Source organism: Streptomyces sp. NBC_00210, from assembly GCF_045160975.1.
In the GTDB taxonomy this organism is placed as follows: Bacteria; Actinomycetota; Actinomycetes; order Streptomycetales; family Streptomycetaceae; genus Streptomyces.
Genome location: NZ_CP108120.1, coordinates 684,262 through 741,932, shown reverse-complemented (window position 1 = coordinate 741,932; position 57,671 = coordinate 684,262). Strand labels below are relative to the sequence as shown.

The window sequence follows — 57,671 nt, the reverse complement described above, 5'->3', positions numbered from 1 at the left end:
CGGTGCGCAGACGTGCAGGTTCAACCAGAGCTGCAGCATCCAGGTCACCGCCTCGGGTGGCACGGCTCCGCTCCGGTTAGCCGCTTCCGGGCTGCCGTTCGGCCTCTCCATCGACCCCACGACCGGCAGGATCACCGGAAAGCCCTGGCAGGTCGGCACCCTCCAGGTCACCGCCACAGCGACGGACTCCACCGGAGCCTCGGCCAGCACCACGTTCCCCCTCACGGTCAACTGGTTCTGACCTCGGCCGGAAGGGGAGACGCTGTGTATCTGTCGGCCAGCCGGGCCGCCGACACCACGGCGGGCGTACGCACCCGCCCGCCGCGCGGCACCAGGGTCCGCCGTGCGGTCGCAGGAAATGTCATCGCCCTGGGTGCCGTCAGCCTCCTCACGGACGTCTCCGCCGAGATGGTCACCGCCGTACTGCCGCTCTATCTCGTTGTCGGCCTCGGCATGTCCCCGCTCGCCTTCGGCGCACTCGACGGCCTCTATCAGGGCGCGACCGTCCTGTCCCGGCTGGCCGGCGGTCATCTCGCCGACCGTGCCCAGCGCCGCAAACTCGTCGCCGGTACCGGCTATGCCATATCCGCCGGCTGCAAACTCGCCCTGCTCGCCGTTACGACACCCTGGGGGATCGGTGCCGTCCTCGCCGCGGACCGCAGCGGTAAAGGGCTGCGCACCGCCTCGCGGGACGCGCTCATCTCCCTGTCCTGCCCGCCCGAGGAACAGGGCCGAGCCTTCGGGGTCCACCGGGCGATGGACACCGCGGGGGCGCTGTTGGGCCCGCTCGCCGCCTTCGCGGTGCTGTGGGCCGCACGTGACGGCTACGACGCCGTGTTCGTGGTCAGCTTCTGCTTCGCCGCACTCGGCGTACTGCTGCTCGTTCTCTTCGTACGGGACACCTCGGCGGAAAAGGCCGAGCGGGCGGCGTCGAGTCGAACTCGCCTCAACCGCACTGCACTTCGGGCTCTCGCCCGCACCCGTGGCCTGCCGCGGCTCTGCCTGATCGCCGCGCTGCTCGGCGCGGTCACCGTGAGCGACTCGTTCCTCTATCTGCTGCTTCAGCGCCGTCTGGACCTGCCCACCCCGTATTTCCCGCTGCTGCCCGTCGGCGCGGCCACCGGATTCCTGCTGCTGGCGGTGCCGCTGGGACGGCTGGCCGACCGGATCGGCCGCCCGGGGGTCTTCCTCGCGGGGCACGGGGCGCTGCTCATCGCCTATCTGCTGCTCATTGCGCCCTGGGGTGGCGGTCTGGTGGCAGCCGGGTGCGTACTCATCCTGCTCGGCACGTTCTATGCGGCCACCGACGGCGTGCTGATGGCCGCGACGGGTCCGCTGCTGCCCCCGCAGCTGACGGCGAGCGGCCTTGCACTGGTGCAGTCGTCACAAGCCCTCGCCCGCTTCGGCGGCTCACTCCTCTTCGGCGCGGGCTGGATGTACCTCGGGCCCGAAGGCGCTCTGACCGTGGCCGCTGCAGCTCTGGCGCTCGCGCTGATCGCAGTCGCCGCCTTCCAGCGACGGAGTCGCGCATGAAGACCCGCTCCAAACTGCTCGTCCTCGTCGTCGCCGCCGCGCTCCTGGCCGCGGTCGCCACCGTCGCCACTCTGCGTGCCGCCGACCGTGCCGCGGAACGCGACCGCGCCCGTCCCGGCGAACCGGTAGCCCACGCCGGTGCGGTGACCTTGCGTCAGCAGGGCAGGCTGCTCTTCCGCAACCTTGCCTGGGGTCCGCAACGCGATCGCGTGTCGTCCGTCCCGTTGAGCACTCCGGCCGGGCCCCGTCTCTCCGCGCCCCGCGACTGCCTGCGCTTCCACGCGGCGGCCGGCACCGGCATCTGCCTGCGGGCCACGGGCGGAGTGGTCCCCGGTCACGAAGCGGTCCTCCTGGACGCGAAGCTGCGAGCCGTCCGGAGCTTCCGGGTGCCCGGAATTCCCACGCGCGCCCGGGTATCGCCGAGCGGACGACTCGCTGCGTGGACGGTCTTCGTCAGCGGAGATTCGTACGCGGGCGGCGCGTTCTCCACCCGTACCGCCATCTACGACACGCGCACCAATACCCTCCATCCCGACCTCGAGAGGTTCACCGTCCTCATGGACGGCCGCCGCCACCAGGCCGCCGACGCCAACTTCTGGGGCGTCACCTTCGCCGCGGACGACAACCGCTTCTACGCGACTCTCGCCACCGGTGGTCATACGTACCTCGTCGAAGGCGACCTCGCTCGGCGCACGCTGCGCACCCTGCACGAAAACGTCGAGTGCCCCTCCCTCTCCCCGGACGGCGCCCGTATCGCCTTCAAGAAGCGCGTCCCGGGCGCTCCCACCGACGCGCCTTGGCGGCTGTACGTCCTGGACCTGCGCACCGGCCGGGAGACTGCGCTCGCCGAGCAGAGAAGCGTCGACGACCAGGCACTGTGGCTGGACGGCCGTACGCTCCTCTACGCGCTGCCCGGCGACTTCGGTGCCGACCTCTGGTCGGTCCGGGCCGACGGGAGCGGCACGCCGGGGATGTTGGTGAGATCGGGTGTCTCTCCGGCTGTGATCGGCTGAGCTCTCATCTGGCCGCCATGGCGACGTCCTGCCGGTTCTTTCAGGTGATCGTGGCCTGTCACCGGGGTGCTTCGGGATGGGGCTGGCCACCATGGCGACATGATCAACAAGAGTCACGGCCTCGTGCGGAGTCGTCGGTCGGTGCTGCTTGCCCTCGCGCTGACGACGCTCGCCGTATCGCCGGCCGCCGCCGGTGCGGACGCCGGTGCGGACGCCGGTGCGGTCCGGGCACCGGCCGCCGAGCACCGCGTAGCGGCCTACCTGGAAAGCATCCATGACCAGCCGGAGGAACTCGCCTCGTTCTTCCGTCGACTGCCCAAGGGCGGCGACCTGCACAGCCATCTCTCCGGCGCCGCATCGACCGAACTGCTGATGGACCTGGCCGTCGAGGACGGTCTCTGCATCGAGAACGACACGCAGCGGGCTCTCCCGCCGCCGTGCCCGGCGGGCAGCAGGCCCGCCGCCGAGTTGAACACCGACGCCGGCTTCCGGCAGCAGGTGCTGCGTGCCTGGTCGATGCAGGACTTCACACCCGGCGCCGAGTCCGGGCACGATCACTTCTTCGCCACGTTCGGCAAGTTCGGCGAGGCGACCTGGCGACATCCCGGGAGAGTGATGGCCGACGTCTCGAACACGGTGGCCAGGCAGAACCAGTTCTACCAAGAGCTGATGATCACGCCGAACAGTCAGGGTGCCAAGGCACTCGCCGACCGGGTCGGCTACGACGCGAATCTGCCCCAGCTGCACCGCAAGCTGCTCGCCGACGGCGCGATGGACCAGGTCGTGCGGCAGGCCCAGACGGAAGCCGACCGGGGACTTGCGGAGTTCCGCGCCGTCGCCCACTGCGACAGCGCACATCCGGACCCGGGCTGTGCGGTGCCCTTCCTGTTCATCTCGCAGGTGTCGCGGAACTCAACCCCCGAGCGGGTGTTCACCCAGATGGTGCTGGCCATGGAACTGGCCGAACGTGACCCGCGGTTCGCCGCGGTGAACCTGGTCCAGCCCGAGGACGGGGTCGAATCCCTGCGGGACTACAGCCTGCACATGCGGATGCTCAACTATCTGCACGGCGTCCACCCCCGGGCGCACATCACCCTGCACGCGGGCGAACTGGCCCCCGGCCTGGTCAAGCCCGAGGACCTGGCCTTCCACATCCGGGAGGCCGTGAACATCGCAGGAGCCGAGCGCATCGGGCACGGCGTCGACATCCGGCACGAGGACAGGAGGGACGAACTCCTGGCAACCATGGCCGCGCGCCATGTCGCCGTCGAGGTCCCACTCAGCAGCAACGACCAGATCCTCGGGGTGTCGGGCCCCGAACATCCCTTCCCGCTCTACCGGCAGCGTGGCGTCCCCGTCGTGCTCGCCACGGATGACGCGGGGGTCTCCCGGATCACCATCAGCGACGAATACTTGCGCGCGGCCCAGACCTACGACCTGTCCTACCGCGACCTGAAGGAGCTGGCCCGCGCCTCACTCGAGTACGCCTTCCTGCCGGGCCGCAGCCTGTGGGACGCACCCGGTCGCTACCGCCGGGTGCGCGAGTGCCGCGCCGAACGACCGGGGGAGCGCGAACCGGGCCCCGGATGTGCCCGATTCCTCGCGGCCAGCCCGAAGGCGAGCGTGGAATGGCGTCAGGAGGTGGCGTTCACGGCCTTCGAACACCGGGTTCTCGCGTCCCGGACCTAAGGCCCTGTCCGGCCGATCTTGCCGGGCTCGCGTGCCCTGGCACGCACATCTGCTGCGTTGTCGTCAGTCGCCGACGCTCCGCGTGGGCTCTCCCCCTGCCTTCGGCGGGGGGACCCCCATCCTCCGCCGTGCATCTGCACGCACCAGACCCTCCCCCTACGCCCTGGGGGCGTGGGGGGACCCTCACTCACTGATCCGGCCTGATCAACCGGACAGGACCTGAGCCCTGTCCGGCCGGATCGCCGGCCGGACAGTGAGCCCGCCAGAGGGTCCACTGGTCTTGCACAGCTTCGTCGTCCATACTGCCCGCCGTGGACCAGCGCATAGATCCAGATATTCAGCTCGAGGGCACCGTTGGGACGGACCCGGCGTACATTCCCGGCCTCAGCCTCCCCCGCCCTGCCGGAACGGAGGAGGCAGACCCGGAGCAGGACCAGGAGGGATTGCCCGACGAGGCCGTCCCGCTAGACGCCGAGGCGCACGACTCCGAGCCGGACGACTCCCAGCCGCAGGGCGGCGCCGAAGATGCGGCTGCCGTCGGTGAGGAAGCCTCCGCCACAAAGGCGGAGGTGGAAGTAGGCGGTCCCGTCTTCGAGGTCAGCGACCGGCGCGGCTCGATCACCGCGGACCGCGACGGCGTCCGGTTCCGGCTGGACGATCAGGAAGCCGAGTTCCGGTGGGACGAGATCGGGGCGGTCGAGGTCAAGTCGCCGCGATTCGGGCGCCGGTTCACCGTCACGGTCCACCTCCCGACCCGCCGCTGGTTCGACGCCGAGGTCGAGGCCTCGGCCAGGAACCTGATCGACGAGTGGACGGCAGAGCTCGACGCGGTCCTGGACGCCTACTTCGAGGAGTCCTGAGCGGCCGTCCGGCGATCCCGCCGTCGCGGGCCCTCGCCGGGTGATGACGGCACGGGCGCGAACCGGTCGTAGTACGTGCCCGCGGTCACGCGCCGCGTGGCGAGGCTGACGACCGGTTCGGCGCCCCCCTGCCGTCCGGCCCTTGTGCTGTCCGCCGAGTGCCCGGAGTGCGGCAGCGTGTTCAACGCCACGGCCACCACCCGCGACCTGGTCAGAGGCCGTCGGGTACGGTGACGAACGCTCCACACAGACCAACAAACTCATCGACACCGTCCACGAGGACGCCGGATGCCATGGCAGGGCCCGGTGCGACACGACAGGGGAGTTTGATGTTCCGCAAGGTATTGGTCGCCAACCGAGGTGAGATCGCCATCCGCGCGTTCCGCGCGGCGTTCGAGCTCGGCATCTCCACGGTGGCGGTGTTCCCTTACGAGGACCGCAACTCACTGCACCGGGCCAAGGCGGACGAGGCGTACCAAATCGGTGAACCCGGCCATCCCGTACGGGCGTACCTCTCGGTCGATGAGGTGATCAAGGCAGCGCGCAAGGCCGGCGCCGACGCGATCTACCCCGGCTACGGCTTTCTGTCGGAGAACCCGGACCTGGCCGCAGCCTGCGCGGATGCGGGGATCACCTTCGTTGGACCGCCCGCGTCCGTACTGCACCTGACGGGGAACAAGTCCCGTGCGGTCGCGGCGGCGCGGGAGGCCGGCGTCCCGGTACTCGAGTCGTCCGCGCCTTCCACGGACGTGGACGTGCTGCTCGGGGCCGCCGACAGCATCGGTTTCCCGCTGTTCGTCAAGGCCGTCGCAGGTGGCGGCGGACGGGGCATGCGCCGGGTGGCCGAACCCGCCGAGCTGCGGGAGTCGATCGACGCGGCGATGCGCGAGGCGAAGTCCGCGTTCGGCGACGCGACGGTCTTCCTCGAGCAGGCCGTGGTGAATCCGCGCCACATCGAGGTGCAGATCCTGGCTGACGCGCAGGGCAATGTCGTGCACCTGTACGAGCGGGACTGCTCGGTGCAGCGGCGTCACCAGAAGGTCGTCGAGATCGCGCCCGCACCGCACCTGGACCCCCGCCTGCGCGAACGGATCTGTGCCGACGCCGTCGCATTCGCCCGCCACATCGGGTACGTGAACGCGGGCACCGTGGAGTTTCTCGTCGACGAGCGCGGCAACCACGTCTTCATCGAGATGAACCCGCGCATCCAGGTGGAGCACACGGTGACCGAGCAGGTCACCGGCCGGGACCTGGTGATCGGGCAACTGCGCATCGCCGCGGGTATGACGCTGCGCGAACTGCGCCTGACCCAGGACGACATCGTCCTGACCGGCACCGCACTTCAGTGCCGCATCACCACCGAGGACCCCGCCAACGGCTTCCGGCCGGACACGGGCGTCATCTCCGCCTACCGCTCTCCGGGCGGGCCCGGCGTCCGGCTCGACGGCGGCACGGTGCACACCGGCGCCGAGGTGTCGGCGCACTTCGACTCGATGCTGGTCAAGCTCACCTGCCACGGGCACGACTTCGCCAACGCCTCCCGTCGCGCGCGCCGGGCGATCGCCGAGTTCCGCATCCGTGGGGTGGCCACCAACCTGCCCTTCCTCGGTGCGGTGCTGGATCACCCCGAATTCCGGGCGGGTCGCATCACGACCAGCTTCATCGACGACCATCCGGAGTTGATGAGAGCCCGTCCGTCGGCCGACCGCGGCAGCCGCATGCTGCACTACCTCGCCGAGACCACCGTCAACCGGCCGCACGGGCCCCGCCCGGACGTCATCGACCCCATCGACAAGCTCCCTCCCGCGTCACTGGGCGCGCCGCCGCCCGACGGCTCCCGGCAGCGCCTCGCGGACCTCGGACCGGAAGCTTTCGCCGCCGCACTGCGCCGTCAGTCGGCCGTCGCCGTTACGGACACGACGTTCCGTGACGCGCACCAGTCCCTGCTCGCGACCCGGGTGCGGACCCGCGATCTGCTGGCGGTGGCTCCGTATGTCGCACGTACGACGCCGCAGCTGCTCAGCCTGGAGTGCTGGGGCGGCGCGACCTACGACGTGGCGCTGCGATTCCTGGCCGAGGACCCCTGGGAGCGACTCGCGGCCATCCGGGAGGCGGTACCCAATGTCTGCACACAGATGCTGCTGCGCGGGCGCAACACCGTTGGCTACACGCCCTATCCGACGGAAGTGACGGAAGCGTTCGTCGCCGAGGCCGCAGCGACCGGGATGGATATCTTCCGGATCTTCGACGCGCTCAACGACGTCTCACAGATGCGCCCGGCGATCGACGCGGTGCGGGCCACGGGCACGGCCCTGGCCGAGGTCGCGCTCTGCTACACCGCGGACCTGTCGGACCCCGGCGAGACGCTCTACACGCTGGACTACTACCTGCGCCTGGCCGAGCAGATCGTCGAAGCGGGCGCGCACGTGCTCGCGATCAAGGACATGGCCGGGCTGCTGCGCCCGCCCGCCGCCCGGACGCTGGTGACGGCGCTGCGCGAGCGGTTCGACCTCCCCGTGCATCTGCACACCCACGACACGGCGGGCGGGCAGCTCGCGACGCTGATCGCCGCGATCGACGCGGGGGTCGACGCCGTCGACGCCGCGGTCGCCTCGATGGCGGGCACCACCAGCCAGCCGTCCCTGTCGGCACTGGTGGCGGCGACGGACCATACGGACCGGGCGACCGGGTTGTCGCTGCAGGCCGTCGGCGACCTGGAGCCGTACTGGGAGGCGACGCGCAAGGTCTACGCGCCGTTCGAGTCCGGCCTTGCCTCGCCCACCGGGCGGGTCTACCACCATGAGATCCCCGGCGGACAGCTGTCGAACCTGCGCCAGCAGGCCATCGCGCTCGGCCTCGGCGATCGCTTCGAGCTGATCGAGGACTGCTACGCGGCGGCAGACCGGATGCTCGGCCGGCTGGTGAAGGTGACACCGTCGTCGAAGGTGGTGGGCGACCTCGCGCTGCATCTGGTCGGAGCCGGGGTCGAGGCCGCGGACTTCGAGTCCGACCCCGGCAAGTTCGACGTGCCGGACTCGGTGATCGGGTTCCTGCGCGGCGAGTTGGGCGACCCGCCCGGTGGATGGCCCGAGCCGTTCCGCACCCGCGCGTTGCAGGGCCGCCCGGCGCAGGCGAAGGCCCCCACGCTGTCGGCCGAGGACCGGCGCAGTCTGCAGGACGCACCCCGGAAGACGCTGAACCGGCTGCTGTTCCCCGGCCCGACCAAGGAGTTCGACGCCCACCGTGAGACGTACGGCGACACCTCCGTACTGCGTACGCAGGACTTCTTCTACGGCTTGGAACCGGAGACCGAGCACACGGTCACCCTTGAACCCGGCGTCACGCTGCTGATGGAACTGGAAGCCATCTCCGAGGCCGACGAACGAGGCTTTCGTACGGTGGTGGCCACGCTCAACGGGCAGCTGCGGCCGGTGGCGGTGCGGGACAAGTCCGTCGCCACCGAGGTCAAGGCGGCCGAGAAGGCCGAGCGGGGCAACGACCGCCATGTCGCGGCGCCGTTCGCCGGGGTGGTCACGCTGCAGGTGGAGGAGGGCGGTTCGGTGTCTGCGGGTCAGACGGTGGCGACCATCGAGGCGATGAAGATGGAGGCGTCCATCACCGCCCAGCGGGCCGGCACGGTTCAGCGGCTGGCGATCGGCAGGATCCAGCAGGTCGAGGCGGGTGACCTGCTGATCGAGATCGGCTGACGCGGACGTCGGCGATGACGCGAAGGCGTGGCGATCGCCGCATCTTCGGGTCATCGGGCGGACGGGCAGAGCCCACGGCGGGGCTCCTCGCCCGGGCGGGTCCGAGCGCGTAGAAGGGAGCGGGGCGCTCACCCCCGGGCGCCCCTGGCCACCGCCCTGGCGCGGTGGCTCGCTCATGCCACGTCAGGGAGTTGCCGTGAAAGCCCTCGTCGCCGCCGACCATGTGCCGCTGGACCGGATCGCGGTCACGGACCACGCCACACCCACGCCAGGACCTGGCCAGGTGCTGATCAAGGTCGAGGCCGCGGCGCTCAACCCGCTGGACCTGGCGCTGATCACCGGCGCGGCGAAGGACTTGTACCCGGTCGAGCACCCGATGGTTCTCGGCATGGACGTGGCAGGCACCGTGGCCGAGGTGGGGGAGGGCGTTTCCGGATACGCGCCAGGTGATCCGGTGCTCGCGTTCACCGGACAGGCGGGCGCCGTGGCCCAGTACACGGTGGCGTCACCCGGCACCAGGCTGGCCAAGCGTCCTGAGGGCCTGGACAGCGCGCACGCGGCCGGCATCCCCGAATCGGGGCTCACGGCGGTCTGTCTGCTGCGCGCCGTCCACCTCGCGGCGGGCGAGAGCGTGCTGGTGGTCGGGGCCACTGGCGGAATCGGTCTGTATGCAGTGCAGTTGGCGCACGCGCTCGGGGCCCGGGTGATCGCCACGTCGACCGCGGAGGACGAGGAGTATCTGCGGGGCCTCGGTGCCGCGGAGACCGTCGACTACAAGAGGGCCGATGTGGTCGAGGAGACCCTGCGCCTGGCGCCCGACGGCGTCGACGTCGTCGTCGACCTGATCAACTCGGGCGAGCGGCTCGCGAGCACGGCGCGGGCGGCCCGATCCGGAGGCCGACTGGTCTCGCCGCTGTTCGGGCCCGGCGACCTGGGCCGCGACGTGTCGCCGGTGTACATCGGCCCCTTTCAGGCAGAGCCGGGCGACCTCGAGGACCTGGCGGCCCGGGCGGCGGACGGGCGGCTGCAGGTCGAGATCGGTGCCCGTTACGAGTTCGAGGACGCCGCGCAGGCAGTCCTCGACTTCGCCCAGAAGCACATCCGGGGCAAGGTCGTCATCGCCGTGTCATGAGTGAGGCGTGGTCATGAGTGAGGCGTGGGCGCCGACGCAGTTCCGTACTCGCGCCTCCGGCCGGGCCGGGGGCGAGGTCATCCGGCGTCGGGGCCCTGTGCCCGTACCTGCTGTACGTGCTCGAGTGAGTCGCGTAGGTCGCTGAGCCACTCGTCCGCATTGCGCTGCACCAGACGCACGCACCAGGCAAGCGCTTCGCTTCGGCTTCGGGCAACGCCGCCCGCGATCAAGGTGTCGAGTGCCTGGCGTTCGGGCTGTCGCAGTCGCGTCATCACGGGTGCCGCGACCGTGGTGTACATGGCGCGCTTGCCTCCGCACTCCACACCCCACGAGACCTTGCGCCCGAAGCGCTTCTCGGCCTCGCGCGCGACCGCGATGCGCTCATCCCGAGTCCGCTCGCGGAACTCCGAGATGCGCCCGTCCAGGGACGCGTCGCGTTCCACCTCGGATGCTTCTGCGCCGAGTTCGGGTTCCGGGATCCGGCCGATGACGGTGATCTCCTCACGGTCCACGGTGACGTCGAGGAGTTCGACGAAGAGTCCCTCCGGCAGCCGCCCGGCGAACCAGCCGCGCAGCGCCTGTTCCTGCTCTCTTGTAATCATGTAATCCAGATTACGCGGTGCGAGGGTGGAGGGAAGGGGCTCAGCCCAGGGCGTAATGGGGCGCCGCTCCCGTTGCGCATCGGGCGGCGGTGGAGGGCTCGCGCGGCCCCATGCCTCGGCCTAAAGTTGCGTATATCGGGACGGAATGGCAGATACCTCCTGCCCGTGTCTCTGGGAGGGCACATGACCCGTATCTCGCTGACGGTTGACGGCACGGCGTACGAGGACGAGGTGGAGCCCCGTCTTCTCCTCGTGCACTATCTGCGCGACCGTCTGGGTCTCACCGGTACCCCCGTCGGGTGTGACACCACCAATTGCGGTGCCTGCACGATCGACCTCGACGGTGACAGCGTCAAGAGCTGCACGGTGCTTGCCGTGCAGGCCGACGGCTGCGACGTGACGACCATCGAAGGGCTCGCCACCGACGCAGAATGGGATCCGCTGCAGACCGCGTTCCATCAGCAGCACGCCCTGCAGTGCGGCTACTGCACCCCCGGCATGATCATGGCCGCGCGGGACCTGCTCAAGGAGAACCCCGACCCGACCCCGGACGAGATCCGCCACGGTCTCGAGGGCAATCTCTGCCGGTGCACCGGCTACCAGAACATCGTCCGAGCCGTCCTCGCCGCGGCCGCCGAGGAGCGGCGCCGCCGCGCCCCCGCGCCCGATGCCGCGACGGAAACAGCCACGCCCAAGGCCCCGGCCGGGCGGGAGGCGCCGGTATGACCGATCAGCTCTCTGCCCCCGGAAGAACCGCCGAAATCGGTCGCTCCCGCATACGCAAGGAAGACGCCCGATTCGTAACGGGCCGGACCACCTGGACCGACAACATCACCGTCCCGGGCCTGCTGCACATGGCGATCCTGCGCAGCCCCATGGCACACGCCACCATCGACCGCGTCGACGTCTCGCCCGCGCTCCGGCGCCCTGGCGTGATCGCCGCTTTCAGCGGCCGCGACCTGGCCGACGAGCTCGGCTCCATGCCCTGTGTGTGGCCGGTGACCGAAGACATCGTCATGCCCGACCACCCACCGATCGCCGTCGACGAGGTCAGGCACGCCGGCGACCCCGTGGCCATCGTCATCGCCCGCGACCGGTACGCGGCGGCCGATGCACTGGAAGCCGTAGAAGTCGACTACACGCCACTGCCTCCCGTACTCGACCTGGAGGCCGCACTGGCCGACGGCTCCCCGCTGGTCCACTCCGACAAGGGCACCAACCGCTGCTACACTTGGCCGCTCGCCACGGGCGACTACGAAGCGGAGAGCGCCCGGGCCGACCTGGTGGTCCGCCGCCGGTACACCCAGCAGCGCCTCATCCCGAACGCTATGGAGCCGAGGGCCGTCGTCGCCACTCCGCCCACAGCGTCCAACGAATACACCCTGTACTCATCGACCCAGGTCCCTCACGTGGCCCGGGTGACGCTGTCGATGGTCACCGGGATTCCCGAACACAGGCTGCGGGTCATCGCCCCGGACGTCGGCGGCGGCTTCGGCTCCAAGCTCCAGGTATACGGCGAGGAAGCCGTTGCCCTCGCCGTGGCCAGGCGGCTCGGCCGGCCGGTCAAGTGGACCGAATCCCGGTCGGAGGGCTACCAGGCCACCCACCACGGCCGCGGCCAGATCCAGGACATCGAGATCGCCGCGACCAGCGACGGCAAGGTGCTCGGCATGCGGGTCGACCTGCTCGCCGACATGGGCGCCTACCTGATGCTGATCACACCCGGCACCCCGCTTCTCGGCGCGTTCATGTACTGCGGGATCTACAAGATGAACGCCTACGACTTCAAGTGCACCGGCGTCTTCACCACCAAGACGCCCACGGACGCCTACCGTGGCGCGGGCCGTCCGGAGGCGACGTTCGCGATCGAGCGGACCATGGACGAACTGGCCGCGGAGCTCGGCCTCGACCCGATGGAGCTGCGCCGCCGCAACTGGATCGGCCACGACGAGTTCCCGTACACGACCATCGCGGGGCTCACCTACGACAGCGGCAACTACGAGGCGGCCACCGACCGGGCGCTCGCCCTCTTCGGCTACGACGACCTGCGGGCCGAGCAGCGCGCGCGGAACGAACGAGGCGACCCGGTGCGGCTCGGCATCGGCATCTCCACCTACACCGAGATGTGCGGCCTGGCGCCGAGCCGGATCCTGCGCGATCTGCGCTACGTCGCCGGAGGCTGGGAGGCGGCCAGCATCCGCATGCTGCCCACCGGCACGGTCGAGATCGCCACCGGCACCAGCCCGCACGGACAGGGGCACGCGACCTGTTGGAGCCAGATCGCGGCCGACGTGCTCGGCGTGCCCTTCGACGACATCGAGGTGGTGCACGGCGACACCAAGGCGGTACCGCAGGGCATGGACACATACGGCTCCCGCTCGCTGGTGGTGGGCGGACTCGCCGTCCACCACGCCGCGCAGAAGGTGGTGGCCAAGGCCCGCAAGGTCGCTGCGCATCTGCTGGAGGCGAGCGAGGCCGACCTGGAGTTCTCCGGCGGGGTCTTCTCCGTGAAGGGATCGCCCGAGGCGACGAAGACCATCCAGGAAGTGGCCTTCGCGACGTTCTCGTCCCACGACCTGCCCGACGGCATGGAGCCGACGATCAACGCCGAGCACCTGGTCGACCCGGACACCTTCTCGTTCCCGTTCGGCACCCACCTGTGCGCGATCGAGGTCGACACCGAGACCGGCCGTGCCCGGATCCGCAGTTACGTCTGCGTCGACGACGTCGGCAAGGCGATCAACCCCATGATCGTCCAGGGGCAGATCCACGGTGGCGTGGCGCAGGGAATTTCCCAGGCGCTCTACGAGGAGGCGGTGTACGACACCGAGGGCAATCTGGTGTCCGGCACCATGGCGGACTATCTGGTGCCCTCGGCGGTCGACCTGCCGGACTTCGTCACCGACCGCACCGAGACCCCGGCGACCTCCAACGCGCTCGGCGTCAAGGGGGTCGGCGAGACCGGGACGATCGCCTCCACACCGGCCGTGGTCAACGCGGTCGTCGACGCACTGCGGCCGCTGGGTGTGAAGGACGTCGCGATGCCGTGCACGCCGCAGCGGATCTGGCAGGCCGTCACGGCGGCCCGGGCGGAGGAGGGAACAGCATGATTCCCGCGGCATTCGACTACGCACGGCCGCAGACGGTCGACGAAGCGGTACGCGCACTGGCGGAGGGCGGCGAGGACGCGAAGGTCCTGGCCGGCGGGCAGAGCCTGATCCCCATCCTGCGGCTGCGGCTCGCCTTCCCCGAACTGCTGGTCGACGTCGGCCGGATCCCGGAACTGCGCGGTGTCCGCAAAGACTCCGACGCACTCGTGATCGGGTCCATGACGACACATCACGATGTCATCCACGACCCGCTGGTGCGCCGCCACGCAGGGCTGCTGGCCGCGGCCACCGAGACGGTCGCCGACCCTTCCGTACGCCACCGCGGCACGCTCGGCGGCTCGCTCTCCCACGCCGATCCCGCAGGGGATCTACCGGCGGTGCTGCTCGCCCTGGACGGCGAGATGACCGCCATGGGGCCGCAGGGCCGGCGCACCATCCCGGCACGCGAATTCTTCACCGACTACCTGCAAACAGCGCTGCAGCCGGACGAAGTGCTGGTCGAGGTCCGGATTCCACTGAGCGACAGCTGGGGTTTCCACTACGAGAAGTTCAATCAGGTCGCACAGGCCTGGGCGATCGTCGGCGTCGCAGCGATGGTGCGGCGCGACGACGGCCACCTCGTCGAATCCCGGGTCGCCCTGACCAACATGGGGACGACGCCCCTGCGCGCGACCGCAACCGAAGAGGCGCTCGCCGGGGCGGACGCCGACCCGGCAGCGGTGGCGCGGGCTGCCGAAGCGGCAGCGGAGGGCACCCACCCGGCGTCCGACCTGTCGGCCTCGCCCGAGTACCGCGAACACCTCGCGCGCGTGCTCACCCGGCGAGCGGTGCTGGCTGCGGCCGGGATGGAGTGAGGGTGTGACACAAGGGCCGGACGAGCTGCGAGCTCGACTGGAGAAGACCGGCTATCTCGTCGACGACGGTCTCGCCATCGCCTGCTTCCTGGCCCTGAAACTGCACCGGCCGATCTTCTGCGAGGGCGACGCGGGCACGGGCAAGACCGCGCTCGCCTCCGCCCTTGCGCGGTGTCTCGACGCGCCCCTGATCCGTCTCCAGTGCTACGAGGGCATCGATGCCTCCCAAGCCCTGTACGACTGGGACTTTCCGCGCCAGCTGCTGCATCTGCGGGCCGCCGAAGCCGCCGGCGTCACCGATGCCGACCGGCTGGAGAGCGAGTTGTACAGCAGGCGCTTCCTCATTGCGCGTCCGCTGCTGCAGGCGCTGGAGACGCAGCCTTGCGTGCTCCTTGTCGATGAAGTCGACCGGGCCGACGACGAGTTCGAGGCCTTTCTGCTGGAACTGCTCTCCGAGTACAGCGTCACCGTCCCCGAGCTGGGCACCCTTGGGACCTCGTCGCCGCCCACAGTGGTACTCACCTCGAACCGCACCCGGGAGGTCCACGATGCGCTGAAACGGCGCTGCCTGTACCACTGGTTCGACCACCCCGGCTTCGAACGCGAACTCGCCATCGTCCGCAGACGGCAGCCCCAGGTGACCGAACGGCTCGCCGCTCAGGTGACCGCCGTCGTACAGACACTGCGCAACCAGGATCTGCTCAAGCCGCCCGGAGTGGCCGAGACCATCGACTGGGCCGAGGCCCTCGACGCACTCGGCGCGACAGAACTCGATGCGGAGCTGGCGTTCGCCACGCTTGGCTCGGTACTGAAATACCGCGAGGACGCGGAACGGGCCCGGTCCCTCGATCTGTCCGCGGTCCTCGCGGCGCGAGGAGCGTGACCACCATGCCCGCGGCACCAGCGGTGGACGCGATCGCGGTTCTGGTCGGATTTGCCCGGGCACTGCGCGCGGCCGGAGTCGCCACCGGTCCGGACCGCATGCAGACCTTCCTGGGCGCGTTGGCCATCCTCGGTTCCGAGCTGCGCTCCGACGTCTACTGGGCGGGCAGGCTCACCCTCTGCGGCAGCCAGGACGACCTGGAACGGTACGACCGCGTCTTCGCCGCGTACTTCGCGCAGCGACCGCACCCCGGCGACCGGGTGCGTCGGATCCCGGCCCCCCTGCCACAGTTCCGCCTGGGGGCCGCCGACGCCGCCCTGGCTGGAGCGGAAGAAGATGGCGGCACGGCGCAGCCGGCGGCCGCTCTGGCGAGCTCCGCGGAGGTCCTGCGCCACCGCGACATGGCCGAGTTGTCCGCCGCCGAGCGGGCTCAACTGCGGTGCCTGCTTGCGGCGTTCTCGTTGAGCGGGGAGCCGCGCCGCACTCCGCGTCTACGGGCGGCCCGGCGCGGCGGCGTCGATCCCAGGCGCACCGTACGTGAGCTGCTGCACCGTGGCGGGGAGCCGGCCCGGTTGCGCTACCGTGCCCCCGCCGCCAAGCCGCGCCGCGTCGTACTGCTGCTGGACGTGAGCGGCTCGATGGCTCCGTACTCGGACGCCCTGCTGCGCTTTGCGCACGCCGCCACACACGGGCCGAAGTCTCCTGCCCCGACCGAGGTGTTCACCATCGGCACCCGCCTGACCCGGGTGACCCGGGAAATGGCCCACCGTGATCCGGACATGGCGCTGGCCGCTGTCGCGTCGGCGGTTCCCGACTGGAGCGGAGGCACCCGGCTCGGCGAGATGCTCCGCGCCTTCCTCGACCGGTGGGGGCAGCGCGGCGTCGCGCGCGGAGCGGTGGTCGTGCTGCTCTCCGACGGGTGGGAGCGTGGCGACCCGGCGCTGCTCGCGGCTCAGATGCGGCGCCTGCACCGCCTTGCGCACCGGGTGGTGTGGGCCAACCCGCGCAAGGTGCGCCCGGGTTACGCGCCGCTTGCGGCCGGTATGGCGGCGGCGCTGCCCAGCGTGGACGCGTTTGTCGAGGGGCACAGCCTGGGTGCCCTGGAGCGCCTGGCAGCAGTAGTGAGAGGCGGTGCGTTCAATGCGTGAGATCTTCCCTGTGCTGAGCCGCTGGTACGCATCCGGAACGCCGTTCGGGCTGGCCACCGTTGTCGCGGTCAGCCGCAGCGCGCCACGCGGCCCCGGGGCGGCGATGGCGGTGGGGCCGGACGACGCAGTCGTCGGCAGCGTCTCCGGCGGTTGTGTGGAGGGGGCGGTCTTCGAACTGGCCAAGGAGGTCGTGGAGACCGGTCAGGCGCAGCTGCAGACTTTCGGCTTCAGCGACGAGGACGCGTTCGCCGTCGGGCTCACCTGCGGCGGTGAGATCACTGTCCTCGTACGCTCTGTGTCGCCCGAGGCCGACACCTCCTTCGCCGAGGTGGCCGATTCGGTCGCCGAGCACCGGCCGGTGGTGGCGGCGACGGTGATCGACGGGCCTGCCCCGCGGGGCGCCACGCTCGCCGTATGGCCGGACAGGGTGTCCGGCTCCCTGGGATCGAGCGGCCTCGACGCGGCGGTCACCGCCGACGCGCGCGGGGAACTGGCGCAAGGGGCGACGGGACGGCGGCACTACGGGCCGCACGGAGAGCGGCGCGAGGACGACGTCACCGTATTCCTGCAGTCCTTCGCGCCGCCGCCGCGGATGCTGGTCTTCGGCGCGATCGACTTCGCTGCCGCGGTGGCCCGGATCGGCGCGTTCCTCGGCTACCGGGTGACAGTGTGCGACGCACGTCCGGTCTTCGCCGACCCCCGCCGGTTCCCGGACGGGGTGGAGGTGGTGGTCGACTGGCCGCACAAGTATCTGCGCGGCACGGAGGTGGATGAGCGGACCGTGATGTGTGTGCTCACCCACGACCCGAAGTTCGACGTTCCGCTGCTCGAGGTGGCGCTGGACTCCCCGGCCGTGTACATCGGCGTGATGGGCAGCCGTCGCACGCACGAGGACCGCCTGGCGCGGCTGCGGGAGGCAGGCATCGGCGAGACGGAACTGGCGCGCCTGCGCTCGCCCATCGGTCTCGACCTCGGTGCCCGTACGCCCGCGGAGGTGGCCGTCTCGATCGCCGCGGAAATCGTCGCTCTGCGGTGGGGCGGCAGCGGCAGCCCGCTGGCCCAGACCGCCGGAGCGATCCACAGTCCGCATCTGAAGCCGGTGTGAGGAGGAGACCATGGAGCTGCACCACTCGTTCACCGTCCCTGTCCCGGTCGACGAGGCGTGGCCGGCGCTTCTGGACATCGAGCGGGTCGCCCCGTGCATGCCGGGCGCCACCGTCGAGGGCTTCGACGGCGAGACGGTCGAGGGAGCCGTGAAGGTGCGGGTCGGCCCGGTCACGGTGACCTACCGCGGCACCGCGACCTTCCGGGAGAAGGACGAGTCGGCACACCGGATTGTCCTTGCCGCCCAGGGCAAGGAAGTCCGCGGCCAAGGCACGGCAAGCGCCACCGTGACCGCAACGCTGGCCGATCGCGACGGTGCCACGTCTGTCATCGTCCTCACCGATCTGACAATCACCGGCCGGCCGGCCCAGTTCGGCCGCGGGGTCATGGCCGAAGTGGGCGACAAGCTCATCGGCCGCTTCGCGGACTGCCTCTCCGGGCAACTGGCCAACAAGGAACCGGCTGCGGCCGCGCCCACTGAGACGGAGCACGAGGTCGTCGCGAGCACCGGAACACAGGAGGCGGAGCCGATCGATCTCTTGCGCACGGCGGGCCTCCCGGTCGCCAAGCGCGCGGCGGGAGCTCTCGTCGTGGCCGCTCTCGTGGCGCTGCTGGTCATCTTCATCCGAAGAAGGCGGTGACGGGCGCTTCGGCCACCGCCGCACCTCCACGGACCTGCTCGCGCAAGCGGCAGGGATGTCCCGTCCCGCATCTTCCATGCCTCGATCGGTGCGTTCGGCAGGGCGAGCGACGAAGCGACAGCGGCTCGAGTGGCGCGGACGGCAAATGAGTTGACGGGAGCTGTCCCCAAGCGGTTGGCTCGCGCTCGGTCTGCGGTCCGGTAAGCGCCGTCTGATCGTCCCTCCGCGCAGTCGCATCGCCCGTTTCGCGCTGCGCCCTCACTCCGCTTCGGAAGGTACCCATGCCCGCCGGCAAGATGCATGCCAACGAGCTCGACATCGATGTGTCCCTGGTACGCCGGTTGCTTGCAGCGCAGTTTCCGCAGTGGGCAGACCTCCCCGTCGAGCTGGTCGACTCCCACGGGACGTCCAACGCCATGTACCGGCTCGGCGAGGACATGGTGGTGCGGCTTCCTCGTGTCGAGTGGGCCGTCAGCGATGTGGAGATGGAGCAGCTGTGGCTGCCGCGGCTTGCCGCGCCGCTTGCGGTGGCCATTCCCGTCCCGCTGGGGATGGGAAGGCCGACGGGGGACTATCCGTGGCCCTGGTCCGTGTACCGCTGGCTCGACGGCGAGAACCCGGCCGTCGGCCGCGTCGCCGAACCCGGCGTGCTGGCAAGGGATCTGGCGGAGTTCGTGACCGCGTTGCGCCTGATCGATCCCACTGGTGGGCCGTCCGCCAACCGCGGTGTGCCGCTGGCGATGCGAGATGCTCCGACGCGCGACGCGATCGGGAAGCTGCACACCATCATCGACACCGAGGCGGTTACGGCCGCATGGGAGGCAGCCCTGCGGGCTCCTCGGTGGACCGGCCCCGCGGTCTGGATCCATGGAGACCTGCAGCCCGGGAATCTGCTGACCGTCCGTGGACGGCTCAGCGCCGTCATCGACTTCGGGTGCCTGGGCGTCGGCGATCCGGCGGTCGACGCGATCGTGGCATGGAGCCTGCTGACCGACGACGCGAGGAGGGTCTTCCGCGCCGCGCTCGGGAGTGATGACGCGACCTGGGCCCGAGGCCGTGGCTGGGCACTGTCGATCGCGCTCATTGAACTCTCGTACTACCGGGAGACGAACCCGGTGATGGCGGCCATCGCCCGACACGTGATCCACGAAGTCCTCACCGATCACGAGCACACCACGCATCACTCTGTCGCCGTCAGGTGTGATGACAGGTTGAGCTGATTGGCGCATCTCTCAATTGAGAGCTGCCGAGGGCACTTGCTGAGTGACGGTTCAATTACATGACCCCGGATCGCAGTTCCGTTGGCCGTGATGCGTCGTTGGGCGTGACATGGAGGTTTACGACAACGATCCGATCCCGGTCCCCGATGCGCGGCTCACGGGCGCGTACTGGCTGTCCTCTCGTATGCATGGCGAGGACAGCTGCACATGGTGTGCGCAGCTGCGGGAAGCTGATACCCGCGCCACCCTGGCATCTGAAGAGAGGAAACGGTCCCCCTCGACGTGGGTCGTGCCTCCGGGTCTGCCACCCCGCCCTCAGTAGCGGGTGGACGCCGCCCAGTGTGCGCCCACGCGTCACGCAATACTGCTGGGAAACGCTCCGGGGCAAGCCGGCTCTCGTTCGGTGAAGTACGCGGCGTCCTTGGGGCGATGCACGTCCGAGGCGCGCGGCCGCGGGGCGGGTTCCAGGTGCGGGATGTGCTTGGAGCAGTGGACATACGCCTCGTCGACCGTCACGTGTATCCACAGCTGCGGCTGCCGCCCGGGTGCTGCGTCCATCGGCAAGTGGGGATACTCGGCACGCTGCTCGTCATCGGTGCGCAGCTGGGCCGACCCGTTGATGTGCAGGCCGATGTGGTCTCGGGTGAAGTCCATGAAGAGCAGGCCGAGACGGGGATTCTCGGTGAGGTTTCCGACGCTGGCCAGTACGCCGTTGCCGCGGTACTCGGGGTAGGTCAGCGTGCGGTCGTCCAGCACGGTGACGAATCCGGGCGGGCCGGCGCGAAAGGTGGAGTCGCACGAGCCGTGAGCGTCGGCCGTGGCCAGGAACATCATGGTCTGGTGGGCTATGAACTCCCGCATGGAGGGCGTGAGGAAGTCATGCATCTGCCGGTCGTAGAAGTCGGCCGCGCGGTCGGAGGTGCCGAACTGCTTCTGCATCATGCGCTCGCCGTGGGAGCCGATGGCTTCGTCGTGTGCGGTCACGGCTGCTGGGTCTCCTCCTGAGGGCGGGCAAGGTCCAACTGCGCGGACAGGACGGGCACATCCCCGGGGGGACGTATCGCATCCGCGTTCGCGGTGGTCCGCGCCGCCGTATGACTCGCGGGCGGCGCGGACATCCGGGTGAGCTTACTGAGGCAGGGCCTCATACTCGTCCGCGGGATGGAGCTCGTCCAGCACTTGGGCAGCCGCTGAGGGGGAGGGCTCGGCGCGCGTGGCGATGCTCACTCGGCGAGGAACGTGAGCAGAGCCTGGTTGACCTCCTCGCCGTGCGTCCACAGAAGGCCGTGCGGTGCGCCTTCGACTTCGACGTAGGACGCCTGGGGAAGGGCCTTGTGGAAGGGGCGGCCCGTCGCGTCGATGGGCAGGATGTTGTCGGCCGTGCCGTGCAGGATGAGCGCCGGCACGTCGATCTTCGGGATGTCGCCGCGGAAGTCCGTGATCCAGGTCGGCACGGCGGCGCTGGAGGCGAACCAGGACGATCCCGCCGCGACGTTCCAGCTGTTGCGCAGGGCCTCTTCGGACAAGCGGCTTCCGAGGGTGTCGTCGGTGTTGTAGAAGTTCTTGTAGAAGTCCGTGAAATAGGCATAGCGGTCGGCCTTGACCGCGGCGAGGATGCCGTCGAACACCTCCTGCGGTACACCGGTCGGGTTGTCGTCCGTCTTGAGCAGGAAGGGTTCCAGGGAGGCCAGGAACGCCGCCTTCGCGACTCGCTGTGAACCGTACGTTCCGAGGTAGCGGCCTACTTCCCCGGTGCCCATCGAGAAACCGACGAGAACGACGTCCGTGAGTTCCAGCGTGTCGAGGACGACCTTGAGGTCCGCTGCGAAGGTGTCGTAGTCGTATCCGGTGGTGGGCTGGCTGGAGCGGCCGAACCCTCTGCGGTCGTAGGTGATGACCCGGTAGCCGGCGTCGAGCAGGGCGGCGCTCTGCTTCTCCCACGAGTGCCCGTCCAGCGGGTAGCCATGGATGAGGACGACCGGCTGCCCGGTGCCGTGGTCCTCGTAGTAGAGCTCGATGCTCGTCGTGTTCTCGGAGCCGACGGTGATGAATGGCATCGTGCTGTTCCTTTCGCGAATCGCGGAGAGTAATTGTTCTCCGCCCGTTGATACGGCCTTGATCACGTCAGGCGCTGGTCGTCGACGGCACGGCCTCGCCGACTTCTGACGCTACGGCCTCGCGGGCGTGCGGGCGCGCGGTCTCGGCGGCGCGTTTCGAGGAGGCGCTCGCCGGCTGCATCGCCGGCGTCGCACCCGGCCGGGCAGTGTCATGGCACACCAGCCGGCTGCCTCACGGCAATATGGCCGCGAACCCCGACGACGGCCTGGCGGACAAGAGTGGTGACGATGACCCCGGACGACAGCAGTACCCCGCAGCGAGCACCGCTCGGCACCTGGCCGACCCCGCTCGAACCCACGCCACGGCTGGCCCGTGCGCTCGGGCTCGGCACGGACGACCTGTGGGTCAAACGCGACGACCTCACCGGCCTCGGCGGCGGTGGAAACAAGGTACGCAAGCTTGAGTGGCTCTGCGGTACGGCGCTGGCCGACGGCGCCACCGTCCTGGTGACGACCGGTGCGCCGCAGAGCAACCACGCGCGGCTGACCGCGGCCGCCGGCGCCCGGCTGGGGCTCGATGTGGTCCTCGTACTCGCGGGCGCACCCGGATCGTCGACCTCGGGCAATCTCGCACTCGACGGGCTCTTCGGCGCCACCGTCGTATGGGCCGGTGGTGACGACAGGGAGGCTCTCCACTTCACCGCCGAGCAGGTGGCCGCGCAGCTGCGGCTGCGGGGCGCTGTCCCGGCCGTGATCCCCTTCGGCGGTTCCAGCGTGGTCGGCGCGCGCGGCTATGTCGAGTGCGGGCGTGAACTCCTCGCCCAGGCCCACGATTTGGCGACCGTCGTGGTCGCGGTCGGCTCCGGGGGGACCATGGCCGGCCTCGTCGACCAGCTGGGGGCGGATCGGGTGCTCGGTGTCCACTGCGGCGCCGTCACCGATCCCGGCCGGACCGTGTCCGAGCTGGCCTCCGGCCTGTCCGGCACGCCCTGCGCGCCGGAGACGTTGAGACTCCGGCTCGACCAGGTCGGCGACGGCTACGGTGCGTTGACCGAGCCGGTCATGGCCGCTCTGATCCAGACCGCCCGGACCGAGGGCATCGTGCTCGACCCGGTCTACACCGGTCGCGCGATGGCCGGCCTGATCGCAGCGATCCAGGACGGCGACATCGTCCCCGGGCAGCGCACGGTCTTCCTGCACTCGGGCGGTATGCCCGGCCTGTTCGGCCACGCGGAGGCGCTCGCGGAGGCAGAGGCCGCGCTGAACGTCGAAGATCATCGCGGTCTGCCCCGAGGGTAGTGGCGATGACCGGCCGCCACGGTCCGGGGTGCCACGGGTGGGCGGCGTCCGGTGATCACGTGAGCGGGGCCAGGATGCGCCGGGCCTGACGACCGGAGCCGAGCAGTCGGCCGTCCGCCGCCCATACCGTGCTGTCGTCGACCGCCCAGCCGCTTCCCGCGTGGTCGGTGCGGATACGGACCAGCGCCCAGCCGCCCACGGGCCCATGGTCCAGGGCGTCGCCGTAGTGGAATGTCAGTTCGGCCGAGGGAACAGGCCGCGGCGCGGTCCAGCGCGCGAAGAGCGCAGGGGGCAGGGCATCCGCCAGGATGACGACCGCTTCGGCGTCCAGGCTGCGCCCGTCGGTGAAACGGATCCAGGCCGTCAGTTCGGCGCGGTCGCCTCCGCCGAGTGGCCGGGCCGGTGTCGCCGGACGTATCTCGAGATGCCGCGCGAACGCGGCCAGCCGCTCCGGCAGCTCCAGCGCCTCGCAGTCCTCGGCTCCGGGCACGCCGGGGGCCTCGCTGCCGTCGTAACCGGGGCCGGGGTGCGGTGTGCCGAACACCGCTGAGCCGCGCAGCACCACGGCGCCACCCTGCTCGGCGGTGAACGACGCAAACGAGGTGCCGCGCCCGGCGCGCTCGACCGTGGCCGCCACCCGGAGGGGACGGTCGTCGACCGGCGCCAGGAAGTGTGTGGTGAGCGTCCGCGCCACGGGTGCCTCGCCGAGCAGGGTGCGCATTCCCGCCAGGCCCTGCGCCGCCAGATACCCGCCGTGGACGCCTGCCCACGACCACCACGAACGACCGACGCTGACCGTAGTGCCCGCAGCCGTCATGCCCATGTCGCGGCCTCCCATGAGGTGAGTTTGAAAACTGGACTCACCCCGCACCATACTCCGATCGGCCGAAGGGGTGAATGCGCTTCGGGAACAGTCGCCCCGGGCGGGGGCCGGGTCTGTATCCGTAAAGGGGTCGCTGGAGGTCCGGCTCCATGACCGCTGGCACACGCTGCGGCCCGAGCCGGTGCCTGTCCCGGTGTCCTTCCCGATGCGGAGTCGGGGTCGGGGCGCCTAGGCTCGACAGTGTGCTGCGCATCGTTGACGAACTGGCAGGCCGTGGGCCGCTGCGGATCTGCGCCCACGTGCCACCGCCCGGCGAGCCCGGCGGCCTCACCGGCCTGCGCGTATTGCTGGTCGCTGACGTGCTGGCGCGCGTCGTCGAGCTGCGCGGCAGGCAGGTCCTGATGGGGTGGACCGGCCCGAGGGTCCCCTTCGCCGCCGCTGCCGGCATCCGGCCGGCCGACGCCCACGGGACCGCTGACCAGATCGCCGACGTCCTCGGCGGCGCACCCGGCGTACACCTCACCCACCGCGCATACGAGGGCGGAGGTGGTGCCTCCGTGCAGATCGCAGAGGCACGTACCTCCGTATCCCTGGCGGGACTTGAGGAGCAGGACCTGCTCGCCGTGCGCCTGCTGCTGCTCTCCCACGCCCACTACGAACCGGCCGCGCTGCGCCCCGAAGCCCTCGACGAGGCCCGCCGCACGCTGGCTCGATGGCGGCGTGAGGTGGCCGACTGGGCCGAGCAGCCCTCGAAGCCGATGCCCGACGACCGCGTGCGCCCGGTCCGCAGCGCACTGGAGGACAGGCTGGGCACCCCCGACGTACTCGCGCTGCTGCGGGATCTGGAGGCGGCCACGGACGTGCCGGCCGGAGCGAAGTTCGAGACCTTCGCCCATCTGGACCGCGTCCTCGGCCTGGAACTCGCCCGCGCGATCGGCCGCCCGCACCCCGCCGGAGCGCCGGCATGAGCCCGCTGCGGCGGCTGGTCGTGCTGCGGCACGCCAAGGCCGCCAGGCCCGAGGGCGTTGCCGACCATGTCCGTCCCCTGGCGGCGCGCGGACTGCGCGACGCCCCCGCCGCCGGCCACTGGCTGGCAGCGGCCGACTGTGAGCCCGATCTCGTCCTGTGCTCCACCGCCCTTCGCACCCGCCAGACCTGGGAACTGGCCGCCACGGAACTGGGCAGCAGTCCACCGGTCCGGTACGAGCCGCGCGTCTACGCCGCGGACGCCGAGGAACTGCTCGATGTCGTACGCGAAGTGCCTGACGACGTCGGGACGTCGCTGCTGATCGGGCACAACCCCGGGCTTGAGGACCTGATCCTGCTGCTTGCCGGCGAGGCGCTCGGCGACACACTGCAGCGCGTACGGGGCAAGTTCCCGACCTCCGCCGTCGCCGTGCTGACCTGGCAGGGCACATGGTCGATCCTCGCACCGGGCGCCGCACTGCTGACCGACCTGGCCGTCCCGCGCGGCCAGCGGTGAGCCGGGGTTTCAGGCCGTCGAGGCGTTCGCCGTCAGCACCAGCCGGAGACCGGCCCGAAATGCCACGGCGTCCTGTACTTCATGATTCCGGACGCAGCGGAAAGCGTCGTGTGCGGCGTGCCGGCATCACCTGCCCCAGCAGCTGAACGCCGCCCGCCGGGCGGGAAATTGAGGCTGCGGACCCCGATCCGGATCGCCCGGTCCGGTGCCCGCTTGCCGCCCGTTCGCCCCCGGAAATACGTCGCTTACCGCGCCTACTTCGGACTTTTCGCCGCCTTGCGTTGCCTGTTTTACGCGGAGTCAATTGTCTTTCCTGCCCGAAGCGAAATGGTGTGGTGGAGAACGTGAATTGGATTGCTTGACATGAATGCAGGGGGATCGATCCAATGGGGCGGGCAAGACTGACACGCGAAGCAACAGCAGCTGCAGAACAGGCCGTGACGGCCTCAACGGTTCTCAATGCCCGCAGTGATTCCGTTTCCGTGCGCGGCGTATCCGATTCCTGACGGCGCCGCTCGACCAGCGGATATGGGGGACAGCGTGCTTGACGTCACGCAACGTTCATCGGGATTCAACTGCATTCGACGAACGGGGGGCAGCGAACATGCTGGACCATGGGCTTCGATTCGGACTCCTCGGCCCTGTCGAGGCGTGGCAAGGAGCCAAAGCCCTGGACCTGGGGCCACCGAAGCGCCGGGTGCTGCTGACCCGGCTGCTCGTCGAGGGCGGCCGGCCTGTCTCCGTCGAGCAACTGTGCCGGGACCTGTGGCCGGCTGATCGCCGCCCTTCGGGGGCCGTTTCGTCGGTGCACGCACATATCAGCAGGCTGCGTACGGTACTTGAGCCAGATCGTGCCAGTAATGAACCGGCGACCCTGCTCGTACGCAGACCGGCCGGGTACGCCCTGGAGGTACCACCCGACTCGCTGGACAGCGTTGTTTTCGAAACCTCGATCAACAGGGCCAGGGAACTGCTGAATTCAGGGCGGACGGCGAACGCACGTCAGGAGATCGATCACGCGCTGAAGTTGTGGCGGGGACCTGCGCTGCGTGACGCCGCCGACCTTGCGTTTGCCGCACCGGAGATCGCCAGACTCCAGGCCGGACGTCAACTCGCCGAAGAACTCCGGGTGACCCTCCTCCTGGAGGAAGGAGAGACTCAGGCAGCGGTGGGTCTTGCCGAGGCCCTGACCGTTTCCGCACCATTGCGCGAGGCATCCTGGGCACTGCTGATGAGGGCGCTGTACGCCACCGGGCGTTCGGCGGAAGCGCTCCAGCAGTACGAGCGATTCCGCATCGCGCTCGCCGAGGACCTCGGCGTCGATCCCGGGCCCGCGCTGCGCGACCTGCACCTCGCCATCCTGCGCCACGATTCCGCCGTGCTGCGTCCGGCCACCCCTCAGGGGACGGCGGGCGCCGCGCGTGCCGAGAGGAACGACGGCCAAGTGCCCCTCGTCGGCAGGTCCCGGGAGTTGGCCCGGCTCGACGCGCTGCTCACTGCGGCAGCCGCCGGGCGGGTGTGCTGGGCCGTCCTGACCGGAGAGGCCGGTTCGGGGAAGACGCGATTACTCGAGGAGACCGCGGCACGCGCGGCAGAACAAGGCTTCGCCGTGGCCCGGTTGCGCTGCTGCCCCGCGGTCGACAACAGCCGGAAAGCTGCCGACCTCGGCCCCGCCGCCCGACTGCTCGCCGAGCTCCGTAGCCAGGCGTCCCGCCCGCAGGACGCGGGGGAGTACCGCGCCGAGTCCCGTCCGCAAGACCCGTCCGAAGACGCCTGCCTCGCCGAACTGGTACGGGAATTCGCTGCCCGGCCGGTGTTGTGCATGGTGGACGACCTCGACGGAACCTGTCCCGCCTGCCTCCGCCTGTTGCACCGGCTCGCCATCCTGTTACGCGAGGAGCGGCTCGCCGTGCTGTGCGCCGTACGCGCCCCGGACGAACCGGAGACCGGCAGGCTACTCGCCGAACTGGCACGGCAGCGCGCGGCTCGGCTGCATCTCGGGCCGCTGGACGTCGAAGACGTGGCCCAGCTGCTGACCGCTGCCGGGGAGGCCGACTCGATCGTCGAGGCGACCGCGCTGCACCGCCGCAGCGACGGCAATCCGTTCCTGCTGCTCGAACTGCTCGAGTTGCCCGCCGCCGAGCGTATGGGCCCCACCGCGCAGATCCCCGCCGCCGTCGAGAGCGTGGTGCTGACCCGTCTGGATGCCGTGCCCGAACAGGTACGCACGATGCTCGTGAACGCGGCCGTGAGCGGCGAATCCCTGGACATCGAAGTGCTCGCCCACCTTCAGGGCCTCTCCCGCGAAGAGCTGCTCGAGCTCATCGACGACGCCTTCCAGGCGCGGATCCTCCTATGGCAGGACGAAGAGCCAGGCGGGCAGGCCGGGCGCTACCGGTTCCACGGCATGCTGCGCGACGCGGTTCTCGCCACCCTCACCCCCGCCGGCCGGCAGTTGCTGCACGCGAATCTCGCCACCGCCCTGGACGCGCTGCCGGGTCGCCATCCTGCCCTCAGCGCAAGCCACTTGGTGAAGGCCGGACCTGTGGTGCCGGTCGAGGAACTCGCACGGGCCTTCCTGCGAGCCGGGCGGCGCTGTGCGCGCGACCGACAGGACGATGCCGCGATGGGGTGGTTCGAGCGGGCCGCCGACGCGGCCGGAGCGGACCACCCGGCGCTCTACCGAGAGGCATTGCGCGCCGCGCAGCCACTCACACCAGAATCCCAGAACCGACGAGCGAGTGCAGTGGGTGCACCCACCCCCGGGCTTGCCGTCGTGCACCGGCTCCCACGTCCTGGTGGCCTTCGCCCGGCGGCCCGGTAGCCGACAAGGAGACTCCATGTCCGAACAGCAGAGCGCCGGCGAATCCGCGAGCTCGCCCGAGACAGCCTTGTCGTCCGGGGAAGTGTCCTCCGGGCGGTCGGCCGCCGCCGAGCCGCCCGGCACCGGGTCGGCCGCCGCCGAGCCGGCCGCCACGGAGCCGCCCGGCACCGAGCCCGCCGCCCCGGCCTCGACCGCGGCCAGGGAAGCGACCTCCCCGCCTTCGTCCGTACCGGACACGGGCGGCACGCGGTCTCTCCCCGTCGTCTCCGGTGAGACCTCGGCGCGGTCCGGTGCGACGACGTCACAGGCCCCACGAGCGTCACAGGCCCCGGAACCGGGCGCCACGACGCGGGAAGGGGAGACCCGCGGAGAGGGGGCCTCGCCTGCGGCGGCAGGAGTCGCGGCCGCCGGCGGTGTACGTCCGGAGGGGCCGGATCCGGCCGGCGCGTCCAACGGCCCCAAAAAGCCGGTCCTGGCCGGAGCCGCGATCGCCGGAGCCGTGTTGGTCGCCGTCCCTCTCCTGCTCTTGGGTTCCGCGTCGGACGACGAAGAGAAGTCGGCCGCCGTTGCGGATGCGGCGAACACCGTCCTCGATGAAGAAGGCCCGGACCGGTCCGGCGCGTTCGTCCCGCAGCCCTCGTCGCCACCCACCAAACGGGCCACTCCGCCCTTGACCAAGGGAACGGAGGAGGCGCCCCCCGCCACCCGGAGGCAGGACAGCGGGACCACAGCGCGCGACCGGGCCAAGGCCACGCCCAGGCGGACGCCGGCGCGCCGGAGCGGCGCTGCGGGCCCGGACCTCAGCCGGGTGCTGATCAAGAACTGGAAGAACCAGACCTGTGTGGACATACCTGCCTTCGGGAAGGGTGTTCAGGACGGTCCGGTCAACCAGTCGACGTGCAACAGCACGGCCGAGGACAACCAGTTGTGGAATCTGGAAGCCGCGAGCAGTGGGTCGGGGCCGGGTGGGGCGAAGCTCTACGTCATCCGGAATGTGAAGGACGGTCAGTGTCTCGACCTGCCCTACTACGGGCCCGTCCACGCCACGACTCGGATCACCGAATACCCGTGCAACCGCACGACCGGCGACAACCAGTTGTGGTGGCTGCAGAAGAGGGCGAACAACACCTACTGGATCCGCAACCACGCGAGCAGCGGTCTGTGCCTGGATGTCGCAGGCAGTAACGACCGGCGCCGGGATGTGCGCCTGACGCTGTTCTACTGCAGCGACACTGACGACCAGAACTGGCTGTTCACAAGCCGGTAGCCGCTGCCGGACCGCCCGCTGCCCGGCCGAGCGCATGGCGCAGCGCGGCGGCCTCCACCACCAGGCTGACCGGAGCCGTCGGGCTGAGGTAGAGCAGCTCGGTGGACTCGGGGCGGCGGTCCAGCAGGTCGAGCAGTTCGGCGGCGGAAACCACGCTGTGCGCGGGCAGTTCCGCCGCTCGGCCGTCGGACGCAGGCGTGGTGACCGGCACGGCGATCGTTCCGTCGGGCGTCGTGGCCACCCTCGGTGTACCGTCCGCGCCGAGCAGCACCACGATGTCCGAGTCGGCGAGCGCGCGTGGCACCTCGTCCTCGGGCCCGTACCCGGTGACGGTCCGCTGTACAGCGCCGTCCACCGGATCCAGCGGCGGTGGCCAGTCCAGTGCCTCGGGTGAGGGGCGGTACAGCTCGTTCTCCTCCCACTCCTCGATCTCGCCATTCCGGCCGGTACGCCAACGCCCCACCACCGCCCAGTCGGGCGGTGGCCCGTCGCCCGACCACGCAGGGTCGGTCAGATGCAGCCAGTGCTCGGGCGCGTGACGCGCGGCGGCGAGAATCTCCGGTGGCGGCTCGGGCATCCCCTCGGGGCGGGACGGCTCGGTGGTTGGCTGTGTCATCGGTCCTCACTGCGGTGGTCGGTCAGGTCGTCGGCAGGAGTCAGCCGCTCGGCGGGAGCGGAGGCAGGGGAGGGGTCCAGAGCGCGGCGAAGAAGGGCCCGTCATCCGTCGTGCAGAGCAGAATCGGGACGCCGCGCAGTGGACCGAAGTAGTCGATCCTTTCTCCGCCGTCCACCGTCCGTCTGACGACTGCCAGCCGGATTCCTAGTTCATCCGCCACCAGCGTGGCGACCACCGAGCGGACTGCTTCGGACGAGTCCGCTCGTCGGCTCAGCAGCAGCCGGAACGTGTCCCCTCGGTCGAGCCCGGCCTCGGCCACGGTGAGAGAGCCTCCCATGAGGACCGCCTGCGTCCGTTGAATCGTGGGCAGTCGCACTCCGATGGCATCCAGTTCCCTCAACGACAGCTTGGTACGGGGATCCAGCAGCGGGATGTCGGCGGGCACGTCGGCCGCGGTGATGTGGGTGCTCACCCAGTGGCGCAGCGCCGTCGAGGCGTCGGCGGCCAGTCCACTGCGGCTCATGGCGGAGGCGAGGGCGGAGCCACTGTCGAAGAGCTGAGGCGCGTTCTCCCGCAGGGCGTACGTCAGCGCCTCCGTGAAGCGGTCCCCGGAGCCTGCTACTTCGGTGAGCCGGTGCGGGAGCGTGTCGGGAGCGGGCGGCGCGGGCACCGCCGAGTCCGCGGCGGCCGGAGCGGCCGGCCGGGGTGAGGCGGGGAAGTCGCGCGGATCGGTCACCTCGATCGTCGTACGCCGCTCTGTCCCCGGATCGCCGGGAAGTCCTGTCACGGATTTCGCCTCGATCAGGAACTGTTCCACCGTGACCTTGGGGCGGTCCGTCAGAAGTGGCTCCGCCGAACCGAGGTGACTTGACAGCGTCTCCCTCATCCGGTCCCGGACGGCCTTGCGGACGGCTTCGGCCTGTTCCCGTCCCAGCAGTTCCGGTCGCCGTCCCATCAATGACGGACGCCGTTGCCGGCGGTCCTGTCCGGTGATGGTCAACCCCGGCATGGGAAGGCCCTGTCCGGCGTTCCATATGCCCACTCTGGCCATGGTGTCGGCCAGAGACCGCACCTTGAACATCTGCTCGCGCTCCACCGTGCGGTCACCGGCGGCGAAGCTCACGGTCTCCTGGCGGGGGAGCTTGTGGCCGTGCAGCACCACGAGCGTCAGCGGATTGGCCTCGGCCGATGACTCGCTGGACAGCAGCTGGGCATTGAGGTCGTGGAAGGACTCGCCGGGACGTTTGCCGGCCATCCGCAGGTACCACTGATCCGAACCGTCCAGCAGGGGGGACGCCTTGCGTACCCGGTACGCGGCCCGGATCAAGGCCTGCTCCTCCTCCGCCCGCGCCGCTGCGAGCCCCGGCGTTCCCTGCGCAAGCCCGAAGCAATTCTCCGCGGCACGCTGGGCAGCCACCAGCGCCGTCGCCAGAGCCAGCCGGGCTTCGACGGTCGCTGCCTCCGGGCTGGTGCGGTCCTGCGGTGCGTACTCCTCGAGCTGTTGACGCAACGCGGCCTCGGTGGCAAGGAGTTGCTCCATCGAGCAGGCGGTGAGGTTGCGCCGCACCGTTCTGCGGATGGCCTCGCGGGTGAGATTGACCCTTGAGTGGTTCTCCAGAGTGATCTGGGATCGGCCGTCCTCGCTCGCGAGCACCACGGCAGCGAAGTGGTAACCGTAGTAACTTCCCCTGTCGTCGGCAGGCTTGGCGTAGTTGCGGGCGAGACTTGGATTCCCCTCTTCATCGACCGCATTGATCGACTGCACCACGTAGGACTCTCCGACATCCGCCCACGCCCACTCGTTGAAGCCGCTCTGGTGAGCCGCGTGTGACAGTCGGTCCCGGCGGGAGTTGTCCGGCTCTGTCAGGCTCAGCGCACTGCCGTAGGCCTCACCGGGCAGCGGTCCGTCGACACCGCCGATCGCCCGGTCGTCCTCGCGGATGCGGTGTGCGGCCCATGCCGGCCCGATGTCGTCGAGCGGCCGCGTGCCGTCGGCGATCTCGGCCAGCGCCTGAGCCAGCTGGTGGGTGCCGGTCTCCTCCCACCCGGAGGAGGCGTTCGCCCGACTTATGGCGGTCAGCTTTCGGTCGGGCGAGCGGAAGACGACATGGGACAGCGGGTAGCCGCCGGCCACCATCTGGCAGAAGTCGCGGCACACCTCTTCCTCCGAACGGCCCGACCGGGTGAGGAAGACGGGCGTCACTTGATACAGCGTCATATCCGTGCCGTCCGGGGCACGCAGGACGATCGACATGTCGAAGTCCTGTGCCAGGGAGACGCCTCTGCCCGCCGCCCGCAGTTTGACGACCGCCGCCTTGAAGGCCTTTTCGGTCGCGTAGACCTGCTGGCTCAGCTGCCTGTGGTCGACGGCGAGGCTCAGATCCTCCGACACCTGGAGCTCCGGGTGGTCGGCGCCGAACACCTCGGCGATGCCCTGTGTCGGCAGTGTCAGCCCGTACGCCCTTGCGTTGTCGGCGGGGCCGTAAGGGAAGAATCTCAGCTTCATGTTCGTCAGCCGCGAAAACAGCGGGCCCGGGGACCCCAGGGAGAGAAACGTGTAGTCCCTGGTCAACAGTGGGCGCGCGATCCGGTCCTGGGAGGGGGGCGTAGGCGCGGGGGAGGCTGGCTGAAGGTTGAACGGCGGCTCGTCGTCGCTGTATTCGTAGGCGTGGGTGTCCTCGAAGTCCTCACTGTCCTCGGCGTACTGGTCGTACAGGTCGTACAGCTCTGTCGCATCCTGCTCCGGGTCCAGTGCGCCGAAGGCGGCCTCCTCGACCGGGGGCGAGTGCGGCCCGGCGTCCTCGTCGTCCGACGTGTCGGGGGACTCCTCCGGGGCCTGCAGGAAGGCCGATAGCGCGGCTCCCGGCACGCGACGCGGACGGGGCGGCGCGTCACGGTCGTCGTCGCCCGCCGTCGCGGGCAGACCAGTGGATTCCAGCAGGTCCCGAGTGAGGGGGCCATGGGGCTGGGAGGGGTCGGCCAGCCGGGCGTTCTCCCGCGCGGCGAGGGAGCGGATCAGTTCCAGGTGGCGGGGATCCAGGTCGATGTCGGGCCCGAAGACGTGGCGCAGGGCGCGTATCCAGCGCAGCGCCCTGGTACGGGGCTGGTCGGCGGCCGGGTCGAGTCCGGATTCGGCGAGCAGGGCGTCGAGTTCGGAGCCGGTCGGCTCGGGTCGGTGCTTGACCCACAACCGGCGCGCCGCGTCGGGTCCGTCGACAGTGAACAGCCGGGCGGGACGGTCGCCGTCCGGTTCGAGCGCGCCGATGCGTCCGGTACTCGCCCAGGTGATCCTTCGCGTCTCGTTGGCGGTCTCCTGCGCGGGCGAGATGCCGGTCAGGAAGTCGTCGGTCCCCTCCGGCAGGGCCGCTCCTTCGCACATCACCATGACCACCGGCACGGCGGGCGCGAGGCGGCTGAGGCTGGGGCGTCGCCGCAGGAGCGGGCCGACGCCGCGTACCGACGCGGTGCTGCCGTCCTGGAGCGGCACTTCGACTCCGGAGCGGCTGCCGTGCGAGAACCAGTGGTAGGCCTCACCCGCGAACGGGAGCCGCTCCAGCTCGCCTTCGGCGCCGGTGACGGGGTCCACCGAGACGAAGTGCTGCACGCCGGAGAGATGCGGGAAGGTGTGCTGACGGCGGGCCATGTCCGCGTCGGTGTGCGCGGAACGGCCGACATGGCCGTTGCCGCCCGGGCCCGTGACCGGCTGGGTACGGATCTGGTCGACGGGCACCCTGCGCCCGTCCCGGGTCAGCAGTACGTCGGCATCGGACTGCATGTGGACCACCGGGCTCGGGCCAGTCGTCGGTCCGGCCGTGCCGGACTGCAGCGTCAGCGTGGGCGACTGCACCCCGGTGGGCTCCGGCGCCTGTGGTGCCGGGTCTTGTGGTGCCGGGTCTTGTGGTGCCGGGTCCTGTGGTGCCGGGTCCTGTGGTGCCGGGTCCTGTGGTGCCGGATCCTGCGGCGCCGGATCCTGCGGTGCCTCGTCCTGAGGCTGGGCTGGAGTGGTCTGCTCCGCCGCACGCGCCAGTACGGTCAGATAGGTGCCGCCCCGCTCGTAGAGCATCACCTCGGTCAGGTCGTCCGGTCCGGTGGCGGCCGGACGGCTGTCGAAGCTTCCGTCCTCGTGCACCAGGGTGACGCGCACACCGAGCGCTCCGGCGGCCAACTGGGCCGCCAGCGCGGCGGTGGCCGGATCCCAGCGGCGGCCCGAGCGCAGCTGGGACCGGATGAGCGCCGCGGTCTGCTGCTCGTCGAGCGCTGTGCCCGGCGGCAGCGTTCCGCCGTTCCCGTGCAGTGTGCCGAGGGTCGCGGCGGACAGTCCGGCGTCTGTCACGCCGGGATCGCCGGCCCGGAAGACGGCCCCCGGATCCAGCCGCGCGTTCGACGGCAGCGCCGAAGCGGCGACCGCCGTGGCGATGGCGTCCGCGGCTCGCGGGCGGGGCCGTCCCGGGGCGGCCGGACCGGCGGGCAGCGCGGCGGCGAGCGCGGTGTAGAAGCGGTTTCCGTCGCCCCGCGCCTCGACGAGGTCGTACACCGCCCCGTCGGGACCCGTGAGGCGGAGATGGTCCGAAGCCGCGTCGAACCGCGGTGTGTTCTGCGCGTCGGAGGGCGGCTGCCACGGGGGTGTGGCGTGCGCGGGGCGTACAGGCCCCGCCGGGGTCGCGGCCGGACGTGCCGAGGCGTTCGCGGCGCCGCCGCGGACGAGACCGCGTACCGCGGCCTGGAAGTGCCGGTCGGCCAGATACAGCACGACGGGCGGCGCCCCGGTGTCGGTCGCGGGCAGGAAGGTCTGGAATCGCCCCGCGTCATCAACGACCGTCACCGGCACCCCGAATGTGCGGGCGGCCAGCGCGGGCAGCAGGTCCGCCGCACCGTGGTCCCAGCCTGTGTCGTCCGCCGCTGCTCCCGGCCGCAGCAGCTGGGCGGTCGCCAGGTCCAGCCGGGAGTCCGCGGACAGGTCGGTGGAGTGCGGGACGACACCGATGGCGTCGAATTCGCGCCGCTCGGGAGTGCCATCCGCCAAGTCGACCGACGCCTGGGCGAGTTCAGCTGGGGAGAACGTGTCCCGCTCGTCGGGCGCGACGGAGTCCAGCAGATCGGCGTTGGCCGGGTCACGCAGCCGCCCGGCGAACAGGGTCCGCAGGGCGGACGGAGGCCCGGCGAGGGCGGTTGCCGCGCCTGGGCTGTCATGGCGCAGCCCTTCGGCGAGCGCGTGGAAGAACGACTCGCCGTCCTCCGGCACGTCCAGCAGGGAATGGCGCTCCCCGGTCGGGGAGGTCAGCGTCGTGATCCCGTTCTCGCCCGTCTCCTTCTTGTACGTGGGTGCCTCTGGGGCGGCCTGGGGATCGGTGAACGTGACCTCGGGGGGCTCGGCCAGGTCCCCGAGCGTGGCGCGGCCTTCGGCTGTCGCACGGAGCACGTGCCAGCGGGTGAGCCGGTCGGCGGCGGACCGCACCTCGTGATACCGACCCGCGAGCTGTTCCGCCGTGGCCAGCAGCGAGGCGAGCTCCTGCTGGTGGCCCTCGTACACCGTCTGCGCCCGGTGCAGCTCGCCGGCTGCGGCGTCCAGTTGCGTGCGGGCCGTGTCGCGCCGCGCGACGGCGTCGGCGCGCCGCTGTGCGGTCTGTTCACGGGCCGCCGCGACGATACGGTCGGCCTCGTCGTCCAACTGGCCTGCCCGCGTCCCGTCGCGGTCGAACCGGTCCCTGGCCTCGTCGAGGCCCGCGAGAGCCTCCAGCGCGGCGGGCCCGGTGTCCGGGTCGGGCCCGGCCGCGACACCCTCCCGTGCCTCCGCGTCGATCCGCTCCGCCTCCGCCTCCGCCTGGCGCAGCGCGGTCTGTGCCTGCTCACGCAAGGTGGTCGCCCGGCTCCGCAGTGCCTCGGCCGTGGTGCTCGCGGCGACGAGTGGTTCGTGCGCGGTGTCGTACTCGGCCCGGGCCAGCTCGTGTTCGGTTTCTGCGGTCTCGAACTGCCCCTGTGCCGCGGTGAATTCGGCATACGGGGTCGTACCGGCCTCCCGGCGGGCCAGCCAGTACGCCTTGTCCGCTTCGACCCACGCCTTTGACACGGCCCTGACGGCGTCCCAGGCCTTGCCCGCACGCTCGGGGAAGACCGCGTCGTCGATCAGGCCGAGTTCCCGTGCGACGTCCTCGGCCACCCAGGCGAGAACTGCCGCATCGGTCTCGTACGCCTGCTGACCGGCATTCCCGAAGTGGGCCGGCGCCAGCGCCTGAAAGGGCGAGATCAGGGCGCGGCCGATCCGGCCGTCCTTGAAGTGGCGGTGCACGGAGGCCACGGTCAGCCAGCTCGCCGGAACGGAGAACAGGAAGGCCCGGCCCTTGACTTCGAGCTTCGTGTTCTCGCTGCTCGCCAGACCGCCGGGCAGGGTGTCGGACCCGGCGGCGTTCGGCCCGGGCACAGTGGGGCCCGGGGCGGCGGTGCCCGCCCGCCCGGCGGGTACCACGGTCACCTCGCCGACCGAGATGCTTGCGGACTCCGAGCCGCTCACCGACTGCGCGCCCTCGGTGGTGCCCCGCCGGGAGTGCTCCATCTTCACGCCGTCGGCCACGGTCAGCAGTTGGGCCCGGTCCAGATGCGGTTTGCAGTACACGGTGAGTTGCCCGTCGGCGCCGCCGACCACGCTGTCCTCGATGAGGCCGGGCACCGCGTGCCCACCGCGCCCCAGAGCCTTGCCGGCGAAGGAGCTCAGCACCGTGCCGGTGGTGCCCTCCTCCAGGTTGTGCGCGGAGCCGGTGCCGATCCGGGTGAGCGGGGTGTCTCCCCTCCACTTGGGGGCGGTCTGTGCGGTGTCGGTGTCCCGGAAACGGATGTTGTACGCCTTGGCAAGGGCCCGTTGGGCAGCATCCCTCACCTGCGCCGAGCCGCTCACATCTCGGATGACGAAACCGTCTTCCGGCAGGACGAACGGCTTGACGCTTCCGTCCGGATGCCTGACCGACCGCCAGTTGGCGTCACCCGTGAAGGCCGGCAGCGGCGCCGGGCGCACCGGACCCGGCGCAGGCGGAGTGAGGGGGGTGTCCAGCAGGGTCGGGGCGCCCTGGGCGGGCAGGGTCAGGCTCAGTGAGGTGTGGGTGCGCAACTCACCCACACCGTCCTCCTCCACCACCCGCTGCTTGCCCCGGAAGGCCGCCGCGATCGGCCCGCGCGAACGGCCCCCGGCCGGCGCGGGCGCGTTGCCGTCCGGCTCGTCGTCCCGGGCGCCCTCGACCTCCAGAGTCAGCCGCAGCCGGTAAGGCGTGACATGCTCGGCGTACGGATCGGTCAGCTTCACGCTCCATGCTTCACGGGCCGCCTCGCTGCGGTTCGCCGACCTCGTCACGAGGCTGGATCCCGTTTCGCTGTACGTGGGGCCGACCAGAGGTGCGGCCGGATTTCCGGTCTGGCCGAACTGGCTCGTCATCAAGCCGAGTTGGGGCCCACGCGTCCGGCTGATGCCGGAGCTCTTCGACTCGGTCGCGGACAGACTGTCCTTGAACTCGGCACTGTGGTCGATGCCGACGAACCGGCTTTCCCCCGGCAGGAGTTCTGCCCGAACCCGCACCTGGCGGCCGCCCACCCGCACGACGTCCCAGCCCCACCGGCCGATCCGGGTGGGTACTGACGCACCGGCGCCGGACATCTCCCCGCGCAACGCCCGCACGACCCGGCCGGAAACCAGCCTGCGTACGGTGTCACGGTCGGAATCCCTGGCGAACAGCCGGCTCAGCTGCCGGTCGAAGTCGGCCAGCACGGCCGCGGTGTTGAGGGCGTTGACCGGATAGCTGCCGAAACGGCCGGTGGGCAGCCAGCCCTGGGGCGTCCAGATGTGGTTCGCGTAGCGTGGGACCGGCCCGAAACCGTCCTGGATCAGGCCGAGTTCGAGGGCGCTCTTCTCCGGCAGATGACCGATCCAGCCGCCGGGCACCAGCACCTTCCGTCCGGCCGCCCCGCCCAGAGCTCGGGGCACCAGGGGCGAGTTGGTGGCGGACATCGTGCCCAGCGCGGTCGAGGCGGCCGCGACCTCGTGGTCGGCGTTGCCGCTCACCAGCACCTGGTGGCCGCTGTCGGAGCGGATCACATCGGCGGACGCGGACAGGGTGAGCGTCTCACTGATCGCCCTGTTGTACGTCCACGGCATGAACGTCGGGCCGATACCGAAGACGCCGCCGTTCCCAACGGCATGGGTGTTGACCGCGACGAACGAGCCGCCGAACGAGAACGTCAGCGACTTGGTGTTCTTCCCCGCCGTCTGGGTCCCGCCGGTCAGGGTGTGCCCGACCGCGATCGGTGCGGGGCCCGCCAGTATCTGCAGGCCGCGCAGCACCATCCGATGAGCCAGCACACCGCTGCGGTTGAGGTAGGGGCCCGGCGCCCACAACCCGCTCACCCGATAGCCCGAAGGGCCCATGCTCTGATCCGAGTTGGCCGTCAGATAGGGGGACTGGAAGACGGTCAGCGCCGCATCATGCCCCGGCGCGCCCTGCTGGGTCTGATGCCAGGAGCCGCCCGAGGCCCGCTTCAGCACCGCTTCCGCCGCCGCGATCAGTTCGGGCCGGCCCAGCACGATCAGGGTCTGGAAGGGATGGTTCTCGTACGGGGCCGCAATCCGCCCGGCGACGGCCCGCATCTGCGCGGGTGAGCCCGTCGCCAACTGGAATGCGTCCGAGTCGTGCATCGGCCGGTCGCGGACCGTACCGGTCAGATCGCGGTACGGGTGATCCGCGTCCGGGAGGTCCGGGTCGGCCTCGGAAGAGTGCTCGGCCGGCACACTCAACAGCACCCGGCCGGTGAGCGCCCCGCCCGCCCCCGCACCTGTCGGCCCGCCGATCAGGGGCCGGTGCCCCTCGCGGAAGACGAAGGCCTGCGTGCCCAGCAGCCCCGCCGATATCGCGCCGCGCAGCAGCGCGGGCAGCCGCCAGTATCCGCCCCGGCCGGCTGTGACGGACAGCTGGTAGCTGAAGAGATGGGGTGGTGTGGTGCTGTCCGTCTCGATGTCCCTGGCCACCGAGGGGCCGAAGGCGCTGCTCTCGTCCCGCTGCCCGCCCCCGGTGCCTCCCAGCGTGAGTGTCCCGGCGTGCTTCGAGACGCCGATCTCGTTGGTCTTGGTCCCGCGCAGCGTGATCAGCGCCTGGATGCCGCCCTCCGCGCTGTGCGAGACACCGAGCTCGCTGTCCAGTTTCTCCCCGCCCGCCGCACTGAACTCGATCTTCCGGCTGATGTCGGTGCCTTCGTACCGGCGTCCCGTCAGTTCCCCGTCGAGCCAGATGTAACGGTAGCCGCGGTGCAGCCGTCCATGCTCGCGCAGATCGATGCGCAGCCCGGTCGTGGTCAACGCCTCCAGGTTCTCCGCCATGCTGGTCTGAGCCAGCGTCCTGGACACCTCCAGGGCGTTGGACAGGGCCAGCTGGAAGTGGTCGGCGTTGCGCCAGCGCGGGTTCGCCGGGTCCAGCTCGGAGAACGGGGCGACCAGATCGGGGTAGGCGCGGGAGGCCTCGGTCAGCACGCGATCCGTGAAGTGGTCGAGGAGTGTGCTGCTGTCCGGACCGTCGGGTCCGTCATGGGTGAACTGCCCGTCGGAGAACGTGAACAGCTCAACCCGGCCGACCCCCAGCGTGGGCGGCCGGTCCACGGTGAGATAGGGCGGCGGAAACGGGGCGGGAAGCCCGCCGCGGGAGCGCATCGCCGTGCCGTCGTCCCAGCCCGCGAGCCGCCGGGCCTCGGAGCCCGGGATCCGCTCCAGACTCCACGTGGTGAACTCCTGTGCGCCGTACTGCGGCTTGTCCCCGTTCTGCTGAGCAGGAGCGCCACGGTCCCGCCCGGTCCGCTGGACCCGGATGGTCTTCTGCACCAGATACAGGCCGGTGGCGGCCTTGTCTCCCGTCACGCCCGTCGCCTGTACGGAGCCGGAACCACCGGTGGCGGAGCTGCGGGAGCTGGTGTGCCCGAACCGCCCCGTAATACCGATCAGCAGCCGCAGATTGAGGCGCGCGTCGTTCAGGCCCATCCACTGCAGCAACGGCCCCACGGTCGGGGAGATCTCCTGCGTGTTGCTCTTCGTCAGCGAGCGGCTGTCGGCCTGGGTGAGCTGGGCCTGGCTCCGCAGGGCGTGCACGACGGAGTCGGTCAGCAGCAGTGCGCGCTGCGAGGTGGCGCGTACGGTGAACACACCGAGCGGGCGGGCGTTCTTGCCGTCGCCGTACAGTGCCGGTGTGGTGATCCGGCCCGTGGCCATGAGGGGCGCCACCCGCTGGAAGTTGCGGGCGGAGAAGAATGCGTCGAGTTCGCCGTAGGCGCTGCTGCCCGGCTTGGCCCCGATCTGTCCGGCGGCCCAGTCCCTGATGTGCGCGACCGGTCCGTAGTTCTCGGTGCCGACCAGCCGAAGATCGGGCTGGCTGCGGAACTCCAGTGTGCGGGGGATCCGCCCGGGTTTGTTCTCCGCGGTCGCTGCGTCCGGCAGCCGGAGCGCCAGCCCGGACCGGACAGCGAAACCGGTCAGCCGGGGCCGGCCGTTCGCTGAACCATCAGGCGTGAGCGGGATGCCGTCCGCGTCGGTGACGCTGAAGTCGTAGTACATATCGTCGAGATGGACATGGGACGCCCCGGACACCTTGCTCTCCACCTGGGCCGTCACCTGAGAGGTGAGCGTGTATCCGAGTGAGCGTCCCTGCCCGAACCGCAGACCCAGGCGGGCGAAGACATGCGCCGGCTTGGTCACCGGGAACAGCGGCACCATCGGATTGAACATGCGGGAGGTATTGACCTTCGGCGTCTGACCCGTGGTCAACGCCGTCTGCCACACCTTGCCCAGAGCGGTCGGGCCGCCTTCGCCCACGTCGGAGAACTTCTCCCACTGCCCGTACGGCCGCAGCCGGAGCTTGAGCACCCGGGGATGTCCCTTGGTGTCCGTGTACGGGAAGTCGCGTCCGTCTCCGACCAGGCCGTCGAGATCGTCGCTCAGCGCGGTGGCTACGTCGGCGAGCAGACCGGTGCCCGAGGGGGACTTGCCACCCGGCGCTTTGGGGCCCAGCGCGGGCGCCTCGTCGAGCTTCCGCGCGATCTCGCTCAGCGCAAGATCGGTCCCGCGCAGCGTGAAGTCCTTGAGACCGAACCCCGTGGAACGCGATGCCACATCGTCGGCCAGATTCGGGATCAGGCTGTGTACGGAGTCGCCGAGCGCGGGCATGCGGCTCTTGTCGGAGTAGTGGACCGTGCGCGGCCGCAGGGCGGGTGGGGGCAGTTCGCCGTCGATGCGGGGCGGCCGACGCAGCTCCAGTTGCCGTTCGATCGGCTTCTTCGATGCCTCGGACGACTGGAGGAAGCTGGAGAGGGCGCTGCCCAGGGCCGGATGGGGACCGGCGGAACTGTCGGCGCTGCCGGGAGCCGCCGTCCGCGGCGAGGCGGTGACGGGGGCGGAGAGAAGCGAGGAGGTTTCGGGCAGCCCCGCCAGCCGCCCCAGCAGCGTACGGACCTGGGCGTCGATGCCCGAGGAGTGCGGTGCTGCGCCGTCCTGGCCCGCGTACCAATGCTGGATCGTCTGCTCCAGCAGTGCCAGGGTCAGCGGGCCGTGCGGCCGGTCCGGATCGGCGAGGCGTTCGTTCTCCAGCGAGGCCAGGGCTTGTACGAGTGCACCGTAGTGCGGGCTCGAACCGACGTCGGGTCCGAAGGCGTGGCGCAGTACGCGATCCCACCTCAGCGCCCGGGTGCGCAGCTCGGTGGCGGAGGGATCGAGCCCCGATTCCGCGAGCAGCGCGTCGAGTTCGGCGGGCGCAGGCTCGGGGCGGAATCTGAGCCAGCGCTCACGGGGGCTCGCCAGGTCGTCGACCTTGAAGAGCCGCGCGGGCCGGTCTCCGGTCGGCCCGAACAGACCGAAGCGCGCCGTGCCTGTCCAGGTGTCACGCCCGGTGCTGTTCGCCGCGTCCTGGGCAGGAGAGATGTCTGTCAGGAAGTCGTCGGAGTCGGCCGGGAGTTCGGCACCCTCGCAGACCAGCATCACGACGGGAACGTGCGGTTCGAGCCTGGAGAGGCTGGGGCGGCGTCGCAGCAGCGGTCCTACGCCGCGGACCTCCTCGATCCGGCCGTCGTTCATGGGCAGTTGCACCCCGTGCCGACTGCCGTGGGAGGCCCAGAAATAGGCCTCGCCCCCGAACGGCAGCGGCTGGAGCGCGCTTTCGGTGCCGGTGGCCGGATCGAAGTCGACGAACTGCGTCACCGCCGGGAGGTGGGGGAACGACTGGTCCCGGTGTGCCATGTCGGCCTCGGTGTGTGCGGCACGGCCGATCCCGTCCGTACCGTCCTTGCCGACGATCGTGCGGGTGCTGACCTGGTCCACGGGCAGCTGCCTGCCGTCGGTGGTGAGCAGGAATCCGCTGTCCTGTGCGGTCGGTGGGCGGTTGACCGGGGCCGGGGTGCCGCCCCCGAACTCCGCCGTTTCGGCCGCGGTCGCGTCCGAATCGGCCGACCCCTGCGTGAGGTCCGACCACAACGGTGTGCCGCCGGGCAACCCGCCGGGATTGCCCCTCGGGCCGTTCGCCTCCGCCACCGGACCCAGATTCTCGTGGCCACCACCGTCGTCGAACCGCAGCAGCCGTACGGCGCCGTCGGCATCGGCCAACAGCAGGTCCACCGGAGCGCCCAGGCTTTCCGCCAGCTCCGAGACGGTTTCGACCGGATCGCTGCTGAACGACCGGGCAGCGGCCCGCAGCACGAACCGGACCGAACCCATCGGTTCCCCCTGCACGGCGGGGAGCAGCGCCATGCCCAGCTCATCGGCGTCGCGCACGGGAACGTTTGCAGTCAGCTCCGAGACCAGGAACACCAGCGGCTTGATGCCGTCGGACGGCGGATCGTAGGCAAGCGCCTCCCATGCGGGCTCCACACCCGGCGATACGGAGCTCGATCGGTCGGATGCCGCATCCGGCCCGGACTCGTTGGCCGGTGGCGGCTGCGTGAGGGAGCGCAGGACGTCGATGTCCAGCGGCCGCCCCAGGGCGGACGCCTGGATGGCGGCATCGGCGAGCGCGCCGATGTCGGCGTGGCTCACGTCGTCCGTGGAGTCGAGACCGAACACCTCCCGGGTGTACTCGATGATCGCCAGGGGGGTGGTGCGGTGCGGGAACCGTGCCCCGGCCGGCCCGCTCAGCGACCGGGTCGCCGCCAACCGCGCCGCGTCCTGCTCATCGGAGCCGGGCAGTTCGGAGCCGAACAGTGCCCGGGCCGTCCGTACCGTGTCCGTCACCTGCAGGCGACGCTCGTCCGGGAGACCGCCGGTCAATCCCAGGACCGCGGCCAGTTGGTCCACCTGATCGGTGTCCGGCGGTCCCTCGGGCTGGTTGAACCCGTCCCACCTGGCCCACTGGACATGCCGGTCGAACCGCGCCATGCCTTCCTTGAGACCCCCGACGATCTCCTCCACTGTGAACCCGCCGAGGAACAGCGAGCGCGAGTCCATCAGCACCGCCGGCCGGAATCCCTGCTCCAGCAGGAACTTCTGCATGAGCAGATGGACATTGACCCGGCTGTTGGCATCCGTGAACGGCTGAAGGATCTGCAGGGCCCGGGTCACCCGGGCGATGGCCCGGAGCTTCTCATCGGTGCCGGCCGCGACCGCCACCTCGTCGTAATAGCGGTCCATCGCGGCCTGCACCACCTCACGTGCCTCTCCGGGGGTGTAGTCGATGGAGACCTGGCCGCCGTGCTGTCCGTGGTGGAAGACCACCAGTGGTTTCGGCATCCCGGGCTGCCGTGGCTCGTCGACGGCGAACAGCAGCCGCCGGCCGAGCAGCAGATCGTCCTTGATGTCAGGCGCGACGCGGTCGGCACCGGTGCCGCGCATCGTGGTCCTCCCGCCCTCATGGCCCGACCATGTGGTCACCGTGTTCTGCCCGGCCTCGGGTACGAGATACCGGGTGGCCATGTTGTGCAGTTCCTCGTACGCGTCGGCGTCGATGCGCGACCAGTCCCGTCCGATTCTCCCGCCGTCGAGGACTTCCCGGTATGCCGCGGTCATGCTCTGCCGGTAGCCGGGGTACGTCCCGACGTCCAGATGGCCGCCCACGTCCTCGGGGGTTCTCCGGAAGGCATCGGCATGCACATTGGGGTCGATGAACAGACGCCACCACGAGCCCTCCGGCAGCAGTCGCGACAGCCGTGGGGCCGCGGAGCCCGGCGTGGCCCCCGATCCGGCGTCCGCGTAGAACTCCCGGACCCGCTCGTCCGGAAACCGCCCGTCGACCGCGACGTGCTCCCGCAACTCCTGTTCCGACAGCGGTGACAGCCGGGCGTAGCGACCCCAGTTGTCGTCGTAGTCGAAGCCCAGATCGCGGCGGTCCGGATGAGCATTCACGTTGGCCCACAACTCGGCGGCCGCAAGGAGTTCATGGAGTGTGTGATGACGGTTGGACAGCATCGTTCCGACGGCCGCCAGCCGCATCCACCGCAGGTCCAGGCCCGCGTCCCATCGCTCATTGGCCGCCTCGGCGGCGTCGAGCAGGTTGTAGGCGGTACCGGAGGTGCCGGTCAGGACCAGGCCCCCGGTGCGCTGGGCGGCCGCGTGCGGGGAGTCCTCCAGAGTGAGCGGTCGGGTGTCCCCGGCCACCGGCCGGGGCGGACGGTGATCGATGCCGGACTGCTCCTCGCCCGGCTTCCAGGTGGCACCGTCCGAGGAGAACGCCCGCTCGGCGGTACTGAGCGGCGGACGCAGCTCGTGCGGGGCGCGCCGGGAAAACGGACCGTCGGACGGATCGCCGCGCCAGCGGCGCTCTTCTGTGATCGCCGCCGGTTGGGAGACCGCTCTACCCAGCAGCATGCCGAAGACGTTGTATCGCAGCGCGTTCCACAGCAGAGTCGACTGCTCACGGAAGTTGCCGTGGTGGGCGACCTGTTCCAGCAGCTGGGGATCGGTGCCGACTGCACCGGGCACGACGTTCTGGTAGGTGCCCAGCCCGCCCCGCAGCGCCGGGGGCGTCTTCTCCCAGAGGATGCGGGCGAACTTTGCGACCTGCTCGACGACCTTCGGATGCTCCGAGAGGTAGTCGCCGAGCCTGCGCTCGTACGCCTCGGCTTCGTGCTGATAACGCAGCCGTTCGAGGTCGGCGGGGCGCACGGGGGTGGCGGCTGCGACGGTCTGCGGGACCACCGGAGCGGGATCGTGCGGCTGCCGCTGGTGGGTGTTCTCGTGCGGAGCGGACTCGGAGACTGTTGAATCCGAATCCCTCCCCTTGCCCTGCGACGGCGGATGAGCGGGGAACCGGTCGGTGGGCGGGAGCAGGGATGCGGGGTCGGCGGAGGAGGTGACGACGGGGGCCGGGGCCGGGGCGGACCGCGGGTGGTCGCGTAGCACCGGTCCGGAGTCGGTGACGTCCTCGATGGTCTGGACGTAGTCGAGCGGCACGGCCGGGCCGGGCAGGGTGTCCAGGTCGGCCATGATCCCGACCGGGTGGACCTGCCCGCCGGCGATACGGCGGAACAGCGAGGAGCCGTCCTGCATCCGGTCCTTCAGCCCGGTGTAGTGCATCAGCTCATGCAGCGCGGTCGCGTCGTTGCGCCGCCGGCGCCGGTCGTACTCGGACGGGGCGAGGTCCGGGTCGTCGGAGAACATCCGGAAGTGGAACTGGTCCGAGTCGGCCGGCTTGTCCGTCGCGCTCAGCTCAATCGCCTCTGGATGATCCGGCGCATGGACGAGGTTCACGTCGATGTGGAGCTGGTCACCGGAGCGTGGCAGCACCAGTCCGTGGTTCAAGTGCTCATCGAGCAGCCCCCGCATGTGATGCTCGAACTGCGGAAGTCGATCGGCGTGGAATCCGTCGCCGAACCGCACCGGCAGTTCCAGGGTCAGGTTCCGCACCCAGCGGCCGTCGTCCGCCTCAATGCGGCGAATCCAGGTACGGATCACCGTGTCGTGCCCCGCCAGAGTCTGGGACGTACGGTCCGGTCCCAGCGGATCGGCCGCCGGGTCGTACCGCTCGGTCCACAGGGGCGACGCGGGCGCGTCGAGCCGCCGGGGTCTCCACTGTTCTGGGCGTACGGGATCGGGCACCGGGTCGACCATCGCCGGCTGCGTCTGCTTGTCGGGGGCGGGCTGCTGGACGCTCTCCGGCCCCGATTCCGTGCGCGGCCGGATGGGGTCTGCGGAGGTGTGGGCGGGAGTAGTGGCAGGCCCAACGCGCCGGTCGGGTGTGTGGGTCTCGATGTCCCGCGGAGTCTCGTCTGGCAGCTCCTCCGGAACCGGCTGTCCCGCCGACGGCCCGTCAGGCGGCGAGGTGGACGAGCCGGCGGGAGTGGAGGAGGAGGGAGTGGAGGCGGGAGCGGAGGCGGGCAGGGACGTGCCGGGCGTGCTCGTGCCGCCCGCGGGCGACGCGGAGTTCAGCGGTGTCGTGGTGGGTGGCAGCGAGAGGTTCTCGGGAGAGTGGGACGGCTCATCGCCCTCCGTCGAACTCGGGGCCGTGGAGGTGTCCGGCATGGTGACCGGGCTCGGTGTCGGACTCGGACCGGGGCTGATAGGACGAGTTGAGCTCGGAGTCGGGCTCGTGATCGGCGGCGTGGTCTGGGCCGCCGGACCGGGGCTCGGCGTCTGGCTGCCGATCGGCGTCGGAAGCGTGCTGCCCGCCGGAGGCGGATGGACGCCTGTCGGTGTGACCGCGCCCGGAAAGAGCGGAGCAGAACCCCCGCGCTCCCCGCCGGTGGCCGAACCCTCAGTGGCGGATCCCGCCGACCCGGCCGAACCGGACGGAGGAATCGACCGGTTCGCCGACGGAGACAGTGGCGGGTTGCCGACCGGGTCCGGATGCGCCGCGGAGCCCGCCGCTCCGTTCGTCGAATCGACGTCGGCGCCCGGCAGCGGCCCCGGCGCGGGCAAGTGGCTGTCCGGCAGCGGATGCAAGGCCTGTGGGGCTGCCGCACCGAAGCCGTGGCCCACGGCGTTCCGCGGCGGCAGGGGTGTGGGTGGTGGGGGAGGCGTCGCCACGCTGTTCGGCCCGGAGTTGGCGTAGTCGATACCGCCGCTCACCAGGTCGTTCGCGGGCAGCGGCAAGGGGGTCGCGTTGCCCGAGCCCTTCGGGCCACGGCCCCCGCCACCACCCGAATCGGGCAGCTCGTTGTACTCGCTGAAGTTCTGAGGTCCGAAGAACTTGTTGTGCAGGAACAACCCGCCGGCGCCGACGCCGCCCATGACGACGAACTCGGAGATCGCGCTGAGCCCGGCGCCGAGGAAGGTGTCCCACTTCCACTCCCACTTCCCCTCGAAGGCGCCGTTGACGATGAACTCGGCTCCGGTCTCGCCGATGCCTTCGGACAGGAACTCCTGCCCCATCTGGCTGCCGCCCCACGCCCACTTGTTGTCGCCGAAGTCGTTGAAGTAATTCTTGAAGAATTTGTCGAACGCGCCCGACAGGCCGCCGATGAAGAAGCCGGCCAGCGCACCGGCCGCGGCGGACTTACCGATGTCACCCCAGTCGATCCCGTCCGGCCGGCGGTTGCCCGTGTTGAGCGACAGCATCGCCAGCCGCACCGCGAAGGTCGTGAACGCCTCCTGCAGCGCCTCACTGAAGGCAGGCAGCAGATTGGTGCTCCTGAGCAGCCGGTCCAGAATCAGCAGCAGGGTGAAGCGAGTCCTGGATTTGGCCAGCGCCGCCTCCCCGAACGAGAGGCCACCGGTGAAGAAGGCCATCGCCGCGATGAAGGCCAGCTCTATCAACAGCTGGATGATCTCGGCGATGATCTCCCACTTGGACTCCATGATCTTTCTGGACTGCTCGACCTGTCCCTCGGACAGGGCATCGAGCTGCTTGATGAACTCCTCGAAGTGGTCAACCCCGTTGGTGCCGGTGAGCGTCGACATCGCCTGGACATACTGTTCCGCGACCTGCGGTGGCAGAGCTCCCTGAACGCTGGACACGGAGTCCGTGATCCTGTCGCGCAGGTCCATGAGCCGGTCCGCGAAGTCCAGGAACGGAACGCTGCTTCCGTACGCCAGGTCCGAGTTGGCCTGCAACGGCCGGTCGCCCAGGAGGACGAACAGCATGTCCCTGACTTCGTCACTGAACTCGATGTCGTTCGGCACGTCAGTGCTTTCCGCCGCCCCCGCCGTCGGCGCCGATGCCCTCGGTGGCCGCGAACGCCGCGTCGATGTTCTCCTGCGCGAACCCCTGCGCGCCGCTGATCTCGTTGAGCTCCAGGAGACGCCCGTTCACGATGGATTCGACTGCCTTGGCGATCGCCTCGCCGGTCTCCGTGACACCGAGCACGCTCTTGTCGAACTTGGCGCCGACCTCGATCGCATACTCGTCGTCCACACCCTCCCAGCCGTCGTACGCCTCAATGGCCGTCGTGAACTCCCCGACCATGGCCAGGGCTTGGTGGGCGATGGCTTCGATTTCGCCGATCGCCGCCTGGATACGACCCGGATCCGCCTCGTAGGCGTCGGACGCGACCATTGCGTTACCGCCCTTCCGCATTGCCGCGGGCGCTGCGTCCCGGGGGCCGTGGGCTGGATTCGTCGACGGCGTCCTCATGGATCTCGTCGCGCAACCGGCCGGCGCCCGTACGGCCGGCGCCGCCGTCCGCCGCGGTGGCCGACAGCGGCCCGAAGATCCTCTCCCACTCGATGCCCGAACCCGCCACATCCGGCAGACCATCGGCACGTTCGGAGAGGGGCTGGAAGGTGTCGAGTACGAGCCGGGCCATCCGGGTGCGTCCTTCCCGTACGGCCTCCAGCACGGCGGCCGACAGCTGCGCGGACCCCATGTTCCGGTACTTGCCGTCCAGGAACCGTATCTGTGTCAACTCGCCCTGCGGCCCGACCGTGACCTCCACGGAGCGATCCCGCGAGCGCACCGTGGCCGAAGCCGAGCGCATGCTCTCCTCGGCCTGCGCGACCGCGGCCTGGGTCCGCTTGAGTTGCGCCATGGCTGCTGCCAGGCGCTCCTGCATTGATTCCGCCACGTCAATCCCTCCCGAGGACGGCGGGAGCCCCGCCCTCATCCGTGCCCCATACGTCCTCGTCCTCGGCGACCCACGAATCCCTGTCGCGGTCGCTGCTCTGTGTCTGCTGACCGCCACCGCCCGGCGACCCTCCCATCGGTGGCATGAAAGGCGTGCCGGCGCTGCTGGTCGCCACCCCGGCACGCCGAGCGGCGCCGACCTCTTCGTACGAGGAACGTCCGGCACCGGCCGCCGGGCGCCGGCGTGTGATGACCTGCTGCCCGTCGTCCAGCACGTTGCGCACCCGTTCGCCGTCGTTGCCCCCGCTGGTCGAGCCGTTGATCCGGGTGCCCATGGGCAGCATCGGGCTGCCGCCCCCGCCCGGTGCGCCGTAGCCGTCGGAATCCTGTGTCGTGGCCCCGAGGCCGGCCGGGGCGAGGGGCGAGCCCAGGTCGTCGGAGTAGTCCGGCAGCGTGTCGAACAACTCCTCCTCGAAGTTGGGGAAGTACGAGGAGGAGCCGGACTGGTTCGGATGGCCCGGGTGGCTGGGCACCGAGTGGCCGGGCTCGATCGGTGAGGTGATGGATGTGCCGTCGGGGAACGTCGTTGTCGTCGTTCCCTTGGCCGGGTCGACGACGGTGGAGCTCCCGTCGGGGAAGTCCGTGGTCAGCGTGTGGTCGGGGTTGAGCGTCGTCCAGCTGCCGTCCTTGTTGTGCAGCGACTCGCCGGGAGCGAGATCGCTGATCTCGCGGGTGCCGTCGGGCAACCCCACGGTGGTCTCGCCGGTCGCCGGGTCTACCGTGGTGGAGCTCCCGTCCGGGAAGTTCGTGGTGACCGTGCCGTCGGGATTGAGGCTCGTCAGCCCACCCTCGGAACCGGGCACCGAGTCCGGTCCGCCGAAGGGGAGCTCCCACTCCCTGCCTCCCGGGGTCAGGGCCTCGCGACGCTGCTGGTCGAAGCGGCTCTCGGCCTCGGACTGCCGCTGCTCCTGCTTCCGTTCCTGCTCGGCCTGCAGCTGGTCCTGCCTTGATTGCTGTTCGGCCTGTTTCCGTTCCTGTTCGGCCTGGAGTTGGTCCTGCCTGGCTTGCTGCTCGGCTTCCTTCTGCTCCTGCTTGGCTTCCTGCTCTGCCTGTTTCTGCTCCTGTTCGGCCTGGAGTTGCTCCTGCCGGGCCAGCTGCTCCGCTTCCTTGCGCTCCTGCTTGGCTTCCTGCTCGGCCTGTTTGGCTTCCTGTTTTGCCTCCTGCTCCTCCTGCTTCGCCTGGTATTCGGCCTCGGTCCTGATCTGGCGCTGCTCCTGTTCGCGCTCCTTTTCCTCCTGCTTGGCCTCTTGCTCGGCCTGCTTCTGCTTCTGCTCCGCTTCCTTCTGCTCCTGCTTGGCTTCCTGCTCCCGCTCTTTCTCTTCTTGCTTGGCCTCCAGTTCCTGCTGCTTGGCTTCCGCTCTGGCTTCCTGCTCGGCCTGCTTCGCCTCTTGCTCGCGCTCTTTCTGAGCCTGTTCCTGCTTCTGCTGCTCCCGTTCCGCCCGCGCCAGATTGGTGGCGAGGATCTGCTGCTGCTCCTGCTCGGCTTCCTTCTGCTCCTGTTTGGCTTCCTGCTTTGCCTGCTTCTGCTCCTGCTCGGCCTGGAGTTGCTCCTGCCGGGCCTGCTGTTCGCGCTCCTTTTCCTCCTGCTTGGCCTCTTGCTCGGCCTGCTTCTGTTCCTGCTCGGCTTCCTTCTGTTCCTGCTTGGCTTCCTGTTCGGCTTCCTTCTGGTCCCGTTCGGCCTTCGCCTGCTCCTGCTCGGCCTTCTGTTCTGCCTTTGCCGCTGCCGCCTCGGCTTCCTGTTCGGCCTTTTCGGCTTCGCGTTCGGCCTTGGCTTGTTTGACTTCGGCTTCGTGTTCGGCTTTTGCCGCTGCTGCGGCTGCTGCTTGTTCGGCTTTCTCGGCTTCGCGTTCGGCCTTGGCTTGTTTGACCTCGGCTTCGTGTTCGGCCTTCGCCGCTGCCGCGGCTGCCGCCGCCTCGGCCTTGTCCGCTTCACGCTCGGCCTTCGCCGCCGCAGCAGCGGCCTCCGCGTCGGCCTTGTCCTTGTCGGCCTTGTCGGAGGCGTATTCCTGACTCAGGTTCGTGCTGACGGTGGTGACAGGGGCGAACGTCTGGCCGTTCCAAGAATTCTGCACATCGACGATGGCTTGCTTGCCCGCGGCTACCAGGGTGTCGACGACAGACTGCTGCCATCTCCTGATCGCCTCCTCGCCGATCTTCTTCCAGGTGGCCTTGTCCTCCAGTGCGCCCCAGTCGAGGTACCCGCCACTGAAGCCGTCGAACTTGACCTCGTGGTGTCCCGTTGTTCCTGCCCGGCCGGCGGAAGTCACCTTGAAGCGGACCTTCTTGATGTTGTTGTTCCACACGTCTTCGCTCACGTCGAGCAGCACATCGTGCAGCCAGCGCAAGGGATTTCCCGTGAGCAACTGCCAGGTGTTCCAGGCGTTGTACAGATTCTGGCCGGCCGTATGCACCGCATGCCGGAAATCCCTGAGGTCCTGGCCGTAGCGGGAGGCGGCCTCGGTGGCGAGGGGGAGCTGATCGCTGTACTTGTCGTAGTTGCGGGCGAGGCCGTGGATCAAGTCGCGGAACACCCCGGCGGCCTGGCCCTTCCACGAGGCCTCTTCCGCACCGAGGTCGAATTCCCAGTCCTCCAGCTGTCGGTGTTGCGTCCGGAAGAAGGAAGCCGCCCTGTCGAACGCGTCGGCCGCCTCCTCGAAGGATTTGAGATTTACCGCGTTCTTGTTCTCCACCCGGAGGTCGTTCCACGAGAATCCGATGGTGGACTGCGCCTCTCCCAACAGATGCTCGAGAGCCTTTCCGCCACCGTAGCTGTACTGGGAGAGCGCCTTGTTGCTCCACTCTTGGTGCGCGTTGAGGCCGTCGAATTCCTTGTCGTTGTTGCTCTTGAAGTCACTGCCCAGGACCACGCCGCCGGCCGGGGGCGCGTCCGTCGAGGTGGTTCCCAAGAGGGTGATGCGCGCCTTCTTCATGACGACCTTGGTCCCGACGGACGCGGTCGTGATCGGGCCGTGCTTCCCGGAGTAGAACGGGATCACGAAGTCGGTGTTCTCGATGCGCCAGCCCGAGTTCTCGGCCCGCCACCCCAGGGAGTCCGCGGCCTCGACAACGGCGTTCGACGGTTCGCCGTCGTAGTCGGAGAACTCGATCTTCATCAAGGGGATGCCCTGGTTTCCCAGCAACTTGTCGAAGAGCGATTCCCGCAGAGGCATCTCGTACCCCGTAAGCAGCTTGACCGCGAGATGCCAGTAGTCGTCTGTGGAGTACGCGGGGTGGACAACCACGGGAGGAGCCTCCTGGTGAGAGCGGGATGGATCACGGGTGGTGGCGAGCGAGCGCCTTACGAGTCGCTGTCGTCCCCACCGCCGCCGTTCCCGCCGCCCTGGTCGCCGCCCAGGTCGTCCGCGGTGTCCTCGAAGATGTTGAGGAACTTCTTGCCGTCGACATTGGTCAGATTGGCATCCTGGGCGCTGAGCAGCGTGTCGATGGTCTCGCGGAGGTTCTCCTCGATGTCCGCGAACAACTGCGTCTGTTCCTTGTAGATCTTGACGAGTGACGCGGCCGCCTTCACGATGCCCTGGTTCAGGTCCTTGCCCTTGCCGCCCAGGTTGTCCGGCAGCGCCATGAACCCGATGGCCAGGGGCTTTCCGGTGCCGTAGGAGTCGAACTCGTCGCCCGGTTCGATGTCGCCGTCGCCCAGGAGTGTGGCCATCGTGGGCCCGAAGTCGGGGTCGTCCTGCCCGATCTTCCGGATCTCGTCCTTGAAGGGCAGAACGCGGTTGCTGAGGAACAGCTCAAGCCCCGCCTTGTCCATGGCCAGCTTGCCCGTTGCCGGATTCGGATCCTCCGCCATGTTCTTTCCTCTCCAGGTTCCGGCTCACCGGGCCCGGGGGCCGGGAACGTACTCGGATGGGTGTTGCTCGCGCGCCGGCCTGCCCGGTGACCGGGCGGCCGGCGCGCGGTGACCGTCCGCAGCGGCACCGGGGGTATGCCACTCGACGGCGTCAGCGGCCGATCTTCACCGAACCCCACATCTGCGTGAGGGAGCCCTCGCTGTAGCGGTAGCTCTCGGAGACGTCGGTCAGCAGCGCGGAGTGCTTGGTGAGGAGGTCCTCCATCGCCTTCACGGCGTTGTCCCAGGCCTGCTGCTTCTGGGTGTAGACATCGCGGTCGTCACCGATCCAGGTGTTGCGGAGTTCGCCCAGTTCCATTTCCAGATTGGACAGCGTGGTCGCGATCGCCTTGGTCTGCTGGACCATGTCGTCGGCCGCGTTGTTCATGTGCGAGTAGTCGACGTAGATGTATCCGTCGCTGAAGTTGTCTGCCATGGGAGCCGTCCTCGGGTCGCCGCGGGTGTACGGGGTGGGCGGGCAGGCCGCGCGGCCTGCGGGCCGTCAGCCGGTCAGCGTGTCGAAGACCGACTCGGACTGGTTGTACGCGGTGTTGATCTGCTCGTTCGAGGAGCCCTGCTGAAGCCCGTGCTCCGTGAGCGTCTGGTTCAGCGTCTCGATCATGTCCTGGACGTTCTTCAGGATGACGTCGGCCTGTTCCTCCCATGCGGTGATCAGGCCCTGGAAGGCGCTGCCGTCACTGCCCTGGTAGCCGGAGGACAGATTGAACTTCGTGGCCTCGACGTCCTGACGGCTCTTGACGATGCCGCTGAAGGCCATTTCCAGAGCCTGAACGCCGTTCCGTGTCGCGTGCTCGGCCGACTGCTGCATTCCGTTGGCAGACACGTGTGCCCCTCTCGTGGTCGACCTGCCACCGGTTCCTCTCGCGCCAGGCGGCGCGTACAGCCGAGCATGACCAGCCCGGCTGTTCCGGTGACCGGAGGCTAGGACGGGGCGTTTGCTTTTACGGCTTCAAAGGCATGCCGCTACCTTGTCGCGATCTTGTCGTCCCAGTCGCAGCGAGGCGCGGTGGCACTGCTGCGCCCCTGCTCGGCGGCGCGTGGGGACAGGTCGGGACCTGACGGCAACATGGCGAGCAACAGCGAGGGGAGGCCCAGGACTTCGGCGCTCTCATAGCCGAGCGCCTTGGCCGCGTCCGGCGTCACGATCCGGTACTTCACTCCTGTGTCCGTCACCAGATAGACGGTGCTGCCGATCTTCCCGCCGCCGGCACCGAGCGCTTGGATCAGTGCTCCGCCGCCCGGCGGCACGGTGACGCGGTCGACGGGGAGGCAGGCGGCAGACACACCTTCCGCGGCCGGCTGGGCGGCAGGCCCCAGCGAGGGCTGGGTGGCGAGACTGATGCTGGTGCTCGGGCCCTTGTCGCCCCTGCTGTCGGGAGCGATCTGCACACAGGGGCCGTGCTCCACGGGTACGACAACGGCCTTGGGGGGTGCGTCCGGCAGTCGGCCGGGACCGTCGGACTCGGCGGTACGAGGGGCCAGCCGGCCCTGGAGCGCGTCGGAGCCGATTGTGGTGACGGTGGGGGAGACGCCCGCGTAGGCCAGTTGTCGGGTGCGGGCATCGCCGAGCACCAGCGCGGCCAGGGTCGAGGTCAGCGGGGCCAGTCCGTCGCGCCGCAGGAGATACAGCTGTGAGCCCGATCCGGGGACGGACGCTTTGAAGACCTGCCCGACCCTGGTGGCACGGCCGCCCAGTTCGGCGGCGGGCTCACCGAGACCGGCAGTGGTCGGTGGGGTCAGGTCGGGGCCGGAGGGGAGTGCGCTCAGGAGTGCCCCGGACACCTTCACCGGGGTGACGGAGCCGTAGCCGAGCGCCTCGGGCGCTCCGGCCCTCCGGTCGAGGCGCAGCCGACTCCCGCCCCACAGCAGATAGTCGGCGCCGTCGGGTCCGGAAACCAGCACTCCCTGGTACTTGTTCAGGGGCGTGCCCACGGTCTTGCGGCCCACCGCGAGCGTGCCGGCCGTCCTGCCGTCCGCGGTGGGGATGGAGCACACCTGCCAGGGATCCGAGCTGAGTTGACCGGCACCGGGCAGAGAGTCGGGTGCTCCGAGGATGCCCACCGGTGCGCCGTGCGGAGTTCCCTTCAGCGATGCCGAGCCGACGGTCGCGGCTGAGAGGTCCGCGCCGCCGAGCAGCCGGGCCGACGCGTAGTTGCGTACCGGGCGCAGCCGGCCGTCGAGGTACAGATAGCGGGAGCCCGTCTGCTTCTCGACGATGAGATCGCCCGAGGTCCGCCAGGATCCCTTCGTACCGGGCGAGAGCAGGCCGAAGACGAAGGCTCCGGCCGAGACGAGCACGGCGAAGACCACTCCGAGGGCGATACCCCGGTTGGTGCGTCCCTGTGGGCTCTCCGGGGCGTCCGGGTCCGCGCGCAGCATCCCGGAGGTGAGGCGGCCCATGAGGAACATATGGGCCTGTACCTGGTCGCGTTTGTTCTGCATCGTTCCCTTCTCCCGGCGTCAGCCGTTGAGTCCTCGCAGATATCCGTAGACGCCGAGCACCCACAGGGCCATGGGCAGCATGGCGATGGCGGTGGCCGAGTGCAGCAGCTCCGCGGCGCGGCCCCAGTAGGGGACCAGCCGCCGGCCCGGAACGGTCCAGGCGGCGATGGCGAGCGCGGCGGTGACCGAGAGCAGGGAGGCTGCCAGGAGCAGTCGTCCTGTCGGTGAGAACGTGACGACGGCGGAGTACACCAGCAGGGCGGCCCCGGCGGCGGCGGGGCCGAGCAGGGCGAGCCGTTGCAGGGTGTTGCCCAGGCCTCGGCTGTGCAGGAGCAGGAGAGTTGAGAGTACGCCGATCATCAGGATCTCGGCCAGCCCCGGTTCGGTGGCAAGGCCGAGCAGCGCGGCGGCGCACACCGCTCCGGTGGCTCCGTACAGGCCCGTCATCCACCCGTCGGCGACCACGGCACGGGCGGCGACGGCCGATGGGGAGTGCGGTTCGATGCCCTCCTGGAGCTGCTGGGCGTTGGTCGGGAGCGGGGGCATCCGCAGTCCGGCCAGCCGGAACGACAGACTGGGTACGAAGGCGCCGAAGATGACGGCGAGCAGTGCGATCATCCCTGCCGCGTGGGCCGGCACCAGATCCGCCGCGATGATCAGTGCGCCGGCGAGTGCGCAGGCCGAGGCGATCACTGCGGCGGCGACGAACAGCGCGGCGAAGGAAGCGACGACCGCGACCCCGAGCATCGCGCCACCCGCGGCTGCCGCGCCGGACGCCAACAGCCGTGAACCCAGCACCTCATGGGCGTGCGGGCCGCTCAGCGCACCTCCCGGCACCAGCCACCCCGCCAGCGCCAGGCAGCACACTGCGGGCAGGCCCAGTGCCGCGCCGGCACCGGCGTCTCCCACGGCGCGGCTGGCCGAACCGGCTCCGGCGAGCAGCAGCATCGCGGTGGCGGCCGCGCCCAACGCCCGTATGTCCGCGGAGAATCCGGGTATCGCGAGCACCACGAACGCGGCGGCCGATGCGGCTGCCGCGAAGGCGAGCAGCAGTCGTCGGGAGATCTGTGGTGTCCAGCTGTAGGGGCGGTCCTGCATGGTGGTGGCGATGCCGTCGACCAGATCGTCGAGCCGTACTTCCGGCAGCGCGTCGGTGTGCGGCCGCAGGTAGACGGTGTCGCCGTCCCGCAGGCCGAGGGAGTCCAGGCTGCTCTCCTCGTCGAGGCGTTCACCGTCCAGCCGTTGGAGCAGCCAGCCTCCGTGCTCCAGGCCCAATTCGGCCAGATTCTCACCCGCGTACTCCACCAGGGTGGGCAGCAGGTCGATCACGGGGATGTCGGCGGGTACCGCCAGATCGATCAGCTTCTCGGGTGCGTGCACCGTGAGGCGGCACAGCGCTGCGACTGTGTTGTCTGTCATGGATTGCTCACGATTCTCAATGTGCCGCGGCCACTGAACGGGCCGACGGACCGACGTGATGGATCAATCGTTGGACGTGCGCGGGAATCGGCTGCACACTACTTGCTGAACGTCTGCTCCTGTACGGGCCCCGGTGCGGCACAGCCGCCGGTGGGCCCGGCGCACCGCACCGTGTTCCCCGCCGGCCCGCTTCCCCGGCCGGGAGAACCGACGGTTCGGCCTCTCGGCCTTCTGCCGTGCTTCCTGACGCCTGCCTACTCGCCGTACCAGTGATTCCGCCCACATCCGCTGTGCCGGGCGGGTCGATGTGAGCCGTCAAGTGTCAACGCGCCGAAGGAGAACATTCGTTGAGTGTCGTGCTGTTCCGCAGGCCGGCCCGCCGTCCCGGTCCGGACATGCCCGAGGGGGAACTGAGCCTTCAGGAGCCGCCCACGCTTCCGGAGATGCTGCCCGACAGCTCCGCCGTGTGGCAGTACCTGCCCATGGCGATGATGTCCGCCTCGATGATGCTCATGTTCATGAGGCCCGGATCCCGCGGCGGATTCATGTATCTGGCGCTCGGCCTCATGGTCGTCGCGTCAGCGGCGATGGTCGTCGGCCAGTTCATGCGACGCAGCGGTGAACGCAAGCAGCGGCTCAAGGCCGAGCGGCGCGACTACCTGCGCTATCTGACCCAGATCCGGCGCAAGGTCCGGGCGAGCGTGCGCGATCAGCAGCGCGCCCTGGCCTGGCGGCATCCGGAGCCCGCGGCGCTGTGGTCCCTCGTGGGCACCACTCGCCTCTGGGAACGACGGCCGGCCGATCCCGACTTCGGCGAGATCCGGGTGGCTGTCGGAGACCAGAAACTCGGCCTGCGGCTGACCCCGCTGTCCACCAAACCGGTCGAGGATCTGGAGCCGCTGAGCGCACATGCGCTGCGCAGTTTCATCCGCGCCTACTCCGTGGTCCCCGAGCAGCCGATCGCCGTCTATCTGCGGGCCTGGGCGCGAGTCCTGTTCCGCGGCGACGAGGAGCGGACACGGGCCATGGTGCGCGCGATGCTCGCCCAACTGGCCGCCCTGCACTCCCCGGAGGAGCTG

Annotated in this window: 37 protein-coding genes (2 of these 37 only partly in view); 21 read left to right on the top strand and 16 right to left on the bottom strand. The window is 70.1% G+C overall.

The features are described 5' to 3' along the window. The 5 genes from OG729_RS03425 to OG729_RS03405 all read left to right on the top strand — a co-directional run. Positions 1-241 carry the 3' portion of an Ig domain-containing protein gene (locus OG729_RS03425; RefSeq protein ID WP_405811030.1) on the top strand. Its footprint begins 50 nt before the window's first position, so the window shows 241 of its 291 coding nt (coding positions 51-291); its start codon lies beyond the left edge, outside the window; its stop codon occupies positions 239-241. A 23-nt stretch (positions 242-264) separates the two neighbouring features. Then, on the top strand, positions 265-1,533 hold the full coding sequence (locus OG729_RS03420; RefSeq protein WP_405804185.1) for an MFS transporter: 1,269 nt from the start codon (positions 265-267) through the stop codon (positions 1,531-1,533). Beyond that, positions 1,530-2,546, top strand: a complete 1,017-nt coding sequence (locus tag OG729_RS03415; protein WP_405804183.1) for a TolB family protein — start codon at positions 1,530-1,532, stop codon at positions 2,544-2,546. The genes OG729_RS03420 and OG729_RS03415 overlap by 4 nt, the downstream gene beginning before the upstream one ends. 99 nt (positions 2,547-2,645) lie before the next feature. Further along, positions 2,646-4,235 (top strand): adenosine deaminase, encoded by a 1,590-nt coding sequence (locus OG729_RS03410; RefSeq protein WP_405804181.1) that lies wholly within the window; start codon positions 2,646-2,648, stop codon positions 4,233-4,235. Between the two features lie 311 nt (positions 4,236-4,546). Continuing rightward, a complete protein-coding gene (locus OG729_RS03405; RefSeq protein WP_405804179.1) occupies positions 4,547-5,095 on the top strand; it encodes a hypothetical protein in 549 nt (182 codons plus the stop codon). On the opposite strand, the gene OG729_RS03400 is transcribed toward OG729_RS03405, so the two are convergent. Beyond that, the gene (locus OG729_RS03400) at positions 5,077-5,286 is read right to left on the bottom strand and encodes a hypothetical protein (protein WP_405804177.1); all 210 of its coding nucleotides are present in this window, start codon (positions 5,284-5,286) and stop codon (positions 5,077-5,079) included. The two genes, OG729_RS03405 and OG729_RS03400, sit on opposite strands and share 19 nt — an antisense overlap. A 138-nt stretch (positions 5,287-5,424) precedes the next feature. Between OG729_RS03400 and OG729_RS03395 the strand changes: the two genes are divergently transcribed. Both OG729_RS03395 and OG729_RS03390 read left to right on the top strand, forming a co-directional pair. Continuing rightward, positions 5,425-8,802 carry a pyruvate carboxylase gene (locus tag OG729_RS03395; protein ID WP_405804176.1) on the top strand — a complete coding sequence of 1,126 codons (3,378 nt, stop codon included), beginning with the start codon at positions 5,425-5,427 and terminating at the stop codon, positions 8,800-8,802. A 196-nt stretch (positions 8,803-8,998) separates the two neighbouring features. Further along, positions 8,999-9,934: an NADP-dependent oxidoreductase gene (locus tag OG729_RS03390; RefSeq protein ID WP_405804173.1), complete on the top strand. Its 936-nt coding sequence runs from the start codon at positions 8,999-9,001 to the stop codon at positions 9,932-9,934. A gap of 77 nt (positions 9,935-10,011) precedes the next feature. On the opposite strand, the gene OG729_RS03385 is transcribed toward OG729_RS03390, so the two are convergent. Next, positions 10,012-10,536, bottom strand: coding sequence for a hypothetical protein (locus OG729_RS03385; RefSeq protein ID WP_405804171.1), 525 nt, complete (start codon positions 10,534-10,536; stop codon positions 10,012-10,014). Positions 10,537-10,719: 183 nt separating this feature from the next. Between OG729_RS03385 and OG729_RS03380 the strand changes: the two genes are divergently transcribed. The 8 genes from OG729_RS03380 to OG729_RS03345 all read left to right on the top strand — a co-directional run bounded on the left by OG729_RS03380 (position 10,720) and on the right by OG729_RS03345 (position 19,496). Continuing rightward, positions 10,720-11,262, top strand: a complete 543-nt coding sequence (locus OG729_RS03380; protein ID WP_360865040.1) for a (2Fe-2S)-binding protein — start codon at positions 10,720-10,722, stop codon at positions 11,260-11,262. Continuing rightward, positions 11,259-13,646: a xanthine dehydrogenase family protein molybdopterin-binding subunit gene (locus OG729_RS03375; RefSeq protein ID WP_405804170.1), complete on the top strand. Its 2,388-nt coding sequence runs from the start codon at positions 11,259-11,261 to the stop codon at positions 13,644-13,646. The genes OG729_RS03380 and OG729_RS03375 overlap by 4 nt, the downstream gene beginning before the upstream one ends. After that, positions 13,643-14,500, top strand: a complete 858-nt coding sequence (locus OG729_RS03370) for an FAD binding domain-containing protein (RefSeq protein WP_405804168.1) — start codon at positions 13,643-13,645, stop codon at positions 14,498-14,500. The genes OG729_RS03375 and OG729_RS03370 overlap by 4 nt, the downstream gene beginning before the upstream one ends. Before the next feature lie 4 nt (positions 14,501-14,504). Continuing rightward, positions 14,505-15,383 carry a MoxR family ATPase gene (locus OG729_RS03365; protein ID WP_360865031.1) on the top strand — a complete coding sequence of 293 codons (879 nt, stop codon included), beginning with the start codon at positions 14,505-14,507 and terminating at the stop codon, positions 15,381-15,383. Between the two features lie 5 nt (positions 15,384-15,388). Continuing rightward, positions 15,389-16,531, top strand: coding sequence for a vWA domain-containing protein (locus OG729_RS03360; RefSeq protein WP_405804166.1), 1,143 nt, complete (start codon positions 15,389-15,391; stop codon positions 16,529-16,531). Then, a complete protein-coding gene (locus tag OG729_RS03355; protein ID WP_360865025.1) occupies positions 16,524-17,636 on the top strand; it encodes an XdhC/CoxI family protein in 1,113 nt (370 codons plus the stop codon). The genes OG729_RS03360 and OG729_RS03355 overlap by 8 nt, the downstream gene beginning before the upstream one ends. A gap of 10 nt (positions 17,637-17,646) precedes the next feature. Next, a complete protein-coding gene (locus OG729_RS03350; protein ID WP_405804165.1) occupies positions 17,647-18,276 on the top strand; it encodes an SRPBCC family protein in 630 nt (209 codons plus the stop codon). 281 nt (positions 18,277-18,557) lie between these two features. Then, positions 18,558-19,496: an aminoglycoside phosphotransferase family protein gene (locus OG729_RS03345; RefSeq protein ID WP_405804163.1), complete on the top strand. Its 939-nt coding sequence runs from the start codon at positions 18,558-18,560 to the stop codon at positions 19,494-19,496. Between the two features lie 354 nt (positions 19,497-19,850). Here the strand turns inward: OG729_RS03345 and OG729_RS03340 are convergent, their stop codons facing one another. From OG729_RS03340 to OG729_RS03330, 3 genes are all read right to left on the bottom strand, one after another. After that, positions 19,851-20,438: a pyridoxamine 5'-phosphate oxidase family protein gene (locus OG729_RS03340; protein ID WP_405811029.1), complete on the bottom strand. Its 588-nt coding sequence runs from the start codon at positions 20,436-20,438 to the stop codon at positions 19,851-19,853. A 38-nt stretch (positions 20,439-20,476) separates the two neighbouring features. Then, entirely contained in the window at positions 20,477-20,614 is a 138-nt protein-coding gene (locus OG729_RS03335) for a hypothetical protein (protein ID WP_360865017.1), read from the bottom strand. 105 nt (positions 20,615-20,719) lie between these two features. Beyond that, complete coding sequence (locus OG729_RS03330; protein ID WP_360865014.1) at positions 20,720-21,553, bottom strand: alpha/beta hydrolase; 834 nt, start codon at positions 21,551-21,553, stop codon at positions 20,720-20,722. Positions 21,554-21,841: 288 nt separating this feature from the next. On the opposite strand from OG729_RS03330, the gene OG729_RS03325 reads away from it, so the two are divergent. Then, positions 21,842-22,852 (top strand): D-cysteine desulfhydrase family protein, encoded by a 1,011-nt coding sequence (locus OG729_RS03325; protein WP_405804160.1) that lies wholly within the window; start codon positions 21,842-21,844, stop codon positions 22,850-22,852. A gap of 55 nt (positions 22,853-22,907) precedes the next feature. Here the strand turns inward: OG729_RS03325 and OG729_RS03320 are convergent, their stop codons facing one another. After that, positions 22,908-23,690, bottom strand: a complete 783-nt coding sequence (locus tag OG729_RS03320; RefSeq protein WP_405804159.1) for an acyl-CoA thioesterase — start codon at positions 23,688-23,690, stop codon at positions 22,908-22,910. A gap of 227 nt (positions 23,691-23,917) precedes the next feature. On the opposite strand from OG729_RS03320, the gene OG729_RS03315 reads away from it, so the two are divergent. The 4 genes from OG729_RS03315 (at position 23,918) to OG729_RS03300 (ending at position 29,249) form a co-directional block, all read left to right on the top strand. Beyond that, complete coding sequence (locus OG729_RS03315) at positions 23,918-24,643, top strand: hypothetical protein (RefSeq protein WP_360865004.1); 726 nt, start codon at positions 23,918-23,920, stop codon at positions 24,641-24,643. Further along, on the top strand, positions 24,640-25,158 hold the full coding sequence (locus OG729_RS03310; protein WP_360865003.1) for a histidine phosphatase family protein: 519 nt from the start codon (positions 24,640-24,642) through the stop codon (positions 25,156-25,158). Before OG729_RS03315 ends, OG729_RS03310 begins: the two co-directional genes overlap by 4 nt. A 604-nt stretch (positions 25,159-25,762) precedes the next feature. Next, positions 25,763-27,982, top strand: a complete 2,220-nt coding sequence (locus tag OG729_RS03305) for a BREX system ATP-binding domain-containing protein (protein WP_405804156.1) — start codon at positions 25,763-25,765, stop codon at positions 27,980-27,982. Positions 27,983-27,998: 16 nt separating this feature from the next. After that, positions 27,999-29,249 (top strand): RICIN domain-containing protein, encoded by a 1,251-nt coding sequence (locus tag OG729_RS03300; protein ID WP_405804155.1) that lies wholly within the window; start codon positions 27,999-28,001, stop codon positions 29,247-29,249. On the opposite strand, the gene OG729_RS03295 is transcribed toward OG729_RS03300, so the two are convergent. The 10 genes from OG729_RS03295 to eccD form a co-directional block, all read right to left on the bottom strand. After that, complete coding sequence (locus OG729_RS03295) at positions 29,236-29,865, bottom strand: type VII secretion system-associated protein (protein WP_405804154.1); 630 nt, start codon at positions 29,863-29,865, stop codon at positions 29,236-29,238. The genes OG729_RS03300 and OG729_RS03295 overlap by 14 nt on opposite strands. 40 nt (positions 29,866-29,905) lie before the next feature. Further along, positions 29,906-47,920 (bottom strand): hypothetical protein, encoded by an 18,015-nt coding sequence (locus OG729_RS03290; protein ID WP_405804152.1) that lies wholly within the window; start codon positions 47,918-47,920, stop codon positions 29,906-29,908. A gap of 1 nt (position 47,921) precedes the next feature. After that, positions 47,922-48,293 (bottom strand): hypothetical protein, encoded by a 372-nt coding sequence (locus tag OG729_RS03285; protein ID WP_360864990.1) that lies wholly within the window; start codon positions 48,291-48,293, stop codon positions 47,922-47,924. 4 nt (positions 48,294-48,297) lie between these two features. Continuing rightward, the gene (locus OG729_RS03280) at positions 48,298-48,801 is read right to left on the bottom strand and encodes a YbaB/EbfC family nucleoid-associated protein (RefSeq protein WP_360864987.1); all 504 of its coding nucleotides are present in this window, start codon (positions 48,799-48,801) and stop codon (positions 48,298-48,300) included. Between the two features lies 1 nt (position 48,802). Next, entirely contained in the window at positions 48,803-52,102 is a 3,300-nt protein-coding gene (locus OG729_RS03275; RefSeq protein ID WP_405804151.1) for an AAWKG family protein, read from the bottom strand. A 56-nt stretch (positions 52,103-52,158) separates the two neighbouring features. Then, positions 52,159-52,671: a type VII secretion system-associated protein gene (locus OG729_RS03270; RefSeq protein WP_360864982.1), complete on the bottom strand. Its 513-nt coding sequence runs from the start codon at positions 52,669-52,671 to the stop codon at positions 52,159-52,161. 151 nt (positions 52,672-52,822) lie between these two features. Further along, entirely contained in the window at positions 52,823-53,146 is a 324-nt protein-coding gene (locus OG729_RS03265) for a WXG100 family type VII secretion target (protein ID WP_360864979.1), read from the bottom strand. A 66-nt stretch (positions 53,147-53,212) separates the two neighbouring features. Then, positions 53,213-53,554 (bottom strand): hypothetical protein, encoded by a 342-nt coding sequence (locus OG729_RS03260; protein WP_360864977.1) that lies wholly within the window; start codon positions 53,552-53,554, stop codon positions 53,213-53,215. A gap of 140 nt (positions 53,555-53,694) precedes the next feature. Then, positions 53,695-55,173, bottom strand: a complete 1,479-nt coding sequence (eccB, locus tag OG729_RS03255) for a type VII secretion protein EccB (RefSeq protein WP_405804149.1) — start codon at positions 55,171-55,173, stop codon at positions 53,695-53,697. A gap of 18 nt (positions 55,174-55,191) precedes the next feature. Further along, positions 55,192-56,592 carry a type VII secretion integral membrane protein EccD gene (gene eccD / locus OG729_RS03250; RefSeq protein ID WP_405804148.1) on the bottom strand — a complete coding sequence of 467 codons (1,401 nt, stop codon included), beginning with the start codon at positions 56,590-56,592 and terminating at the stop codon, positions 55,192-55,194. A 347-nt stretch (positions 56,593-56,939) separates the two neighbouring features. On the opposite strand from eccD, the gene eccCa reads away from it, so the two are divergent. Beyond that, positions 56,940-57,671, top strand: partial view of a type VII secretion protein EccCa gene (gene eccCa, locus OG729_RS03245; protein ID WP_405804146.1) — the beginning only. It continues 3,237 nt past the right edge of the window; only the first 732 of its 3,969 coding nucleotides appear in the window; the start codon lies at positions 56,940-56,942; the stop codon falls past the right edge of the window.

Excerpts from the sequence above, each read along its gene's own strand:
- OG729_RS03415 (WP_405804183.1), top strand. The coding sequence starts at position 1,530 with ATGAAGACCCGCTCCAAACTGCTCGTCCTCGTCGTCGCCGCCGCGCTC.
- OG729_RS03410 (WP_405804181.1), top strand. The coding sequence starts at position 2,646 with ATGATCAACAAGAGTCACGGCCTCGTGCGGAGTCGTCGGTCGGTGCTG.
- OG729_RS03395 (WP_405804176.1), top strand. The coding sequence starts at position 5,425 with ATGTTCCGCAAGGTATTGGTCGCCAACCGAGGTGAGATCGCCATCCGC.
- OG729_RS03385 (WP_405804171.1), bottom strand. The coding sequence starts at position 10,536 with ATGATTACAAGAGAGCAGGAACAGGCGCTGCGCGGCTGGTTCGCCGGG.
- OG729_RS03380 (WP_360865040.1), top strand. The coding sequence starts at position 10,720 with ATGACCCGTATCTCGCTGACGGTTGACGGCACGGCGTACGAGGACGAG.
- OG729_RS03375 (WP_405804170.1), top strand. The coding sequence starts at position 11,259 with ATGACCGATCAGCTCTCTGCCCCCGGAAGAACCGCCGAAATCGGTCGC.
- OG729_RS03370 (WP_405804168.1), top strand. The coding sequence starts at position 13,643 with ATGATTCCCGCGGCATTCGACTACGCACGGCCGCAGACGGTCGACGAA.
- OG729_RS03360 (WP_405804166.1), top strand. The coding sequence starts at position 15,389 with ATGCCCGCGGCACCAGCGGTGGACGCGATCGCGGTTCTGGTCGGATTT.
- OG729_RS03355 (WP_360865025.1), top strand. The coding sequence starts at position 16,524 with ATGCGTGAGATCTTCCCTGTGCTGAGCCGCTGGTACGCATCCGGAACG.
- OG729_RS03350 (WP_405804165.1), top strand. The coding sequence starts at position 17,647 with ATGGAGCTGCACCACTCGTTCACCGTCCCTGTCCCGGTCGACGAGGCG.
- OG729_RS03345 (WP_405804163.1), top strand. The coding sequence starts at position 18,558 with ATGCCCGCCGGCAAGATGCATGCCAACGAGCTCGACATCGATGTGTCC.
- OG729_RS03340 (WP_405811029.1), bottom strand. The coding sequence starts at position 20,438 with ATGATGCAGAAGCAGTTCGGCACCTCCGACCGCGCGGCCGACTTCTAC.
- OG729_RS03335 (WP_360865017.1), bottom strand. The coding sequence starts at position 20,614 with ATGTCCGCGCCGCCCGCGAGTCATACGGCGGCGCGGACCACCGCGAAC.
- OG729_RS03330 (WP_360865014.1), bottom strand. The coding sequence starts at position 21,553 with ATGCCATTCATCACCGTCGGCTCCGAGAACACGACGAGCATCGAGCTC.
- OG729_RS03325 (WP_405804160.1), top strand. The coding sequence starts at position 21,842 with ATGACCCCGGACGACAGCAGTACCCCGCAGCGAGCACCGCTCGGCACC.
- OG729_RS03320 (WP_405804159.1), bottom strand. The coding sequence starts at position 23,690 with ATGGGAGGCCGCGACATGGGCATGACGGCTGCGGGCACTACGGTCAGC.
- OG729_RS03310 (WP_360865003.1), top strand. The coding sequence starts at position 24,640 with ATGAGCCCGCTGCGGCGGCTGGTCGTGCTGCGGCACGCCAAGGCCGCC.
- OG729_RS03305 (WP_405804156.1), top strand. The coding sequence starts at position 25,763 with ATGCTGGACCATGGGCTTCGATTCGGACTCCTCGGCCCTGTCGAGGCG.
- OG729_RS03300 (WP_405804155.1), top strand. The coding sequence starts at position 27,999 with ATGTCCGAACAGCAGAGCGCCGGCGAATCCGCGAGCTCGCCCGAGACA.
- OG729_RS03295 (WP_405804154.1), bottom strand. The coding sequence starts at position 29,865 with ATGACACAGCCAACCACCGAGCCGTCCCGCCCCGAGGGGATGCCCGAG.
- OG729_RS03285 (WP_360864990.1), bottom strand. The coding sequence starts at position 48,293 with ATGGTCGCGTCCGACGCCTACGAGGCGGATCCGGGTCGTATCCAGGCG.
- OG729_RS03270 (WP_360864982.1), bottom strand. The coding sequence starts at position 52,671 with ATGGCGGAGGATCCGAATCCGGCAACGGGCAAGCTGGCCATGGACAAG.
- OG729_RS03265 (WP_360864979.1), bottom strand. The coding sequence starts at position 53,146 with ATGGCAGACAACTTCAGCGACGGATACATCTACGTCGACTACTCGCAC.
- eccB (WP_405804149.1), bottom strand. The coding sequence starts at position 55,173 with ATGCAGAACAAACGCGACCAGGTACAGGCCCATATGTTCCTCATGGGC.
- eccD (WP_405804148.1), bottom strand. The coding sequence starts at position 56,592 with ATGACAGACAACACAGTCGCAGCGCTGTGCCGCCTCACGGTGCACGCA.